This is a genomic window from Streptomyces sp. SA15 (assembly GCF_002291145.1).
Lineage (GTDB): Bacteria > Actinomycetota > Actinomycetes > Streptomycetales > Streptomycetaceae > Streptomyces.
Genome location: NZ_NTGE01000074.1, coordinates 1 through 56,505, shown reverse-complemented (window position 1 = coordinate 56,505; position 56,505 = coordinate 1). Strand labels below are relative to the sequence as shown.

The following is a 56,505-nucleotide window of genomic DNA, read 5'->3' as shown; positions in this document are numbered from 1 at the left end:
GGGAAGGTCGCCGTCGTCACCGGCGGCACCCGCGGGGTCGGAGCCGGGATCGCGCGCTCCTTCGCGCGCGCGGGCGCCCAGGTCGTGATCTGCGCGCGCCGCCCACCGGAGGCGCCGGTGGAGAAGACCGACTTCATGCCGTTGGACGTACGGGACGCAGGAGCCGTCCGCCGCTTCTTCGACGCCCTGCCCCGGGTGGACGTCCTCGTCAACAACGCGGGCGGCGCCCCCTACCGGCTGCTGGCCGACACCGACGCCGAGCGGCACACCAGGGTCGTCGAGCTGAACCTCCTCGCACCACTGACGGTCTCGCTCGCCGCCTACGAGCACCTGAAGCGGGCCCGGGGAGCCGTCGTGATGATCGGCAGTGTGAGCGGCAGCCGCCCGTCGCCCGGGACGGCGGCGTACGGAGCGGCCAAGGCGGGTCTGGAGAACCTCGCCCGCTCGATGGCCGTGGAATGGGCACCGGAGATCCGCGTCAACACCCTCGTCGTCGGCATGGTCCGCACCGAGCTGTCCCACCTCCACTACGGCGACGAGGACGGCATCGCCGCCGTCTCCCGCACCGTCCCGCTCGGCCGCCTCGCCGAACCCGCCGACGTCGGCGCGGCCGCCGTCTTCCTCGCCTCCGACGCCGCCGCCTACATCAGCGGGGCGAGCCTGCTCGTGCACGGCGGCGGGGAACGTCCGGCGTTCCTGGACGCGGCAACCGCCAACGCGGCAAAAGCCAACGCGGCAACCGCCGACAAGGAGCCATGAATATGAGCGGAATCTGCGAAGGCAGGGTCGTCGTCGTCACCGGCGCGGGCCGAGGCCTCGGCCGCGCCCACGCCCTCGCGTTCGCCGCCGAGGGCGCCCGGCTCGTCGTCAACGACCTCGGCGTCGGCCTCGACGGCACACCGGGCGCGGACAGCCCCGCCGGGCAGGTGGTGGACACCATCCGCACGGCGGGCGGCGAGGCGGTCGCGCACGGCGGCGACATCGCGACGAGCGAAGGCGCCGCATCCTTGATCCACACCGCCCTGGAGACGTACGGCCGCCTCGACACCCTCGTCAACAACGCCGGCTTCCTGCGCGACCGGATGCTCGTCAACCTCGACGAGGACGACTGGGACGCCGTCCTGCGCGTCCACCTCAAGGGACACTTCCTGCCCCTGAAACAAGCCGCCGCGCACTGGCGCGCCGAGGCCAAGGCGGGACGCACCCCCGAGGCGCGCATCGTCAACACCAGCAGCGGAGCGGGGCTGCTGGGCTCGGTGGGGCAGGGCAACTACAGCGCGGCGAAAGCCGGGATCGTCGGTCTGACGCTGGTGGCGGCCGCAGAGCTGGCCCGATACGGCGTTCAGGTCAACGCGATCGCACCCGCGGCCCGCACCCGGATGACCGAACGCACATTCGCCGACACTATGGCCGCACCCACCACCGGCTTCGACGCCATGGCCCCGGAGAACGTCTCCCCCCTGGTCGTCTGGCTCGGCTCCCCGGCGAGCGCCGGCATCACCGGCCGGGTCTTCGAAGCGGAGGGCGGCCGGATCACGGTCATGGAGGGCTGGCGCCCGGGACCGACGGTCGACAAGGGGACGCGGTGGGGGGCGAGGGAAGCGGGGGAGGCGGTGCTGAAGCTGTTGGAGGAGGCGGAGATGCCGGGGCCGGTGTACGGGGCGTAAGGCGGTACTTCTTGGCCAACCGAGTCGGGTGGTCGGTGGGCACAGGCCAGCGGTCTGGGAGCGGAGTCCCCAGTGTCGACTTACGTGTCACACTCCAACACCGTCCGACACAACGCACACCGCGCCCGCACCCGCCCCCGCACCGGCACCCTGATCCGCTGATAACAGGTCGGGCAGGGAAAAGACACGCGGAGATGGCCGCCGCCGTCAGGACTGAACATATAGGGGACCCCGGGCTGAGGCCCGGGCGCATGCCGCCGGTCCCGCGCATAGCGCCGCCGCCCCGCCCACCCGGCCGCCGTCAGCGGAGGCTGCTGCTCGTCCTGCCGCGCCCGCGCCATGCCCTTGACATACGCCGTGTAGGCCTGCGGGCTGGTGAACCACACCGAGGGATCCTCACCGAAGACCAGGGCACGCTTGGCGAGGACGTACCCGAACTCCTCCGGCGTGAGATAGCCCAGCTTCTGGGACGACGCGGCATCCTCCCGGTACGCGTCCAGCAACAGCCAGCCCGCGCCCAGGTACGTCGTCGCCGTGTCGGTGAGGATCTCGTTGTCCCGGGTGCCCGGGAAGGACAGGTCGAGACGGTGCAGATAGACGTGCATCACCTCGTGCGCGAGAGCCGCGCCGATGTCCCGCCGATGGGTGCGGAAGCGGTCGTTCAGCTCGACGAAGTACTCGGGCCCGGCGGCGAGTTCGATATTCGCCGCGTGCTTCATGTCACGGAAGCTGACGACCATCCGGGCATCCGGCAGCCGGTAGTGCCGCACCAGCTCATGGGCCACCCGCTGCGCCCCCAGATACAGATCATCGGTGTCGCAGAACGCCACGTCGGCGGGGGGCACACTGGTCGCGAACGTCTGGATGGTGTCGTACGACAACCGCTTGTACAACGCCGTGATCGCGGCCCGCACCGTCTCCAGGTGTGGGTAGCCGTGCTCGACCGGTCCGTCGTTCGCCACGCCCGTACCCCCAAGACGCCGTGAACCCGTCTCCACTCTACGGGGATGCGGCCGGATCTTCCCTGGTCGCCTCCGGTGCGGACGGCGACCGCTGCCACACTCCGGACCGTGACCGACGAACAGCACTCCGAGAACGCCGCCTCCGTGCGGGTGGGCGGCCCGGACGAGTCCCTCGAACAGCGACTCGACGACGAACTCACCGCCTTCAACGCCCGCGCGACCGGCGCCGGCACACCTGGGGACTTCACCGTCCGCGTCGAGGACACCGACGGCGAACTGCTCGGCGGACTCACCGCGTGCAGTTCCACAAGGTGATCGGCACCCAGCCAGGCCCCCCGCAGCCCGAGGCCGACCCCCGCCGGAGCACAACCAGGTCCCCGACCCCGACGACCCACCCCGGATCGAACGGCACGCGGAGAAGGCCACCCAGGGTAGGCCACGTAGGGTAGGCACCCATGACCACCAGCCACACCGGTAGCGGTGACGTCGACCCGGCCGTCCACGAGGAACTCGACCGGCTGCGAGACAGCATCGACAACATCGACGCGGCCGTCGTCCACATGCTCGCCGAGCGCTTCAAATGCACCCAGCAGGTCGGCCACCTCAAGGCCCGGCACCAGCTGCCGCCCGCCGACCCGGCCCGCGAAGCCCGGCAGATCACCCGCCTGCGCGCCCTCGCCGAGAACGCCAAACTGGACCCGGCCTTCGCTGAGAAGTTCCTGAACTTCATCATCGGCGAAGTGATCAGGCACCACGAACGCATCGCCGACGACACCGTGAACGGCTCCCCACACCTGGCGAACTGACCTCCTCCGACGGCTCCCCGCACGTGACACCGAGGCCCTCAAGCGGCATGCTGCGCTGTGCACTCCTTGTCAGCTGACGAGCACTCCACGTCAGCTTTTCGGGCATAAGCTGGATCGCCCACGAGGGAGGGACGTCGGGCCATGCCGTCGGATGCCAGGATCCTCATCGTCGACGACCACAAAGACACCCTCTACGCCCTGGAGAGCGCCCTGGCCCCGCTGGGCTACCTGCTGGGCCGCGCCACCAGCGGCGACGAGGCCCTCAAGCAGGTCCTGCGCGGCAAGGTCGGCCTGCTGCTGCTCGACGTGCGCATGCCCGGCGTCAGCGGCCTCGACGTGGTGCGCTACATGCGCCGCCTGGAACAGACCCAGCACATCCCCGTCATCCTGCTCACCGGCTTCGGCCCCGACCACGAACTGACCGCCACCGCCTTCGGCCTCGGCGTCGCCGACCTCGTCATGAAACCCATCGACCCCTGGTCCCTGCGCACCAAAGTCCGCTACCTCTTCGACGCCCACCAACGCCACCTCGCCCTCGAACAGGAAGTGCGCGAACTACGCGCCCTGGTCAAGGACCACACCGAACCAGCAGCACCCACCCCACGCCCCGCCCTGCCCCACCCGGACGCCCGCGTTCCGCCCCAGCGGGCCTAGGTGCATTGATCACGAACCTTGTTGACACTCGTGATCAATACACCTAGGGGGCGCACCCCGGAGAACGCCTAGGGGGCGCACACCGGAGAGCTGGAGCAGGACCGGACATAGGGCACGTACCGATCCGCCTCTGTGCCATGCCAAGGCCATCAGGCAGCATGTCCTGCATGTCCGTACTGACGCGCGACGAAGCGCAGACCCGAGCCAAGCTCCTCGACGTCCACCGCTACACGATCGACCTCGATCTGACCTGTGGGGACGAGACATTCGACTCCCGCACCGTCATCAGGTTCACCGTCCGCGCGGACCAGGACGCCACGGACACCTTCGTCGAGGTCAAGCCCGCCGACCTGCGCTCCGTCACCCTCGACGGACAGCCCCTCGACCCGGAAACCCTGGACGAGAACAGGCTCCCCCTGAAGAACCTCACCCCGGGCGAGCACGAACTGCGCGTGGACGCCGCAATGCGCTACTCCCGCACCGGCGAGGGCATGCACCGCTTCACCGACCCCACCGACGGCGAAACCTACGTCTACACCCAGCTGTTCCTGGACGACGTCCAGCGCGTCTTCGCCGCCTTCGACCAGCCCGACCTCAAGGCCGTCTTCGAGGTGCGCGTCACCGCGCCCGAGGGCTGGACCGTCCTCGCCAACAGTGTCACCGAACACCTCGGCGGCGGCCGCTGGCAGGCCGCTCCCACCCCGCTGATCTCCACCTACTTCGCCGCCGTCGCCGCCGGCCCCTGGCACTCCGTGCGCACCGAGCACCGCGGCCTGCCCTTCGGCATCCACTGCCGCCGCTCCCTCGCGCCGTTCCTCGACGCCGACGCCGAGGAGATCCTCGACACCACCCGGGCCTGCTTCGACCGCTTCCACGAGAAGTTCGAGGAGCCCTACCCCTTCGACTCCTACGACCAAGCATTTGTACCCGAGTTCAACGCGGGCGCCATGGAGAACCCGGGCCTGGTCACCTTCCGCGACGAGTACGTCTACCGCTCCGCCGTCACCGACACCGAACGCATGAGCCGGGCCACCACCATCGCCCACGAGATGGCCCACATGTGGTTCGGCGACCTCGTCACCCTCAAATGGTGGGACGACATCTGGCTGAACGAGTCCTTCGCCGAGTACATGGGCGTCCAGATCGCCACCGAGGCCACCCGCTTCACCGACGCCTGGACCGACTTCGCCATCACCCGCAAATGCTGGGGCTACGACGCCGACCAGCGGCCCTCCACCCACCCCGTCGCGCCCGACCCCGAGGCCGTGCCCGACACCGCGTCCGCCCTCCTCAACTTCGACGGCATCTCCTACGCCAAGGGCGCCTCCGCCCTCCGCCAACTCGTGGCCTGGCTCGGCGAGAAGGACTTCCTCGCCGGCATCAACACCCACTTCGCACGCCACAAGTTCGGCAACGCCACACTCGCCGACTTCATCGACTCCCTCGCCGGCGCCACCGAGCGCGACGTCCACGCCTGGGCCGACGCCTGGCTGCGCACCACCGGCGCCGACACCCTCACCCCCCGCATCACCCCCGACGGCGGCACCTGCACCCTCACCGTCGACCACACCGGCAGCCGCCCCCACCGCATCGCCATCGGCCTCTACGACCAGGACGTCGCCGACGAAGGCCGCCACCTCATCCTCCGCGAACGCCTCGACCTCGACATCCCGCACACCACCACCCACCCCATCGGCAAACGCCCCGCACTGCTCCTCCTCAACGACGGCGACCTCACCTACACCAAGATCCGCTTCGACCCCGAGTCCTTCACCACCCTCACCACCGCCCTCTCCCGCCTGCCCGACCCCCTCACCCGCGCGGTCGCATGGAACGCCCTCAGGGACGCCGTCCGCGACGGCCAACTCCCGCCCTCCACCTACCTGGACGCCGCCCGCACCCACCTCCCCCACGAAACCGACCTCGCCGTCGTCCAAGGCGTCCTCGCCTTCGCCTCCGCCCAGATCGCCGACCGCTACCTCACCCCCGAGGCCCGCCCCGCCGCCCTGGCCACCCTGTCCTCCCTGTGCCGCGACCTCATCCGCCGCACCGAAGACGGCGACAACCCCGGCCTGCGCCTGATCGCCGTACGCCACTTCATCGACGTCGCCGCCCACCCCGACACCATCGCCGCCTGGCTCACCGACGGCACCGTCCCCGGCGGCCCCGAACTCGACCCCGAACTGCGCTGGCGCGTCCTCGGCCGACTCGCCGTCCTCGGCGCCACCGACGAGACCACCATCGCCGCCGAACTCGACCGCGACCCCAGCGCCACCGGCCAGGAAGGCGCCGCCCGCTGCCGGGCCGCCCTGCCCGACCCGGACGCCAAAGCGAAAGCCTGGCAGGCCATGTTCGCCACCGACGACCTCTCCAACTACCTGTTCACCGCCACCGCCCAAGGCTTCTGGCAACCCGAACAGACCGACCTCGTACGGCAGTACGTCCCCCGCTACTACGAGGACGCCGTCGCCGTCGCCGCCCGCCGCGGCCCCGCCATCGCCGAGGCCGCCGGCCGCTGGGCCTTCCCCGGATACGCCGTCGACGCGAAAACACTCAGCCTGGGCGAGCAATGCCTCCGGGAAGCCGACCCGATCCCGGCCCTGCGCCGCAAACTCGCCGACCAACTCGACGACCTGACACGGGCCTTGCGGGTACAGCAGGCGTAGGCAGGCGTAGGCAGGTGCAGACAGGCGTAGGCAGGTGCAGACAGGCGTAGACAGGTGTAGGTGTAGACAGACGTAGACAGGCCTGCACAGGAGGCCTGCACAGGCAATCGGGGCGCGGCCGAGACCCACGGGTCGGCCGCGCCCCGACTCGCTTCACCCGCACCGAACTACCCACTTTCGGGTTCTCATCCCCGGGCTTTTCGGACGCGACCATGCAACCGCGTACAAGCTGGAACTCCCCGCCCGCATAGGCCCCCGGAGGAGTCCATGAGCACGCCGCCCCTGGCCTCAGGCCCCGAAGGCCCCCACGCCCTACGGCCGTTGCTCGACACCGTCCTCGACGCCCTGCGCGACGGCACCCGAACCCGCGGCGGACCACTACCCGCCGGCGGCCCCGACACCATCGCCGCACACATGCGGGACGCCGTCGGCGACGTACTCCCGGACAACGGCGACCCCGACGCCCTGCGCACCCTCGTCCACGCACTCACCGCAGGCTCCACCGACCCCGCGGACCCCCTGTGCGCCGCCCACCTGCACTGCCCACCCCTCGCCGTCGCCACCGCCGCCGACCTCGCCGCCTCCGCCCTCAACCCCTCCCTCGACTCCTGGGACCAAGCGCCGGCCGCCTCCGAACTGGAGACCCTGGTCACACGCGCACTCGCCCGCGAAGTCGGCGCACCCGAAGCCGTCGTCACCACCGGCGGCACCGAATCCAACCACCTCGCCCTCCTCCTGGCCCGCGAAACGCACGGCGCCGCACTCCGCCTCGTCTGCGGCACCAACGCCCACCACTCACTGCCCCGCGCCGCCTGGCTGCTCGGACTGCCCGACCCCGTCCTCGTCCCCGCCCCCGCCGGCACCCTCGACCCCGCCGCCCTCGACGAAGCCCTCACCACCCTGCCCCGCCCCCTCCTCGTCGCCGCCACCGCCGGTACCACCGACGCCGGACTCATCGACCCCCTCCCCGACATCGCCACCCTGTGCCAAGCCCACGGCACCCGCCTCCACATCGACGCCGCCTACGGTGCGGGCCTCCTCTTCAGCAACCGCCACCGCACACAGCTCACCGGCCTCGAAGCCGCCGACACCGTCACCCTCGACCTCCACAAACTCGGCTGGCAGCCCATCGCCGCAGGCCTCCTCACCGTCAAGAACCCCCACGACCTCACCGCACTCCACCACCACGCCGACTACCTCAACGCCGACGACGACACCCAAGCCGGCCTACCCGACCTCCTCGGCCGCTCACTGCGCACCACCCGACGCCCCGACATCCTCAAAATCGCCGTCACCCTCAAAACCCTCGGCCGCACCGGCCTCGGGGCCCTCGTCGACCAAGTCTGCGACCACGCACACACCTTCGCCGCCCTCGTCCACGACCACCCCGGCTTCGAACTCCACGACCGGCCCACCCTCAGCACGGTCCTCTTCCGACCCACACACGCCACCGACGCCACCGTCGCCGCCGTACGCCGAAAACTCCTCACCGACGGCCGCGCCGTCCTCGGCCGAGCCCACCTCGACGGCCGGCTCTGGCTCAAAGCCACCCTCCTCAACCCCCACACCCGCCCCGACGACCTGGCCGCACTCCTGAAACTGGTGGAAGGAAACACCCCCCGATGAGCACCACCCCCCAACCAACCCACCACGAACCCGACGCACCCCGCGACCTGGTCGGCATCGGCATCGGCCCCTGCAACCTCTCCCTCGCCGCCCTCGCCCACCCCCTCGCCGAACTCGACACCGCCTTCTACGAACAACACCCCACCTTCACCTGGCACCCCGGCCAGCTCATCGAAGGCACCACCATCCAAGTCCCCTTCCTCGCCGACCTCGTCACCCTCGCCGACCCCACCAGCCCCTGGACCTTCCTCAACTACCTCAAAACCCGCGACCGCCTCTTCCCCTTCTACTTCGCCGAGCGCTTCCACATCCACCGCGCCGAATACGACGCCTACGGCCGCTGGGTCGCCGAAAACCTCCCCGGACTCCACTTCCGCCACCAAGTCGACGCCGTCCGCTGGAACCCCGAACACGACCTCTTCGAAGTCGACTTCACCCAACTCGACAAAAACGGAGAAACCGAAGCCCTCGGACGCACCTACACCCAGAACGTCGTCCTCGGCATCGGCACCGAACCCCACATCCCCGACCCCCTCAAACCCCTCGTGCAAACCCCCGCCGTCCCCGTCATCCACGCCACCGACTACCTCGACCACCGCGACACCCTCCTCGCAGCCGGCCACATCACCGTCATCGGCTCAGGACAGTCCGGCGCCGAAATCTTCCTCGACCTGCTCCGCAACCGCCCCACCGGCCGCGAAAAACTCCACTGGCTCGGCCGCACCGAAGCCTTCGCCCCCATGGAGTACTCCAAGCTGGGCCTGGAACACTTCACCCCCGACTACACCCGCTACTTCCACGCCCTCACCGAAGACGTCCGCGACCGCCTCGTCACCTCCCAATGGCAGCTCCACAAAGCCATCGACACAGCCACCATCGCCGCCATCCACGACGAGCTCTACCGCCGCACCCTCCACGGCGGCTGGCCCGACGCCGTCCTCACCCCCGGCGTCCGCGTCCGCACCGCAGGCCGCATGGCGACCACCAAAATCGAACTCCACCTCGAACACACCCAGCAGAACACCCGCTCCCGCCTCACCACCGACGCCGTCGTCCTCGCCACCGGCTACCGCGAACGCCCCCTCGACCACATCCTCGCCGGACTCGACCCCTACCTCCGCCGCGACAGCCGCGAACGCCCCCGCGTCGACGACCAGTACCGCCTCGTCCTCGACCCCTCCGTGACCGGAACGGCCTACGTCCAAAACGCCGAACGCCACACCCACGGCATCGGCACCCCCGACCTCGGCCTCGCCGCCTGGCGCAGCGCCACCATCCTCAACTCCCTCACCCAGAAGGAGCCCTACCCCCTGCCCACACGAACGGCCTTCACCACCTTCGGCCTCGAACAGCCCACGACGCCGGCGCTCAAGGGAACGCCGGCGTCGTGGTGACGGTAGTGACGGTGGGGAGGTGACGGTGAGGAGGTGACGGTCAGGAGGTAACCGGGGGGAACCCTTTTAGAACACCGGCGTACCGTCCCGCGTGAGCTTCCAGTCCACCGACGCGAACTCGGCCGGATCAATCGCACCCTTCGCCTTCACCCAGGCGATCATGGTGTTACGGATCTCGTCCGAGTTCGACCACAACAACTGGGCAGCGGCCACATGCGGGAAGTTACCGCCACCATTGGCCCGATAATTGTTCACGGCGAACACGAACTTCGCGTCATCCGCCAGCGGCACCCCCTCGAACCGCACATTCGCCACCCGCGACCCGGCCGCCTTCGCGATGTCGATCTCATACGTCAGACCACTCACCACGTCGTAGTTGTAATCCGGCGTACCGTTCGCATTCGTCAGCTTCGCCGGATCCACCTCGGCGCCCACGGGCGTCTGCACGAAGTAGTTCGCCGAATACTCCAGATACGCCTTCATCTGCGCACCCGTCATCAGACGCGCCTCGAGCGTGTTCTCGAAGACGTACAGACCCGCCACATCCCGGATCGTGACTTCGCCCGCCGGGATCACCGCACTCCGCGAGAAGGCCGCGGCCTGCGACAACACCGGAAGCGCCGCGTACTCCGTGGACGCCAACGCCTGCTTCACCGTATCCGCCTGAATGTGGTTGATCAGATCGATGATCGGCACATCCTTGTACGGCGCCTCGACCGACGTCATCTCGACACTGTTCGTACCGATGACCTGGTTGACGTACGCCACGACTTTCTCGTGCTCGTCACCCAACAACTTCACGATCTCCGGATCCTCCTCCACCGCATTGGAGTTCAGGACCCGCGCACCCACCTTCTCGACCGACCAACGACCCTTGCCCCACACCAGCTCGAAGTCGAACAACGTCAACCGCTGCCCCCACTTCAACGGCTCCGACAGCACAACCTGCTTCCCGGTCTCCTTGTTCGTGACGAAGTACTCCGGGATCTCCGTGTGAGCGTGGCCGACGAGGATCGCGTCGATACCCGGCACCTGCTCGGCCACCAGGCCCGCCGCATTCTCGATATACGGCAACTGATCACCGTACGACGACGTCCCGGACGAACCACTGTGCGCCGAGACGATGACGACGTCGGCCCCCATCGACCGCAGCTTCGGCACCCACTTCGCCGCCTGCTCCTCCAGACCCGGGAACGTCATCTTCCCCTGCACATTCGCCTTGTCCCAGATCGCGATACCCGGATTGGTCAGACCGAGAACCGCCACCTTCACATCCCGCCCGAACGGGGTACGCAAACAGTGCATGCTGTACGGCGGAAAAGCCGGCCGCAACGTCTTCGCGTCCAGCGCGTTGGCACCCAGCAACGGGAAACGACACTGCTCCTGGAACTTGCGCAACACTGGAATACCGTAATTGAACTCGTGATTGCCCAACGCGGCGGCGTCATAGTCGATGGCATTCATCGCCTGCGCCATCGGATGCACCGGACCACCCTCAGCAGTGATCGGGTCCACCTTCGCGTAGTAGTACGACAACTGCGTGCCCTGAATCGTGTCGCCCGCGTCGATCAACAACGTGTTGCGACGACCCTTCTCGGCCCGGACCTGGTTCACCAGAGTCGAGATCTTCGCCAGACCCACATCGTTGTGCGCCTTGTCGTCGAACTCCTTGTCCGTGAAATAGTCCCAGTTGAAGACATTGCCATGCAGATCGGTCGTCCCCATCACGGTGAACGCATACCGCTTCGCCGACTTCGACCCCATCTTCGCCTCCGCGGCCTCGGCCGCCGGAGCCGCCGCGGCACCGGCCAGCGCCACCCCCGCCCCCGTCACGGCGGACTTCTTCAGGAACTTCCGGCGGTTCAACGGCATGTCTCGTTCTCCTTGGGGCATGGTCAACAACGCGCGTAGATTCTGACCCGTGCATGCCGAACCGCAATAGACCCCACATGTATCGATCTGATGACCGACACAGGCTCCAAGTAGGTAAGAAGTGACAGAGTGGGGCGTATGACCACCCCACCCACCACGCCCGCCTCGGAACCCGCCGTCCCCTACGGCACCCCCGACGCCCCCCGCATCGCCGTCCGCGGCGAAGCACGCCTCGAAGTCGACCCCGAAATCGCCCGCCTCGGCATCACCGTCACCGCCCGCGGCAAAGACCGCCGCGCAGCCCTCGACGACCTCACCCGCCGCAACACCCTCGCACTCGACCTCATCAAGACATACGGCGAGGCAGTGGAGAGACTGGAGACCGGCTCCTTCTCCATCACCCCACAACTCAAGGAACACGGCCGCGGCGAACGCATCCACGCCTACCACGGCCGCGTCCACATCACCGCCGAACTCACCGACTTCACCGCACTCGGCGAACTCACCACCCGCCTCGCCGACCTCGACCTCACCCAAGTCACCGGCCCCTGGTGGGCCCTACGCCCCAACTCCCCGGCCCACCGCCAAGCACGCCAACAAGCCGTCCGCGAAGCAGTCCAACGCGCCCGCGAATACGCCGAAGCCCTCGGCACCTCACTGGCAGCCCTCGTAGAACTGGCCGACATCGGCGCCGAGAACACCCAGCCCCCGCCCTACCCCGCCGCCCCCGGCAACCGCATGCGCTCCGCCGCCTACGGCGCCGCCGAAGACACCACCGCCGCCCCCCTCGACCTCGAACCCCAACGCCAACGCGTCTACGCCCAGGTCAACGCCCGCTTCACCATGGCACCGCCACAGCTTTAACACCAGGACCGCAATAGCACCCGGAAAGTCGGCCAGAATGCTCATCGGAGCACGCCGCCGCACAATTCAACACTTGTCAGTAAGGCTTCACCGAACAGTTGTTGAGTAGTCATGCCCCACCAATTCTCTACTCGCCGGTAAGACCTAGGGTCGAAACATGCGCCGAGCAAAGATCGTCTGCACCCTGGGGCCCGCCACCGACTCATACGACCAGATCAAGGCACTGGTCGACGCCGGAATGGACGTAGCCCGATTCAACCTCAGCCACGGCAGCTACGCCGACCACGAGGTGCGCTACCAGCACGTACGAAAGGCCTCCGACGAAACCGGCCGCAGCATCGGAATCCTCGCCGACCTTCAAGGCCCGAAGATCCGCCTCGGCCACTTCACCGAAGGCCCCGTACTCCTTGAACGCGGCGACACCTTCACCATCACGGTGGAGGAGGGTGTCGACGGGAACGGAAAGACCTGCGGCACGACCTACGACGGCCTCGCCACCGACGTCACCCCCGGTGAACGCATCCTCGTCGACGACGGCAAGGTCTGCCTCGAAGTCACCGCCGTCGACGGCCCCCGCGTCCACACCACCGTGGTCGAAGGCGGCATGATCTCCGACCACAAGGGGCTGAACCTACCGGGCGTCGCGGTGTCGGTCCCCGCCCTCTCGGACAAGGACGAGGCGGACCTCCGCTGGGCCCTGCGCATGGGCTTCGACGTCATCGCACTGTCCTTCGTCCGCAGCGGCAAGGACATCCAGGACGTCCACCGCATCATGGACGAAGAAGGCCGCCGCCTCCCCGTCATCGCCAAGGTCGAAAAGCCCCAGGCGGTCGACGCGATCGACGACATCGTCGCCGCCTTCGACGGCATCATGGTCGCGCGCGGAGACCTGGGCGTGGAAATGCCCCTGGAACAGGTGCCCATCGTCCAGAAGCGCGCGATCAAACTCGCCAAGCGCAACGCCAAGCCGGTCATCGTCGCTACGCAGATGCTCGACTCCATGATCGAAAACTCCCGCCCGACCAGGGCGGAGGCCTCCGACGTGGCGAACGCGGTCATCGACGGCACGGACGCGGTCATGCTGTCCGGCGAGACGAGCGTCGGCAAGTACCCCATCGAGACGGTCACCACGATGGCGAAGATCGTCGAGGCCGCCGAGGAGGACATCCTCGCGAAGGGCCTCCCGCCCCTGACCGAACGCAACAAGCCCCGCACACAGGGCGGTGCGGTCGCCCGAGCGGCGGCGGAAATGGGCGACTTCCTGGGCGCGAAGTTCCTGGTCGCCTTCACCCAGTCCGGCGACACGGCCCGCCGACTGTCCCGGTACCGCTCGCCGATCCCGCTGCTGGCGTTCACCCCTGAACCGGCGACGCGGTCGCAACTCAACCTCACGTGGGGTGTGGAGACGTTCCTGGGGCCGAGTGTGGAGTCGACGGATGCGATGGTCGCCCAGGTGGACGAGTTGCTTCTGAAGTACGGCCGCTGCCAGAAGGGCGACACGGTGGTCATCACGGCCGGCTCCCCTCCTGGTATGGCCGGTACGACGAATCTGGTCCACGTGCACCACATTGCGGAGGACGACAGTCCCAAGTAGTGGGGGAGGGGCCCCTTTTGAGGAGGGGCCCCTTTTCAGGGTCAGTGTTTGGGGCCTACGTGGGTGTCCATTAGGGCTACGGAGGCTTTGCGGGCGACTGAGATGGTGACGGCGGCGCGGCTCTGGTGCAGCGGTTTCCACTCGACGCCGACGCGGTCGAGGGCATCGGTGAAGAGGCGGATGATGTCGGTCGAGGTGTTGGTGAAGAAGTACCGGGGATACTCGTAGCGCTTGCGCTCACCGCCGACGAGGCGAGTCGTCCAGTTGGTGATGCGGCAGCCGCCCTGCCTCTGGAGGGTGGCGACGCCGATGCCGGGGCGCACTTGTGTGATGGCCTCACGGCACTGCTGCATGAGACCGGGCCACGCGTCGGCGCACGCGATCCGGAGGTAGTAGCCGGTGCCGCGCGGGTGGGCGCTGATGCAGCCGTCGCCGAGATAGAGACCCAGCAGATAGGCGTATGCGCGTTCATCTGCGGGTGGTCCGGGATCCGGGGGCGCCATGCGAGGCAAGGGCTCAAGGCGTTGTTGCCAGGAACGGATCGCGGCTCGTGAGATGCCTGTCTCTCGGCTGACCGAATTCAGGCTGCGGCCCTGGCCAACCAGCGCGAGAGCTCGCTTGCGTGTGCTGACGTCGTACATGTGGACACTCTGTGAGAGTGATCGCGGCGACACGCAGCAAAAAGCGGATGTTCACGAGAACGGGAACATCCGCTTTTGATTGGGCACCTTCGAATCGGAGGTAAGTGCCCCGGGTGGGATTCGAACCCACACTTAATACCTTTTGAGGGTATCGTCTCTACCGATTGGACTACCGGAGCTTCTTCGAACCGAAGGTCAGTCTAACCCCTCGGTGCCTCAAACATACAGGAGCTAGGTAGGCTCAGGGCAAGCAGTAACCTGCCCCGTACCAAGGAGCCCCCGTGACCGCCCCCGAGTCGCCCCAGCCCGTAGACGCGCCCGACGACGACAAGTCGCACGTGCCTCCGCTGACGACCCGTGTCGTCATCGCCGAGGACGAGGCCCTGATCCGGCTCGACCTCAAAGAGATGCTGGAGGAAGAGGGCTACACCGTCGTAGGCGAGGCCGGTGACGGCGAGCAGGCCGTCGAGCTCGCCCGCGAGCACAAGCCGGACCTGGTCATCCTCGACGTGAAGATGCCCAAGCTGGACGGCATCTCGGCGGCCGAGAAGATCGCGGAAGACCGCATCGCCCCTGTCCTCATGCTCACCGCCTTTTCGCAGCGCGACCTCGTCGAGCGGGCGAGGGACGCGGGTGCGATGGCGTATCTCGTGAAGCCGTTCAGCAAGAGTGACGTCGTCCCGGCCATCGAGATGGCCGTCTCACGCTTCACGGAGCTGAAGGAACTGGAGAACGAGGTCGCCGACCTCTCCCAGCGTCTGGAGACCCGCAAGCTGGTCGACCGGGCGAAGTCCATCCTCCAGACGGAGTACGGGCTCACGGAGCCCGCCGCGTTCCGTTGGATCCAGAAGACGTCGATGGACCGTCGGATGTCGATGCAGCAGGTCGCCGAGGCGGTCATCCAGGACGCCGAGGAGAAGAAGTCCAACAAGGGCTGACACGCCGGACCCGAGTACGACGAGGCCCGCGCCCCCGGATCAGGGGGCGCGGGCCTCGTCGTATAAGGCGAAGGGGAAGACCTAGTCCTCGCCGAGGTATGCCTTCCGCACCGACTCGTCGTGCAGCAGGTCCTGCCCCGTGCCGGAGACGACGATGCTGCCGACCTCCATGACGTGTCCCTGGTCGGCCAGGGAGAGGGCGGCCTGGGCGTTCTGCTCGACGAGGAGGATGGTGGTGCCCTGGGACTTGAGCTCGGAGATGGTCGCCATGATCTTCTGCATCATGATGGGGGAGAGGCCCATGGAGGGCTCGTCCAGCATCAGGAGCTTCGGCTGGGACATCAGGGCCCTGCCCATGGCCAGCATCTGCTGCTCGCCGCCCGAGAGGGTTCCCGCGGCCTGCTTGCGGCGCTCTCCGAGGATCGGGAACAGGTCGTAGGCGCGCTGGATGTCCTTCTCGATGCCTTCCTTGTCCTTCCTGAGGAAGGCGCCGAGCTGGAGGTTCTCGGCGATGGTGAGGCGGGGGAAGATGTGGCGCCCCTCGGGGGAGTGGGCCAGCCCCAGCGCCACGATCTTGTGCGCGGCGACGCCGTTCAGTGGCTTGCCGTCGAAGAGGATCTTGCCGGACGTCGGCTTCAGGAGGCCGGACAGCGTGCGCAGTGTGGTCGTCTTGCCGGCGCCGTTGGTGCCGATGAGGGTGACGACCTGGCCGGCTTCGACGCTGAAGGAGATGCCCTTGACGGCTTCGATTTTGCCGTAGGAGACGCGGAGGTCCTCGACCTCCAGCAGTGCGGTCACTGGGCTTCTCCCTTGGTGCTGGTGGTGCTCTGCGCTGCTTCGGCGGCTTCGACCTCGGCGGCTTCCGCTTCGCCGGGGTCGCCTTCGAAGGGTTCGCCGAGGTAGGCGGCGATGACGCGTTCGTCGGCCTGGACGACTTCGGAGGTGCCTTCGACGAGTTTTTCGCCCTGGACGAGGACGGCGACGCGGTCGCACAGGTTGAAGATGAAGCGCATGTCGTGCTCGATGACGAGGACGGCGATGCCCTTGTCGCGGATGGCGAAGACCAGTTCCTCCGTGGCCCGCGTCTCCTGGGGGTTCATGCCGGCCGTCGGTTCGTCCAGCAGGAGCAGGCCCGGCTCGGACGCCATTGCCCGCGCGATCTCCAGCTTGCGCTGCTCGCCGTAGGGGAGGTTGCGGGCCAGGTGGTCGCGCTTGTGGGCGAGGCCGATGAACTCGAGGAGTTCCATGGCCCTTTCCTCGCTGGCCTTTTCGGCCTTCTTGAAGCCGGGGCCGCGGAGGAGGGCCGACCACAGGCCTTCCTTGGTCCGTGTGTGGCGGCCGACGAGGACGTTTTCGAGGACCGTCATGTTGGCGAACAGGCGGATGTTCTGGAAGGTGCGGGCGATGCCGGCCTGGGTGACGAGGTGGGGCTTGGGCGGGAGGACCGTGCCCTTGTAGGAGACGGTGCCTTCCGTCGGGATGTAGAGGCCCGTGAGGCAGTTGAAGAAGGTCGTCTTGCCGGCGCCGTTGGGGCCGATCAGGCCGACGATTTCTCCTGAGTTGACGGTGAAGTCGACCGAGCGTACGGCGGTGAGGCCGCCGAAGCGCATGGTGACGCCGCGTGCTTCGAGTACTGGTGTGGTCATGTTGTTCACGCCCCCGCCTTGGTGACGGTTGCCGGTTCGTCGGTCAGCGTCGTTTGTTGTGGTACGTCGAGTTGGCCGGTCTCGTGGAATTCGAGTTGGTTGCGGCGGTTGGCGATGATGCCTTCGGGGCGGAAGCGCATCAGCAGGATGAGCGCGACGCCGAAGGCGAGCAGCGACTTGTCCTGGAGGAACACCAGTTTTTCGGGCAGCAGGTAGAGCAGTGCGGCGCCGAGGATGGGGCCTGCCACGGTGCCCATGCCGCCGAGGACGACTGCGGCGAGGAGGAAGGCCGAGTTGGGGGGTGTGGAGCCCGCGAACTGGTAGGGGGTGGGGACGACGCTGTAGGTGACGTGGGCGCTGACGGTGCCGGCGAGGCCGGCGAGGGAGGCGCCGAGGGCGAAGGCGACGAGTTTGACGCGGAAGCCGTTGATGCCCATGGCGGTGGCCGCGGTTTCGTCTTCGCGGATGGCGATCCAGGAGCGGCCGATGCGGGAGTCGGCGGCGCGGGTGTAGACGAGGACGACGATGGCCATGACGAGGACCATCAGGAGGTAGTAGTTGGCGAAGCGGCCGAGGGTGAAGCCGCCGATGTCGTGTGCTTCGCCGAAGTTGAATCCGAAGAAGTTGAGGTCGGGGATGGAGGGGATTCCGTTGGGGCCGTTGGTGATGTCGGGCCCGGATTCGCCGTCCATGTTGTTGACGGCGATGCGGAAGATTTCTCCGAAGCCGAGGGTGACGATGGCGAGGTAGTCGCCGCGCAGGCGCAGGGTGGGGGCGCCGATGAGGACGCCGAAGACGAGGCTGGCGGCGGCGCCGGTGAGGGCGGAGGCCCAGAAGGGGAACTGGACGCCGGAGAAGGTGGAGAACTCGGAGCCGGAGACGAGGGCGGCGGTGTAGGCGCCGACGCCGAGGAAGGCGACGTATCCGAGGTCGAGGAGTCCGGCGAGGCCGACGACGATGTTGAGGCCGAGGGCGACGGTTCCGAAGATGAGGATGTTGACGCCGATGTTGGCGTAGTGGTCGTCGGTCTGGGTGAAGGGGAACGCGATCGCTGCGGCGAAGCCCATGGCGAGCGTGAAGCTGCGGTTGTGGGCGACGAGGCGCGAGAACCGGTCCATGAGGCCGGCGGTGTGCAGGGCCCAGGCGAAGAAGACGACCACGATGAGGTAGCCGACGAAGAGTTCGCCGTATTCGGTGTCGATGCCGTAGGTGAAGACGCCGAGGCCGAGGATCGTCACGAGGGTGATGGTGGCGCGTTCCAGCCAGGGAGCGAGGGGCTGGGGTGTGGGGATGGTGTCGGGTTTGGTGATGTACGCCTTCAGGCTCTCCTTGGTGCTGTCTTCGCCGACGCCTTCCTGGGGGAGGGCGAAGGCGCCGAGGACGGGCAGCAGGGAGGCGATGGCGGCTATCCAGGCGCCTGGTTCGAGGTTGACGACGCCGCCGAGGTTGGTGCTGATGGCGATGACGGTGAACCAGGTGGTACCGAAGCCGCCCAGGGCCGCGAGGGCGAGGGGGGCGTTGTTGCGGGCGGGCAGGAGCCAGCCGAGGCCTCGGACGCCGTAGAGGGAGAGGGTGAAGAGGGTGGTGAGGAGGCCGGCAGTGAAGGTGAGCCACTGCAGGCCGCCGGGGTAGCCGTAGACGGTGAGGTCGCCGGGGAACTCGGAGGTCCAGGTCCAGGCGAGGAACGCGGAGGCGGCGGTGGCGATGCCGCCGGCGAGGAGGAGTGCGCGGGCGGCGGCGACCGGTAGCGGGATGAGGCCGCGGGTGGTGGGGGTGGTCTTGGTGGTGATGTCGGTCATTGTGATCACGCCCTGTCCGCGACGCGTTCGCCGAGCAGGCCTTGTGGTCTGAGGAGGAGGACGAGGATGAGGAGGGCGAAGGCCCAGACGTCGGCCCAGGCCTGGCCGCCGAGCTGCTGCATGCCGGGGACGCCGTCGATGTAGGCGGAGGCGAGGGTTTCGGCGACGCCGAGGACGAGGCCGCCGAGCATGGCGCCGTAGATGTTGCCGATGCCGCCGAGGACGGCGGCGGTGAAGGCCTTGAGGCCCATGAGGAAGCCCATGCGGTAGTCGACGTTGCCGTACTTCAGGCCGTATGCCACTGCTGCTACGGCGGCGAAGAAGCCGCCGATGGCGAAGGCGATGACGATGATGCGGTTGGTGTCGATGCCCATGAGCTGGGCGGTGTCCGGGTCTTGCGCGGTGGCCTGCATGGCGCGGCCGGTGCGGCTCTTGCGGACGAAGAAGGCGAGGGCGGACATGCACACGATGGCGGCGACGACCAGGAAGATGTCGGCGTCCTTGATGGTGATGGAGCCGATGTCGTGGGTGTTGTCGAGGCCGGGGAAGGCGCGGGCGCGGTCGGCGCCGGGGTAGAAGTTGCGGACGACTTCCTGGAGGGCCAGGGAGAGGCCGATCGCGGTGATGAGCGGTGCTAGCCGTGGTGCTCCGCGCAGTGGTCGGTAGGCGAACCGTTCCGCTCCGACGGCGATGAGGATGGCGACGATGCCGCCGCCTATCAGCATCAGGGGGACGGCGATCGCCATCGCGGTGCCGTCGGGGAGGATGTAGAAGTAGACCGTGAGGGCGCCGAAGGCCCCGGTCATGAAGATCTCGCCGTGCGCGAAGTTGATGAGCTGGACGATGCCGTACACCATCGTGTAGCCGATGGCGATCAGCCCGTACATCGAGCCGAGGAGCAGCCCGTTGGCCAGCTGCTGCGGCAGGGTGTTCACCGCGTGGCCTCCATGTCGCTGGTGGTCGTGTGCACTGGTGGCGTGCAGGGTCTGGGGTGCACTGATCGCGTGCAGGGTCTGGATGTGGAAACGGGCCGCGCGGTCGGGGTCCCCTTCCGCGCGGCCCGTGGTGAGGCTTTTTGGGGCCTGGGTCAGCCGAGATCGGCGGTGCCGGTCTCGACAGCCTTCCAGGCGCCCTTTTCGACCTGGTAAACCGTCAGCTGCTTGTTGGTCGTGTCGCCGTACTGGTCGAAGGAGACCTTGCCGGTGAGGCCTTCGAAGTCGGACTTCTGGACCTCGTCGACGACGGTGGAGCGCAGGGCGTTCATGTCGGTGGGCACCTTGCCGCCGTTGGCGTCCGCGGCGGCCTTCACGGCCTTGATGATGGCGGTGGTGGCGTCGTAGGCGTAGGCGCCGTAGGCGCCGTAGTCGCCCTTGTAGCCCTTGGCCTTGTAGGTCTCGATGAACGTCTTGGCGGCGGGCAGGGTGTCCGCGGGGACGCCGATCGCGGTGACGAGGTCGCCTTCGGAGGAGGCGCCGGCGGCTTCGATGTAGGTGGAGGCGAACATGCCGTCGCCGCCGAACAGCGGGATCTTGACGCCGGCGTCCTTGAGCTGCTTGGTGATCAGCGAAGACTCGTCGTACTGGCCGCCGTAGTAGAGCAGGTCGGCGCCGGAGTTCTTGATCTTGGTGACGAGGGAGCCGAAGTCCTTGGTGCCGGTGTTGACGTGGTCGGTCTGGACGACCTGGCCGCCGAGCTTCTTGAACTGCTCGTTGAAGATCTTCGCGAGGCCGGCACCGTAGGTCTGCTTGTCGTCGACGACGAAGGCCTTCTTCTTCTTGAGCTTGTTGAAGGCGTACTGGGCGGCGAAGCTGCCCTGCAGTTCGTCGGTGGTGGCGGTGCGGAAGTAGGTCTTGAACGGCCGCTTCTTGTCGGTCTGCCAGTTCTTGCCCTGGGTCAGCTCGGGGGCGGTGTTCGCCGGGGAGATCTGGACCATGTTGGCCGAGGCGAAGACCTGCTGCATGGTCTGGGCGACACCGGAGTTCAGCGGGCCGACGGCGCCGACGGCGGTCTTGTCGCCGGTGATGGACGTGGCGTTCGACTGGCCGGTGGCGGGCTGCGCCTTGTCGTCCAGGGCCTTGAGCTTGAACGTCACGCCGGGGACGAGCTTGTTCTTGTTGGCGTCGTCGACGGCGATCTGGGCGCCGTACTGGATGCCGAGGCCGGTGGTGGAGTTCTCGCCGGAGAGCGGGGCGTCCACGCCGATGGTCAGGGTTTTGCCGTCTCCGTTGTCGCCACTGTCGCCGCTGTCGTCACGGGAGCCGCAAGCGGTGAGCGTCAGAGCTCCGGTCGCGAGGACGGAGGTAAGTATCACCAAGGAACGTCGCACAATCAGTCCTTTCCGCAGTCACTGCCATCCCTGTGGGGGCGGCGGGTGCCGCGCTGGTACCGAACTCCCGATGGAGCGGTGACTGGCCGTGACTCTAAGCCCGGTTTGTGCGCAGGGGCATCGTCGGGCGCTTCCTTGTGACTTTCTTGTTATGACGTGATGGAGGGCAGGCATCGGCGGAGGGGACTCTCGGCCGGTTTGGCCGATTTTCCCCTCGGTCCGCATTCTGAGAACTTGCACTTCCGGTTGGCCGTGGGGCAGGTCATGCGGTGGTGGGGTGGCAGGCGTCGTGGAGGAGCGCGGAAAGGTCCTGGGAGAAGGTGCCGCCGAAGATGAAACTGTGGTGTTGTATTGCGCGCGTGTTACGGAGCGTTACGTCGAGGAAGGGGAGGTCGGCATTGAGGGGCAGCTCCGAACAGTCGGAAACGGATATCTCGACTGTGATGTGGCGCGTTGCCCCGGCGTCCACCGTGAAGTCGGGGTCGGGTGTGGCCTGGGCGTTGAGCCCGGGGAAGGCCGTCCCGGTGACTCTGAGGGTAACGGGCGGGCCGTCGGCGATGGTGACGGCGAATCGGTAACGGCCGCTTTTTGTGCCTGTCGTGGGGGCGTTGGGGGGTTCGGTGGGTCCCAGGTAGCGCCAGGCGGTGACGTTGGCGGGCCAGGGGATGGGTGGCGGGGGCGGTGCGGTGCGGTCGGCTGTCGCGGCGGGTGTGAGCAGCAGGAACCCGGCCGCTGTGGCGACGACGCCGGCCGCGCGGGCGGCTTTGCGGGCGCGGAGTGGCAGGGCGGGCCGGAGGGCCGCCGGGCGGCCGGTCAGGCGTCCGGTGGGACGGCTGGTCGGGTGGCCGTGCGGGTGGCCTTTGGGTCGGCGGGTGAGGCGGTCGGTGAGCCGCGGGGGATCGACGCCGATGATGTCGTAACCGCCGTCCGTCTCCGATGAGTTGACGGGTTCGACGGGGCCGGTGCCGGTCATGGGGGCGGCCTCATGGGAAGAGTATGCCGTCAACCCGCGGGGAATCGTGCCGCTGAGGCGGTACGGCCGGTTGCGTGGCCGAGTGCCTCGGCGGCCGGGGGCGGTGGGCAGCGTGTCCGCGTGTCCGTCGAGGCCGTGGGCGCCGATCTCGCCCGCCCGTCAGGCTGGGCAGTCGTGCCGCCTGGGGCGGCGCCCGTCCCGAGGAAGGGCGGCACCCCGTCGGCGCCGGGCTGCGCGACCCACCCCCCCGGCCTCAGTCAACCCGCACGATCAGCCGGCGACCACCACATGTTGCCCATCCCCCGGTCGGACATCCCGCAGCATGCAGGTGAGCCGCGCGGTGCACACCCGCCGCCCCGCCTCATCACTGATCACGATCTCGTACGTAGCCGTGGACCGCCCTCGATGCAAGGGCGTGGCCACTCCAGTCACCAGGCCCGACCGCACCCCCCGATGATGGGTGCAGTTCAGATCGACGCCCACCGCGATCTTGGAGCTGCCGGCGTGCAGCATCGACCCCACCGATCCCAGCGTCTCGGCCAGTACGGCGGACGCGCCTCCGTGCAGCAGTCCGTACGGCTGTGTGTTCCCCTCGACCGGCATCGTGCCGACGACCCGCTCCGCCGACGCCTCCACTATCTGTACGCCCATCCGCGTCCCGAGGTGCCCCGCGGAGAACAGCGCCGGCAGGTCCACGCCGAGTGCGGCGTACTCGTCGATGACCTCTTGCGGGAACGTCACGTACTGCTGCTCGCCCATGGGGCCCGACTCCGTTCGTCGTGATCGCTGGCTCGACTGAGCAAACGCTCAGTCGGTCGCCGATTGTTCCAGACGTACGACGACGGACTTGCTGGCCGGGGTATTGCTGGTGTCAGCGGTGGCGTCGAGAGGGACGAGGACGTTGGTCTCCGGGTAGTAGGCGGCCGCGCAGCTCCGTGCGGTCGGGTAGTGCACGACCCGGAAGCCGGGCGCCCGGCGCTCGACCCCGTCCTTCCACTCGCTGACCAGGTCGACGTAGGAGCCGTCCGCGACGCCCAGCGCGCGGGCGTCCTCGGGGTTGACCAGGACGACCCTGCGGCCGTTCTTGATGCCGCGGTAGCGGTCGTCCAGGCCGTAGATCGTGGTGTTGTACTGGTCGTGCGAGCGCAGCGTCTGCAGCAGCAGCCGGCCCTCGGGCAGCTCGGGGTACTCGACGGGCGCGGCGGTGAAGTTTGCCTTGCCGGTGGCGGTCGGGAAGCGGCGCTCGTCGCGCGGGCCGTGCGGCAGGACGAAGCCGCCGGGGTGCGCCACGCGCGCGTTGAAGTCCTCGAAGCCGGGGATCACGCGTGCGATGCGGTCGCGGATGGTGGCGTAGTCCTTCTCGAACTCCTCCCACGGCACTTTGCTGTCTACGCCGAGGACCCGGCGGGCCAGGCGGCAAACGATCGCCGGTTCGGACAGCAGGTGCGTGCTCGCGGGTTCCAGGCGGCCGCGGGAGGCGTGCACCATGCCCATGGAGTCCTCGACGGTGACGAACTGTTCGCCGCCGCCCTGGAGGTCGCGCTCGGTGCGGCCCAGCGTGGGCAGGATCAGGGCACGCGCGCCGGTGACGGCGTGCGAGCGGTTGAGCTTGGTCGATACGTGCACGGTCAGCCGGGCGCGGCGCATGGCCGCCTCGGTGACGTCGGTGTCGGGGGTGGCGGAGACGAAGTTGCCGCCCATGGCGAAGAAGACCTTGGCCTCGCCGTCACGCAGGGCGCGGATGGCCCGTACGACGTCGTAGCCGTGTTCGCGTGGCGGTGCGAAGCCGAACTCCTTCTCCAGGGCGTCCAGGAAGGCGGGTGCGGGGCGTTCGAAGATGCCCATCGTGCGGTCGCCCTGCACGTTCGAGTGGCCGCGCACCGGGCACACGCCGGCGCCGGGGCGGCCGATGTTGCCGCGCAGGAGGAGGAAGTTGACGATCTCGCGGATGGTCGGCACGGCATGCTTGTGCTGGGTGAGGCCCATCGCCCAGCAGACGATGGTCCGCTTGGAGGCGAGGACCATGCGCAGGGCTTCCTCGATCTCCTTCTGGGTCAGGCCGGTGGCGGTGAGCGTCTCGTCCCAGTCGGCGGCGCGGGCGGTCTCCGTGAACTCCTCGTAGCCGTGGGTGTGTTCGCGGACGAACTCCTCGTCGACGGCGCCCTCGGTCTCGAGGATCAGTTTGTTGAGGAGGCGGAAGAGGGCCTGGTCGCCGCCGATGCGGATCTGCAGGAACAGGTCGGTCAGGGCGGCTCCGGCGGTGAGGCCCTTGGGGGTCTGCGGGTTCTTGAAGCGCTCCAGGCCGGCCTCGGGCAGCGGGTTGACGCTGATGATCTTCGCGCCGTTGGCCTTGGCCTTCTCCAGGGCGGAGAGCATGCGCGGGTGGTTGGTGCCGGGGTTCTGGCCGGCGACGATGATCAGGTCGGCCTTGTAGAGGTCTTCGAGCAGGACGCTGCCCTTGCCGATGCCGATCGTCTCGGACAGGGCCGACCCGGAGGACTCGTGGCACATGTTGGAGCAGTCGGGCAGGTTGTTCGTGCCGAGCTCGCGTGCGAAGAGCTGGTAGAGGAAGGCGGCCTCGTTGCTGGTGCGCCCGGAGGTGTAGAAGACGGCCTCGTCGGGGGAGGACAGGGCGCTGATCTCCTCGGCGACGATGTCGAAGGCGCGCTCCCAGGTCACCGGCTCGTAGCGCGCTCCGCCTTCGGGGAGGTACATGGGGTGGGTGAGCCGGCCCTGCTGGCCGAGCCAGTAGCCGCTGCGTCCGGCGAGGTCGGCGACGGAGTGCGCGGCGAAGAACTCCGGGGTGACCCGGCGCAGGGTGGCTTCCTCGGCGACCGCCTTCGCGCCGTTCTCACAGAACTCCGCCGCGTGCCGGTGGTCCGGCTCCGGCCAGGCGCAGCCCGGGCAGTCGAAGCCGTCCTTCTGATTGACGCGCAGGAGGGTCAGCGCGGTGCGCTTGACGCCCATCTGCTGCTGGGCCATGCGCAGGCTGTGGCCGATGGCCGGGATGCCGGCCGCTGCGTGCTTCGGCTCGGCGACCTGCGGCGCGTCCTGGACTGGATCTGCCTTGGGCGGCTTGGTGGCCATCGCACACTCCTCTTCCACTGCGCACGTGAGTACGTCTCCGATCCTCGCACGCGCCACCGACAGGCGGAGCGTGCGGGCGTGCGGGCGTGCGGGCGTGCGGAGGTCGGGGCACCGCATACCGGGCTGAGGAGGAGCTGCGGCTGAGAGTGGAAGATCCGCCACCGCGGCGACCAGCCACGACGGCGGGGTCCGGCGCGGAGGCCGGCGGAGGCCGACGGAGGCCGGCTGTGCCCGGCGGCCCGCACCCCCTGAAGCCGTGGCCGGTCCGCCTGAAGCCGTGGCCGGTCCGCCGGAGGCACGCGCGGGTCCGACTGTCAGTGGCTCGTGGCAGGATCGGGGACGTGGCAGAGACAGCATCGAAGCAGACCGACACCAACCCCGGCGCCGACCGCCCCCGCCTGATGCTCATGGACGGGCACTCGCTGGCCTACCGCGCGTTCTTCGCGCTGCCCGCGGAGAACTTCACCACCGCGACGGGCCAGCCGACGAACGCGATCTACGGCTTCGCGTCGATGCTGGCCAACACCCTGCGCGACGAGGCGCCCACGCACTTCGCGGTGGCCTTCGACGTCTCCCGCAAGACCTGGCGCTCCGAGGAGTTCACGGAGTACAAGGCGAACCGTTCCAAGACCCCGGACGAGTTCAAGGGCCAGGTCGAGCTGATCGGGGAGTTGCTCGACGCGATGCAGGCCCACCGCTTCGCCATCGACGGGTTCGAGGCGGACGACGTCATCGCCACGCTCGCCACGCAGGCCGAGGCCGAGGGGTTCGAGGTGCTGATCGTCACCGGCGACCGCGACTCCTTCCAGTTGGTCAGCGAGCACACGACGGTGCTGTATCCGACCAAGGGCGTCTCCGAGCTGACCCGGTTCACCCCGGAGAAGGTCTTCGAGAAGTACGGGCTGACGCCGTCGCAGTACCCGGATTTCGCGGCCCTGCGCGGCGACCCGTCCGACAACCTGCCGGGCATCCCGGGCGTCGGGGAGAAGACGGCCGCGAAGTGGATCAACCAGTTCGGGTCCTTCGCGGAGCTGGTCGAGCGCGTCGACGAGGTCAAGGGCAAGGCCGGGCAGAACCTCCGCGACCATCTGGAGGCGGTCAAGCTCAACCGTCGGCTCACGGAGCTGGAGCGGCGGGTGGAGCTGCCCAAGACGGTCGCCGATCTGGAGCGGGCCGCGTACGACCGCAAGGCCGTCGCGATGATCTTGGACACCCTGGAGATCCGCAACCCGTCCCTGCGTGAGCGCCTCTTCGCCGTCGACCCGGGTGCCGAGGAGGCCGAGGCGACGCCGATCACGACGGACGGCGTCCAGATGGACGGCCAGGTGCTCGGCACCGGCGAGCTGGCCGGCTGGCTCACCGAGCACGGCACGCAGGTCCTCGGCGTGGCCACGGTCGACACCTGGGCGCTCGGCACGGGCTCGGTCGCCGAGGTCGCTCTGGCCGCACCCGATGGCGCGGCCGCCTGGTTCGACCCGTCACAGCTGGACGAGGCGGACGAGAAGGCCTTCGCGGCCTGGCTGGCGGACGCGGGCCGCCCCAAGGTCTTCCACAACGCCAAGGGCGCGATGCGCGTCTTCGCCGAGCACGGCTGGAGCGTGGCCGGCGTCTCCATGGACACGGCACTGGCCGCCTACCTGGTCAAGCCGGGCCGCCGCTCCTTCGACCTGGACGCCCTGTCCCTGGAATACCTGCACCGCGAGCTGGCCCCCGCCGCGGCGGCCGACGGCCAGCTGGCCTTCGGTACGGACGAGGGCGCCGAGGCCGAGGCCCTGATGATCCAGGCCCGCGCGGTCCTCGACCTGGGGGAGGCCTTCGAGGGCCGCCTCCAGGAGGTCGGCGCGGCGGACCTGCTGCGGGACGTGGAGCTGCCCACCTCAGCCCTGCTGGCCCGGATGGAGCGGCACGGCATCGCGGCCGACCGGGCCCATCTGGAGGCCATGGAGCAGATGTTCGCGGGCGCCGTTCAGCAGGCGGTGAAGGAGGCGCACGCGGCGGCCGGGCACGAGTTCAACCTGGGCTCGCCCAAGCAGCTCCAGGAGGTCCTCTTCGGTGAGCTGGCCCTGCCCAAGACGAAGCGCACCAAGACCGGTTACACGACCGACGCGGACGCCCTCGCGTGGCTGGCGACCCAGACGGACAACGAACTGCCGGTGATCATGCTCCGGCACCGGGAGCAGGCGAAGCTGCGGGTCACCGTCGAGGGCCTGATCAAGACGGTCGCGGCGGACGGCCGTATCCACACCACGTTCAACCAGACGGTCGCCGCGACCGGCCGCCTGTCGTCCACCGACCCGAACCTCCAGAACATCCCGGTCCGCACCGACGAGGGCCGCGCGATCCGCCGCGGCTTCGTGGTCGGCGACGGCTTCGAGTCCCTGATGACGGCGGACTACAGCCAGATCGAGCTGCGCGTGATGGCCCACCTGTCCGAGGACACGGGCCTCATCGAGGCGTTCACCTCGGGCGAGGACCTGCACACGACCGCGGCCGCGCAGGTGTTCTCCGTCGAGCCCGCCGGGGTGGACGCGGAGATGCGGCGCAAGATCAAGGCGATGTCGTACGGCCTGGCCTACGGTCTGTCGGCCTTCGGCCTCTCCCAGCAGCTGAACATCGAGGCGGCGGAGGCCCGCGCCCTGATGGACGCGTACTTCGAGCGCTTCGGCGGCGTACGGGACTATCTGCGCCGGGCCGTCGACGAGGCGCGGTCCACGGGCTACACGGCGACGCTCTTCGGACGCCGCCGCTACCTGCCCGACCTCAACAGCGACAACCGTCAGCGCCGTGAGGCGGCCGAGCGCATGGCCCTCAACGCACCCATCCAGGGCACGGCCGCGGACATCGTCAAGATCGCGATGCTGAACGTGGACCGGGCGCTGCGGGAGGCAGACCTGAAGTCCCGCATGCTCCTCCAGGTCCACGACGAAATCGTCCTGGAGATCGCCCCCGGCGAGCGCGCGACCGCGGAGGAACTGGTCCGCCGCGAAATGGAGAACGCGGTCCACCTCCGCGTCCCCCTCGGCGTCTCGGTGGGCGCGGGCTCGGACTGGGAGTCGGCAGCGCATTAGCCTGCGGCGGTTCGGCGGGAGGGTTCGTTGGCAGCGTGCGGCTGAGTAGCGGACCCTCCATCGCCACGACGACAGTCCCTGTCGGCTCAGAACTCGCTCGGCGCAGAATCTCCGCCGCAACGGCGAGCACCCCCACGGCGCACTCCGGCGGTGCCGAACCGACCGCAACCCCACCGGACACCCACCCCACCGGACACCCACCCCACCGGACACCCACCCCACCGCACACCCACCCACCCCGCACAACCCCGCCCCACCCCCGGAGGGACCCGTCACCCACGTGGCCCCCGCGAAAACGCCCCCGCCGCCCCCGCCCGTCAAGATGCGGGCATGGGTATACGCATGCTCCGCCGCCGGACGGCCCGCGCACGGACGCAGGCGCAGGCGCACACCGCATCGGCCCCGTCCACCCGGCCCCGCCCGGTACCGGCCTTCACAGTCGTCGCAAGCACCGCCCGCATCCCCACCGACCTGGCGACAGCCCTGCGCCGAGCCACCGCGGTCGGCACCACCCACATTCCGGCCCACTGGGCGACAACCCTGCGTCGAGCAGTCGTCGCAAGCACCGCCCGCATCCCCACCGGCCTGGCGACAGCCCTGCGCCGAGCGAGCGCGGCGCTCAGCGGGCAGCGGGACGGCTCCGCCGCTCCTCGTCCGCGTCCGAACCGTCGGGGACCGGGGCCGGACGCCAGACCCTGACCCGCGCGGCGTACAGCACCACGCCCAGGACGAGTCCCGCGCCGGCACCGAAGCACAGCGTCGGGATCAGTTCCCAGGGCTTCGCGGTGGACCCCAGTACTCCCACCACCGTGTCGCGCGTTGCGCCGCCGCGACCACCGCACAGCCGCCGATCACGGCCCCGGCCCACCACCGGTCCCGTACGGACAACACCGGAACCCCCACCGGTTCGGCCGCGGGCGCCCGCCGTAGCGCGTGTGCCACGAACACGGCGATCACCACCGCGGCCACCGCCGAACCGCCGTACTGCAGGTACCAGTACAAGGGAGAGCCGGCCACCTCCCGCCCCAGGACGGGAAACAGCCGCATCCCCCACCGGTCGAGGTGCGTGAACGCGTCCCACACGACGTGGGTCAGCGCGCCGAGTGCGGCGGAGACGTACCACCACACCACCGAAACGGGCCGTACGCGCGCGCGTGGCGCCCCGCAGCGCAGCAGCGTTGCCACCCGGCCCTGCCACGCTCGCGGCAGCAGCGCCACCAGCGGCTCACGGACCAGCAGCCACAACCCCACCAACGCCCAGGCGACCAGCACGTCGACGGTGAGCACGCCCGGGAAGGAATGGGTGAACTCACCGAACTCCATCGCCCCGGAGACGACACTCGCCGCGTAGTAGGTCATGTCGGGAGCAAAGGAACCCGCCACGAGTGCGGCCGGCACCAGCGATCCCCGGGCGGTTCCGTCGGTGCGTACGGCGGGCAGGACGGCCGCCGCATGGCTCAGGGTGAACGGCAACGAAGCTCCTCGCGGCGGATGTTGGGCCGGCGGTCGACCGGGTTCTTCAATGCCGTTCAGTATGAGCGATGCGATCGGGCCCCGATCCGACATGGCCAATCGGTGAAAATCGGGCACGAACGGGTGCCCGAGCAAAGGAAGTTGTCGTAGGGTCGCCTGGGTCACACCGAAGCGCGGCACGGGGGGCAACCCCCAGTGCGGTTCGATCGTCACAACAGGTCGAGCACAGACGTCGAACACAGACAGACACGGGCGGTCGGGCGTCCACGGGAGGGGTTCCATTTATGGCGGCGCAATTCGGTAGGCGGCTGCGCAAGGGAGCGGCGACCACCGCCGTGGCCGCGGCCGCGGTCGCGGCCCTGTCCGCCTCCCAGGCTCCGGGGGTGACGGCCGACGACCAGAACAGACCGGCCACCACCGGCGCCGAGACCGCACCCGACGCGACCGCCGACGACGGTGGCGGCGCCACCGGCAACTCGCCGTACTACACGGACCTGCCGCCGCTGAACACCCCGAGCCCCTCGCCGACCGCCGACGGTAACCCCGTATCCCCGGGCGAGGCCGAGGCGGGCATCCCCGCCACCGTCCTCGACGCCTACAAGAAGGCCGCGGCCGAACTGCAGGCGTCCAAGCCCGGCTGCAACCTGCCCTGGCAACTCCTGGCCGCCATCGGCAAGGTCGAGTCGGGCCAGGCCCGCGGCGGCCGCGTCGACGCGGCCGGCACCACCACCTCCCCGATCCTCGGTCCGCAGCTCGACGGCAACGGTTTCGCGCTCATCAGGGACACCGACGACGGCGCGTACGACGGCAACAGCACGTACGACCAGGCCGTCGGCCCCATGCAGTTCATCCCGTCCACCTGGGCGTGGGCGGGCCGCGACGGCAACGGCGACGGCACCGAGGACCCCAACAACATCTACGACGCCGCGTTTTCGGCCGGCCATTACCTTTGCCGCTACGGCTGGGACCTGTCCACGCAGGCCGACCTCAACAGGGCGATCCTCAGCTACAACAACTCGCAGGACTACCTGAACACGGTCCTGTCGTGGCTGGAGTACTACCGCAAGGGCATCCGCGAGATCCCGGACGGCACCGGCACCCTGCCCGATGACGGCAACCGCAGCGACGGCGGCAACAGGGCGAACACCAAGCCCTCGCCCCCGGCCTCCGACACGCCGGACAACAAGCCCAGCACGCCCGGCAAGCCCGGTGGCGGCTCCCAGAGCCCGAAGCCGCCCACGTCGTCTCCGCCCGGCACGCCGAAGCCGCCGCCCACGTCCCCCGGCGCCCCCCAGACCCCCACCGACACAGTGGACCACCTGGAGGACGCCGGCACCGCGAAGCTCACCGCGATCGCGGGCGACACGTTCACCAAGAAGATCAGCACCCGTGCCGAGACCAAGGCCGGCGCGGCCGTCGCCAAGGTCCGCATCCGCTTCACGATCATCGGCGACACCGACGCCACCTTCGCCGGCGGCGAGAATGTCGCCACGGTCGTCACCAACAGCACCGGCGTGGCCGTCGCGCCCGCGCTGAAGGCGGGCGAGAAGACTGGCGACTTCACCGTCCGCGCCACCGTCGTCGGCCGCATGGTCAGCGGCCTCGACTACGAGGCCACCGTCACCGAACGCGTGGCCGGCGCCCTCACCCGCACCAGCGCCACCGCGCTGACCTGCAAGGCCGGCGGCGAGTTCGCCGAGCAGGTCGAGGTGAAGGCGACGTACCAGGGCGAGGCCGCGGACAAGGTCGCGGTCACCGCCACGCTCATCAAGTCCGTGCTCGACCCGTCCGAGAACGACAAGGGCCCCTACTTCAAGGACGCGGACGGCAAGCCGATCCGTACCCTGAAGGGCCTGGAGACGGACGCGAACGGCCTGTTGAAGCTGCCGAAGCTGTACGCGGACGACACCACCGGCACGTTCCTGCTCCGCATCGAGGCGGCGGGCGGGGCGACGCTCACGGTCCCGCTGACCGTGGAAGCGGCCGAGACGTCGTCGCCGAGCCCGTCGGCCAGCCCCAGCGCATAGGCCCTTCCGCAGTCCCTTAGCGGTCCCTTCGCAGTCCTTCGTGCTCCTTCTACGACGGCGGCGGCGCCCCTTCACCGAGGGGGCGCCGCCGTTGTGTGTGCTACGTGTTCTCATCTCACCCGCCCGTTGCTACGGTGCCGGACCTGACGAGGTATCAGTTCCTGTCCGTCGGGAGGCCCGCATGCGCGCCCTGATCGCCGCCGCGACCGGTCTCGCCGTCGCGCTCGCCCTGGTCCTCACGCTCACCGCCCTCGGCACCCCCTCGGGCGAGACGTCCCCGAAGCCACTGCTGACGACGGTGCCCGCACACCCGTAACCACCCGGCAGGGAGGCCGAGATGCGCCGCAAGACCAGTCTGATCCTGCTCGCCCTCGCCGTGTTCTTCGCGGCGCTGTCCCCGCTGCTGCGCTGGTACGCCTTCCCGCGCCTCGCCAAGATCCCGGCCCACCAGTACCAGGACATGGTCCTGGAGGCGAAGGACGCCACCCTCCTCGACTACGGCACGATGCGCGCCAAAAGGGTCCCCAAGGTCAGCATCGTGCAGACCCTCCGCGGCAACGTGGAGGCCTCCGAGAAGATCGAGAAGACGGCGGGCCGGGACGTCGTGGTCTGGGACGGCCTGTCCTATGTCCAGGGACCCGACGGCAAGATGGTCTCCAAGATCCCCGAGCGCTACATCTTCGACGCCCACACCCAGGAACCCGTCCACGCCACGGGCGAGATGGTCGACGGCGACCCGGTCAAGCGGCAGGGCATCGAGTTCAAGTGGCCGTTCCTGACGGAGAAGCGCGACTACGAGTACTTCGACGCGCAGGCCCGGATCACCGCCCCCATCCACTACCAGGGCACCCAGAACTTCCGCGGGGTCGAGGTCTACTACTTCGAGCAGACCATCCCCTGGACCAAGGTGCCCTTCCCCAAGACCATGCCCGTGGCGGGCATTACCCCCGAGTCGGTCGCGAAGACCGGTACGACGCGGTGGTACTCCACCGTCCGCAAGTTCTGGATCGAACCGCTGACCGGCGCCCCGGTCTACGGCGAGGAGATCCACAAGGAGGAACTGCGCGGCGGCACCCTGCTCGGCGGTCGCGAGAAGGTGACGGCGTTCGCCGGCCACGTGAAGATGCGCGAGGACTACATCGCGCACACCGTGGACCTGGTCAAGTCCAACCGCACCCTCGTCCTGCTGCTGACGTCCTACCTGCCGTGGGGCTTCCTCGCCCTCGGCGTCCTGCTGCTGTCCCTCTCCCTCTACCTGGAAGCCCGCAGCCGCCACCCCGGCGACCCGGCACCCGCCGAGGCCACCCAGCCGGAGCCGGTCAGCGCCTGAGCCGGGCGTTGGTGTGCCGCGTCGGTTCGGCACCGGCCGGATCCTCGGGCCACGGATGCTTCGGGTACCGGCCGCGCAGTTCCGCGCGTACGCCCTTGTAGCCGTCCTTCCAGAAGGAGGCGAGGTCGGCGGTGACGGCGGCCGGGCGGCCGGCGGGGGAGAGCAGATGCACGAGCAATGGCACCCCCGCGACCCGGGGCGACTCCTGCAGTCCGAACATCTCCTGCACCTTCACGGCGAGCACGGGCTGCTCCGGATTCCCGTAGTCGATCCGGATTCTGGACCCACTCGGTACGGTGATCCGCTCCGGGGCGAGCTCGTCGAGCCGCGCGGCGTCTCCGGAAGCCCAGGGCAGCAGCCGGTTCAGACACTGCCCCGCGTCGATCCGCCCGAGATCGGCCCGCCGCCGTGCCCGGCCCAGCTCGGGCTCCAACCACTCCTCCACGCGCGCGTGGAGCGCTTCGTCGGAGACATCGGGCCACGGATCCCCCATATGCAGGTGCAAAAAGGCGAGCCGCTGCCTCAGTACGACGGCCTCGGCGGACCACCTCAACAGCCCGAGCCCCTCCCGCCGCAGCCCCTCGACAAGCGCCTCCCGTACGAGACCGGCGTCCGCGTCGGCGAGTGGCCGCACCGCCAGCTCCACGGCCCCCAGCCGCTCGACGCGCCGCGCGACGACATCCCCGTCGGCCCAATGGACCTCGTCCCGCTCCTCGACGAACGCCCCCGCGGCGAGCCGAGCGACCCCCTCGTCGACAACCGCCCCGAGCCGCACGCGCGCGTGCCCCTTGCCGAGGGGACGGTCGGCCACGGCGACCGCGATCCAGGGAGCCCCGCGCAGGCCGGTACCGTCACCGGCCTCGGCGCGGGTCCCGGACACCATGAGGTACGAACCGCCGTCGGCCCTGGCGACCCGCTCCGGGAACGCGAGAGCGGCGACGACCCCGACGACAGCGTCCTCCCCGGCGCCAACCGCGCTGTCGCCATCTCCTTTGGGGGCGTGAGAAAGGTCTGTTGATAGGGCCCGCAGCCGCCGAACCTCCGCACGCCACCGCGCCCCATAGGCGTCACCCCCGCGCCGAGCAGCCCGCAAGGCAGCGGCCAGGTCGTCCCCGTACTCCCGAGGCGGCTCCTCACTCAGCAACGCGACCACCTCGGCGGCCCGCTCCACGCCGACCAAGGGCGACGCGTCGAGCAGAGCCCGCCCCAGCCGGGGGTGCAACCCCAACCGGGCAAGCCGCAAACCCCGCTCAGTGGCGCGACCGACGGAGTCCACCGCCCCGATCGCCGACAGAACACTGCGCGCCGCCCCCATCGCCCCACCCGGCGGCGCATCCAGCAACGCCAGCCCGGAGGCCTCCGGATCGCCCCAGCACGCCGTCTGCAGCGCGAACGCTGTCAGGTCGGCCACTTTGATCTCCGGCGCCGGGAAACGCGGCAGACGCGCGTCCTCCGCCTCCGCCCAGCACCGGTACACCGCACCCGGCGCCTCACGCCCGGCACGGCCCGCCCGCTGCCGCCCCGCCGCCTGCGAGGCCCGTACCGTCGTCAGCGCGCTCAGCCCGCGCGCGTGATCCACCCGCGGCTCCCGCGCCAGCCCCGAGTCGACGACCACCCGCACCCCGGGAACCGTCAGCGACGACTCGGCCACGGACGTCGCCAGCACCACCCGGCGCCGCTTCCCGTTCCCAGGAGCCAGCACCGCGTCCTGCACGGCCGTCGGCGCCCGCCCGTGCACCTGAAGCACCTCGACGTCCCCGAAGTCCGCCAGAGCCCCGAGCTGCCCGGCGACCCGCGCGATCTCGCCCACGCCCGGCAGGAAGCACAGCACGTCGCCCTCCCGCTCGGCCAGCGCCCGCCGCACCACCGACGCCACATGCGTCAGCAGCGCGGGATCGACGCGCATCCCGTGCGGCGGCCGTACCGGACGCGTCGGCGGCGCCCACACCACCTCCACCGGATACGAGACACCCGCCGCCTCGACCACCGGCGCCCCGCCCAGCAGCCGCGCCCACCCCTCGGCGTCGGTCGTCGCCGACGCGGCCACCAGCCGCAGCTCCGGCCGCAGCGTCTGCCGTACGTCCCACAGGAAGGCCGCCACGGTGTCCGCGTCCAGATGCCGCTCGTGGCACTCGTCGAGCACCACCACGTCCACGTCCGCCAGCTCCTGGTCGCGCTGCACCCGCTGCAACAGCACACCGGTCGTGACGACCTCCACGCGCGCGTGCCGCCCGACGACCCGCTCCCCGCGCACGGTGTAACCGACGCTGTCGCCGACCTTCTCGCCGAGCAGCCACGCCATCCGCCGGGCCGCCGCCCGCGCCGCGATCCGCCGCGGCTCGGCGACGACCACACGCCGCACGGGGCCTTTGTCCAGCAGGCCCGCCAACGCCAGCGGCACCAGGGTCGTCTTGCCGGTGCCAGGCGGCGCCACGAGCACCGCGGTGCCGTGCCCCTCCAGGGCGTCGTCCAGACCGGGCAGAGCACCGTGTACGGGCAGGGCGTCGAGGGCGTCGTAACGGATCACTCACTCAGTCCCGTACGCACACGAAGATCGCCGTCCCCGGGATCAGATTCCCGCGCAGCGGCGACCAGCCGCCCCACTCGGCGGTGTTCCAGGCCGGCCACTCCGGCTCGACCAGGTCCACCAGGCGCAAGCCCGCCGTGACGATGTCCCGCACCCGGTCGCCGAGGGTCCGGTGGTGCTCGACGTAGACCGCGCGACCCTCCCCGTTCTCGATGTACTGCTCGACGTACGGTGTGCGGTCGAAGTACGAGGCGGACACCGACAGCCCCTGAGGCCCGGGCTCGTCCGGGAAGGCCCAGCGGATGGGATGGGTGACCGAGAAGACGAAACGCCCGCCCGGCCGCAGCACCCGCCGCACCTCCCGCAGCACCAGCACCGGATCCGCCACGAAGGGCAGCGCCCCGTACGCCGAGCAGGCCAGGTCGAAGGTTTCGTCCGCGAACGGCAGGGCGCCCGCGTCGGCGCACACCAAGGGGAACGATCCGCCGATGCGCAGCGCGTGCTGGAGCTGGCGGTGGGAGAGGTCCAGGGCGACCGGGCGGGCGCCCTGCGCGGCCAGCCAGCGCGCGCACTGGGCCGCGCCGGCGCCGATCTCCAGGACGGCTTTGCCCTTCAGCTCCTCCGGCGGGCCGAGCAGCTCGGCCTCTACCTCGTCGAGCCCCTCGGGGCCCCACACGAAACGGTCGTCCCCGAGGAACGTGCCGTGCTCGACCTGGTACTCGTCCGCGTTGCGGTCCCACCAGCCCCGGTTGGCCCGGGCGCTCTCCGTGACGCCGGCGTCACGTCGGGTGGCTTCCGGCTCCGGCGCCGGTTCGGACGATACGGGCTCTTGGATGATCGGCTCCCTCGTCGTACTCTTCCGTCACCTTTGTGGCGCCACCTCTCACGGTGGTGCCACGCGGGAGGTGTCCTGTGGCCGTTTGGCCTCCAGGGACAGTTCTTGTGCCGGGTATGGGGCGATCCGCCCCGGGTGTGCGGCTTCGCGCATTGACCCTGTCCGGCTGCCCCCGTATGCTACAAGTTGCGCTGCGGGCCTGCGCACCTCAGACGTAGCAGGCTGCGCTCGCATCTGTTGTATGTCCCCTCGGTTGTCGAGGCGCCACCAGTGGTTTTCTGGGGCGCTTCCTTGGCTGTCCGGCTTCTTCAGAGCGAAACGGGCTCCCGGCGTAAAGCAGTACCTACGACTTCAATGTCCGTACCGGAGCCCTTTCCCACATGACGAGCAGCACCGAGACCACCGCCACCACCCCGCAGGTAGCGGTCAACGACATCGGTAACGAGGAAGCCTTCCTCGCCGCGATCGACGAGACGATCAAGTACTTCAACGACGGCGACATCGTCGACGGCGTCATCGTGAAGGTCGACCGGGACGAGGTCCTGCTCGACATCGGTTACAAGACCGAAGGCGTTATCCCGAGCCGCGAGCTCTCGATCAAGCACGACGTCGACCCGAACGAGGTCGTCGCCGTCGGTGACGAGATCGAAGCCCTTGTTCTTCAGAAGGAGGACAAGGAAGGCCGCCTGATCCTCTCGAAGAAGCGTGCCCAGTACGAGCGCGCCTGGGGCACCATCGAGAAGATCAAGGAAGAGGACGGGATCGTCACCGGTACCGTCATCGAGGTCGTCAAGGGTGGTCTCATCCTCGACATCGGCCTCCGTGGCTTCCTCCCGGCCTCCCTGGTCGAGATGCGCCGCGTCCGCGACCTCCAGCCCTACGTGGGCAAGGAGCTCGAGGCCAAGATCATCGAGCTGGACAAGAACCGCAACAACGTGGTCCTGTCCCGCCGTGCCTGGCTGGAGCAGACCCAGTCCGAGGTCCGCCAGACGTTCCTCACGACCCTGCAGAAGGGTCAGGTCCGTTCCGGTGTGGTCTCCTCGATCGTCAACTTCGGTGCCTTCGTGGACCTGGGTGGCGTCGACGGTCTGGTCCACGTCTCCGAGCTGTCCTGGAAGCACATCGACCACCCCTCCGAGGTCGTCGAGGTCGGCCAGGAGGTCACCGTCGAGGTCCTCGACGTCGACATGGACCGCGAGCGCGTCTCCCTGTCGCTGAAGGCGACCCAGGAAGACCCGTGGCAGCAGTTCGCCCGCACCCACCAGATCGGCCAGGTCGTGCCCGGCAAGGTCACGAAGCTGGTTCCGTTCGGTGCGTTCGTCCGCGTGGACGAGGGCATCGAGGGTCTGGTCCACATCTCCGAGCTGGCCGAGCGCCACGTGGAGATCCCGGAGCAGGTCGTCCAGGTCAACGACGAGATCTTCGTCAAGGTCATCGACATCGACCTCGAGCGCCGCCGCATCAGCCTCTCGCTGAAGCAGGCCAACGAGTCCTTCGGTGCCGACCCGGCCTCGGTCGAGTTCGACCCGACCCTGTACGGCATGGCCGCGTCGTACGACGACCAGGGCAACTACATCTACCCCGAGGGCTTCGACCCCGAGACCAACGACTGGCTCGAGGGCTACGAGAAGCAGCGCGAGGAGTGGGAGCGCCAGTACGCCGAGGCGCAGCAGCGCTTCGAGCAGCACCAGCAGCAGGTCATCAAGTCCCGCGAGGCGGACGAGAAGGCCGCTGCCGAGGGCGGTGGCGAGGCCGCCGCTCCGGCTGCGGCCGGTGGTGGTGGCGGTTCGTACTCCTCCGAGGGCCCGGACAACTCCGGCGCGCTGGCCTCGGACGAGGCGCTTGCCGCGCTGCGGGAGAAGCTGGCGGGTGGGCAGAGCTGAACGCCCACTGAGCAGTAGCTCTTGACTGAGGGCCCGCATCCCTTTGGGATGCGGGCCCTCAGTTCGTTTGCGCTGGACGGGAGTTGACCGCCGCGGGTACCAGACCGTTCCGCGGGCGAGGCGGTGACGTCGGTGATCCGGTGATTCGGTGACTCAGGGGAGCGACGTATGAAAAGGCAGTGAGGGGTGCCTGTTCAGGGGCGTCGGGCGGGAATGCCCACGCCCTGCACCGCGTTGTGCAGTACGAACACGAGGAGGAGCGGTCACAGTGCTTGATCCGCAGGGTTTGTACGCATGGGAGCCGAAGGGCCTCGCCGTCGTCGACATGGCGCTCGCCCAGGAGTCGGCCGGCCTTGTCATGCTCTACCACTTCGACGGATACATCGACGCGGGCGAGACCGGCGACCAGATCGTCGACCGGCTCCTCGACTCGCTGCCCCACCAGGTCGTCGCGCGCTTCGACCACGACCGGCTCGTGGACTACCGGGCCCGCCGCCCGCTGCTGACGTTCAAGCGCGACCGCTGGGCCGCCTACGAGGAGCCCACCCTCGACGTGCGGCTGGTCCAGGACGCCACCGGTGCGCCCTTCCTGCTGCTGTCCGGCCCGGAGCCGGATGTGGAGTGGGAGCGCTTCGCCGCGGCCGTCCAGCAGATCGTGGAGCGACTCGGCGTCCGCCTGTCGGTGAACTTCCACGGCATCCCCATGGGCGTCCCGCACACCCGCCCGGTGGGCCTCACCCCGCACGGCAACCGCAACGATCTCGTGCCCGGCCACAGCAGCCCCTTCGAGGAGGCCCAGGTGCCCGGCAGCGCGGAGGCGCTGGTCGAGTACCGCCTCATGGAGGCCGGACACGACGTCCTGGGCGTCGCCGCGCACGTGCCGCACTACATCGCCCGCTCGCCGTACCCGGACGCGGCGCTGACCGTCCTGGAAGCCATCACGGCGGCGACCGGCCTGGTCCTGCCCGGCATCGCCCACGCCCTGCGCACGGACGCGTACCGCACGCAGACCGAGATCGACCGGCAGATCCAGGAGGGCGACGAGGAACTCGTCGCGCTCGTCCAGGGCCTGGAGCACCAGTACGACGCCGCCGCGGGCGCCGAGACCCGGGGCAACATGCTCGCCGAGCCGGTCGAGATCCCGTCCGCGGACGAGATCGGACGCGAGTTCGAGCGGTTCCTGGCGGAACGGGAGGGGGACGGCTGAGCCCTGCCGGAGCCCGCGGGGTGCGTTGTCGGCGGCAGGGCCTAAGCTGCCGGTCATGCTGAAAGTTGGCCTGACCGGGGGTATCGGCGCCGGCAAGAGCGAGGTGTCGCGGCTGCTCGTCGAGTGCGGAGCCGTGCTGATCGACGCTGACCGCATCGCGCGCGAGGTCGTCGCACCGGGGACGCCCGGCCTCGCCGCGGTCGTCGAGGCCTTCGGCGAGGAGATTCTGGCCGCCGACGGCAGCCTGGACCGGCCCAAGCTGGGCTCGATCGTCTTCGCCGACCCGGAGCAGCTGGCCCGCCTGAACGCGATCGTGCATCCTTTGGTCGGCGCCCGCTCCCGCGAGCTGGAAGCAGCCGCCGCCGAGGACGCCGTCGTCGTCCACGACGTGCCGCTCCTCGCGGAGAACGGCCTCGCGCCGCTGTACGACGTGGTGGTCGTCGTCGACGTGAGCCCCGAGACCCAGCTCAATCGGCTCGTCCGGCTGCGCGGCATGGCCGAGGCGGACGCCCGCGCGCGCATGGCCGCCCAGGCGACGCGCGAGAAACGCCTGGAGATCGCGGACGTCGTCATCGACAACGACGTACCCCTGGAGGAACTCCAGCGGCGCGTACGGGACGTCTGGGCCGGTCTCGTCCGCAGAGCCCGCGCGACCCAGGCACCGTCACAGGAGCCCCAGGAATAGCAGCCCCCGGTCCGGGCGTTGAACCCGTCCAGTAAGGGAAGGACTTTGCCGTGCCCGAGATCAGCGGTTCCACCGGACGTACTCCCGAGACGCATGTCATCGACTTCCGTGCCGCCGAGCAGTTGCTCGCCGCACGGGACCCGCGGGGCGCGGTGAAGCTGCTCGACCCAGTCGTCGCCGCGCACCCGGAGAACACCGCCGCACGGCTGCTGCGCGCGCGTGCCTTCTTCGCGGCCGCGCAACTGCGGCCCGCCGAACTCGAGTTCACCATCGTCCTGGAGCGCGAGCCGGACAACGCGTTCGCGCACTTCGCGCTCGCTCGGACCTACGAGCGCCAGGGGCGGCACGACCAGGCCAGGCGCCACTTCCGCCTGGCGGCCGCGCTGGATCCGAAACCGGAGTTCCTGCAGGCGGCGCGCTTCGACGCGTGACCGCCCCGGTCACGGGCGACGGTTGTCCGGCGTGCGGTGCGGCGTGCGGTACGGCGGGACGTCTCGGCCCGGCTGGTAGTGCGGGCCCTGGCGGATGTGCCGCAGGATCAGCGTCATGTCGACGGTGATCACCAGCCACAGCACCCCGCAGGCGATCGCCCAGCCGGGGCGCCCGGCGAGCGCGAAGGCGATCGTGCCGAAGACGGCCCAGACCATCCCCCACGCGGTCAGCCAGAAGCGCAGCCGCAGCGCACTGCGCGCGGTCGTCGGCTCACTGCCCGTACGCATCGGGATCACCACTCCTCTTTTGCAACGTACTCTTCGGAACGGACGTTCGGCAAAGTCCTGGTCGCCGCGTTGCCGGCCGTGCGCGCCCACCACCGCGAGCGGGGCATTGCGCCGGAGATCGCGCGGCGCACTCTGACCGACGTCGGCCGTAACATCGCGGCGCACCGCAGGTGGTACGGCACGGGCGGCATGCTGCGTCCGCGGTGGCTGTCCCTGCACTTCCACGGCGAGCTGTACCAACTGGGGCGACTGCAGTTCCAGCGGGGCCGGATCGGTACGTGGACCAGTGGTTCCATCGCGGCGGAGGGACTTCCCCTGGGCCCTGGCGACCTCGGACTGGGGCTGCACATTCCCGACTTCCTCGGGCCGCTGACCCCGAAGGCCTGCGACCGTTCGCTCGCCATGGCGCGGGACTTCTTCGCCCGGCACTGTTCCGAGGAACCCTATGCGGTGGTGACCTGCGGCTCGTGGCTGCTCGACCCCCAGCTGAAGCAGTACCTGCCGCGGGACTCCAACATCGTCCGTTTCCAGGAGCGCTTCCGGATCAGCCACCTGCCGACGGAGCCCGAGGACCGGACACCGGTCCGCTTCGTCTTCGGCACCGACGACCTGCTCGGAACGGACGTTCGGCAAAGTCCTGGTCGCCGCGTTGCCGGCCGTGCGCGCCCACCACCGCGAGCGGGGCATTGCGCCGGAGATCGCGCGGCGCACTCTGACCGACGTCGGCCGTAACATCGCGGCGCACCGCAGGTGGTACGGCACGGGCGGCATGCTGCGTCCGCGGTGGCTGTCCCTGCACTTCCACGGCGAGCTGTACCAACTGGGGCGACTGCAGTTCCAGCGGGGCCGGATCGGTACGTGGACCAGTGGTTCCATCGCGGCGGAGGGACTTCCCCTGGGCCCTGGCGACCTCGGACTGGGGCTGCACATTCCCGACTTCCTCGGGCCGCTGACCCCGAAGGCCTGCGACCGTTCGCTCGCCATGGCGCGGGACTTCTTCGCCCGGCACTGTTCCGAGGAACCCTATGCGGTGGTGACCTGCGGTTCGTGGCTGCTCGACCCCCAGCTGAAGCAGTACCTGCCGCGGGACTCCAACATCGTCCGTTTCCAGGAGCGCTTCCGGATCAGCCACCTGCCGACGGAGCCCGAGGACCGGACACCGGTCCGCTTCGTCTTCGGCACCGACGACCTGCCGTTCGACCGACTGCCGCGCCGCACTGTCCTGGAGCGGGCCGTCGTGGATCACCTGCGGGACGGCGGCCACTGGTACGTCGGACACGGCTGGCTTCCGCTGTAACTCGTACGGGTGAACGCATGCCGGGTGGGAACGGGCGTGCGGGTGCGGTCCGTTGGACGGGCATGGAGCTGAAAATGCGAGCGGGACATCAGGGGACGGGACCGGGGGCGATCACCCCGGACGGCTGTGCGGTCGAGCTCTATTCGCGGCTGTCCGCAGGGGACGAACCGGACATCATCGCCGCGGCTGTTCCGGCGGGCGCGCGCATCCTGGAGCTGGGCAGCGGCGTGGGGCGCATGACCCATCCGCTGCTGGAGCGGGGGTTCACGGTCACGGCGGTGGACGAGTCCGCCGAGATGCTGGAGCGCGTCCGCGGAGCGCGCACGATACGCAGCACGATCGAGGACCTCGATCTGGGTGAGAGATTCGACGTGGTGATGCTCGCGTCGTTCCTCGTGCACACCGGCGACCTCCAGGAGCGGCAGGCACGGCTGAGCACGTGTGCACGGCACGTCGCGGAGGACGGCTGCGTGCTCATCCAGCGCGAGGGCGAGGACTACCACATGAACATACCGCGCGAGCGGGTCGACCCCAGCGGCTTCACCGTGCGGATCGTGTCGTCGGAGCCGGTGGGGGACGGCGTGAACTCGGTGCACGCGGAGTACGAGTTCCCGGACGCGACCTGGACCCAGACCTTTCAGACCCGTCCGCTGACGAAGGAGCAGTTCGAGGAGGCGCTGGCGGAGGCGGGTCTGAGGGTGGACAAGTACCTGACGGAGGACCGGATCTGGGTGCGGGCCGTGCCCGCCTCCTAGGCAGCCGAGGTGAGTTGGAGAACAGCGATGAGTTTCGGAGCCGGCGTCCGTCTACCCCTGTGACAGCACCACGGACCGCTTCACACAGGAGACCCTCATGTCCGAGACCACCGCTTCCGTCACCGCCGGCTCTGCCCCCACCGCCCGTACCGTCGTCGCCGAGTCCGCGACCGCCCGCGGACGCCGTGCCCGTATCGCCCTGCGCGCCCTGCAGGTGTTCCTCGCCCTCTTCTATGTGATCGCGAGCGCGCTGCCCAAGCTGATTGCGCACCCCACGGCCGTCGAGGGCTTCGACAAGATGGGCTGGGGCAGCGCGGGGATGTACACCATCGGTGTCCTCGAACTGGCCGGCGGGACAGCGCTGTTGATCCCGGCGCTGCAGTCGGTGGCGGCGATGGCGCTGAGCGGACTGATGGTGGGTGCGTTCGTCGTCTCGCTCACCGCCCTCGACGGGGAGAACGCGGCGACACCGCTGATCCTGATCGTGCCGCTCGCCCTCATCGCCTGGGCGCGGCGCGGGCACAATGCGGATCTGCTGCGGCTGGTGCGACGACAGGCGTGAGGAGCGCGATCCACGCCGTGCGAAGACCGTACGGCAACGGCAACGGCAACGGCCACGGCTACGACCGCGGCTACGGATACGGCGACGGCGGTGGCGTCCGGCAGGTCGAAAGGCCTGGTCCGGACATCACCGCCGCCGCCGTCGCCGTGGCTGTCAGTGCCCCTCGGGGCTGCCTCCGCCCAGCAGTCCCCGCAGGCGCTCCAGCTCGCGGCGGTCGCGCTTGGTCGGGCGGCCCGTGCCGCGGTCGCGGATGCCGGCCGGGGCGACGGCCTCGCGGGGCGGGGGCGGAGGGCTGTTGTCGACGTAGCACTGGACGGCCACAGGGGCGCCGACCCGCTTGCGGATCAGGCGCTTGACGATGACGACGCGCTCCCGGCCCTCGTGCCGTACGCGCACCTCGTCGCCGACCCGCACGGAGTGCGCGGGCTTCACGCGCTCGCCGTTCACCCGAACGTGCCCGCCCTTGCAGGCGGCGGCTCCCATGGAACGGGTCTTGACCAGCCGGACCGACCAGATCCAGCTGTCGATGCGCACGCTCTCACCGCTCTGCGGACCGGCTGCCTCGGCGGCGGCCACCGCGGCGGCGACCTTGGGATCCACGTCCTCGCCAGTACCGCCGGTCCCGCCGGTCCCGCCCGTCTTGTCGTCGTCCGTACGTTCCGCAACCATGTCTTCGACCTTAATGCCCGGTGCCGAGTCGCTCAGAGGGTTTTGGGCACGGTCGTACGGTGGACGCATGGACACCAACGGCCCCGTCGGTCCCGCCAGGCCGGCCGGTTCCGCCGGGCTCGCCGGGCTCGCCGGGCTCGCCGGGCTCGACGAGCGGATCGCCGGCTGCCGGGCCTGTCCTCGGCTGGTGGCGTGGCGCGAGGAGGTGGCCCGCGGCAAGCGCGCAGCCTTCGCCGACTGGACGTACTGGGGCCGACCGGTACCGGGCTTCGGCCCGCCCGAGGCCCGCCTGCTCGTCGTCGGTCTCGCCCCGGCCGCGCACGGCGGCAACCGCACCGGACGGATGTTCACTGGCGACCGCTCCGGAGACGTGCTGTACCAGGCGCTGTACGACGTGGGGCTCGCCTCGCAGCCCACCTCGGTCACCGCCGACGACGGCCTGGAGTTGTACGGCGTGCGTGTGACCTCGCCCGTGCACTGCGCCCCGCCCGCCAACAAGCCCACACCTGAGGAGCGGGACACCTGTCGGCCCTGGCTGGTCCAGGAGCTGAACCTGCTCCGGCCGACGCTGCGGGCCGTGGTCGTGCTCGGCGCCTTCGGCTGGCAGGCCGCGCTGCCCGCGTTCGCGCAGGCGGGCTGGACGGTCCCCCGACCGCGACCGGCCTTCGCGCACGGCGCGCACGTGTCGCTGGACGGGCTTGAGCTCTTCGGCTGCTTCCACGTCAGCCAGCGCAACACCTTCACCGGACGGCTCACACCGGCGATGCTGCGAGAGGTGCTGCGCACGGCCGCGCGGGCGGCGGGGCTGCACGGCCTGAAATGAGGCGACGAGGCCGTCGTACGACGGTTAAGGTCCCCGAATGGCCCTTTACCCGGAGATCGAACCGTACGACCACGGCCTGCTGGACGTCGGAGACGGCAACCTCGTCCACTGGGAGACCTGCGGGAATCCGCACGGCAAGCCGGCACTGGTGCTGCACGGTGGGCCGGGGTCCGGCTGCACGCCGTACTTCCGGAGGCTTTTCGACCCCGCCGTGTACCGGATCGTGCTGCTCGACCAGCGTGGCTGCGGGCGTTCGACACCGCACGCGAGCGTGTACGACACCGATATGAGCGTGAACACGACGGCTCATCTCATCGCCGACCTGGAGCTGCTGCGGCGGCATCTGGGGATCGGGCGATGGCTGGTGTGGGGCGTGTCGTGGGGGTCGGTACTGGGGCTGCGGTACGCGCAGACGCATCCGGCCGCCGTGTCCGAGCTGGTCCTGACCGGCGTCGCGACCGGCTCCAACCCCGAAGTGGCCTTGCTGACCAGGGGACTTGGGCAGATCTTCCCTCAGGCCTTCGAGCGGTTCGTCGGAGAATTGCCTGAGGACGAGCGAGACGGGAACCTCGCCGCCGCCTACAACCGGCTGATCGAGTCACCCGACCCCGAGGTGCGGGGGCGGGCCGCGCGCGCCTGGACGGACTGGGAGACGGCGGCGATTCCCGCGGCGCCCCGATCGGTCCCGCGCTTCGAGGATCCGCGGTTCCGCATGGCCTTCGCCCGCACCGTCACGCACTACTTCGGCAACGACCACTTCATGGGCGAGGGCAACGACGAGGGCGTCGTCCTGCGGGACGCGCACCTGCTGAAGGACATACCCGGCACCCTCGTCCAGGGCAGCCTCGACCTGGGCAACCTCCTCGGCACCGTCTGGCGGCTCCACCATGCCTGGCCCGGCAGTGAGCTGGTCATCGTCGACGACGTGGGACACAACGCGGGCGCGCCGGACATGGCGGAGGCGCTGGTGGCGGCGACGGACACATACGCCCGCCGCTGACGCTCACACGGGCCTCAAGCATCGGATGGGGTTTCGAACAGATGCCGCATGGTGGACCGATAGTTCGTCCGCACATGGGTCAGCGCGTGCGCCCGTGCCCGGGCCGGGTCGCCCGAGGCGATCGCCTCGTACAACTCGCGGTGTTCGACGAGGAGTTGGGGCCACTCCTCGTTCCGGCGGGTCATCCAGCGCAGGCGGCCGGCGACCGGTTCCAGGGCGGCTGTCAGCAGGCTGTTGCCCGCCATCGCCACGATCCGGTCGTGCAGGCGGCTGTTGATGTCGGTGATGGCCTCGGCGTCCCCCGCCTCGGTTGCGGCGGCCGCGAGGTCGAGGAGCTCCTCGACCTCGGCCAGATCATCGGGTGTCGCGCGGGCGGCGGCGAGCCCGGCGGCGTAGACCTCCAGCGCCTCGCGCAGTTCGAAGAGCTCCTTGACGTCGTCCGGGGTGAGACGGCGTACGACCGTACGGCGTGGTGTCTCGAAGTGGACGAACCCCTCGGCGACCAGGGCGCGGATCGCCTCGCGGACCGGCACCCGGGAGACCCCGAAGCGCTCGGCCAGCTCGCGTTCGACCAGCCGGTCGCCAGGGCGCAGGCCGCCCGCGATGATCTCCTGTCGCAGGGCGGCGAGAACGCGCTCGCGCACCGCGCCGAGAGGTTCGATCTTCGTCATGGAGCTCATGGGCCCATCTTCGCCGACTCGGGGGGTGTTTTACGGAGCGTTAACAAGAGCGACATCGGTCGGAACGGTTGACGGGAGGAGCATGACCGCAGTTTGGTATACCAAACGCCTTCCCCCGCAAGCAGTCCTCCGCCGTCCCCTCGCCCCTGGAGGCCCCGTGTCCCTCGCCGACCGCGCCGAAGCCACCGGCGCACCAGCGTTCGTCCCCGATCCCCGGCTCACCAACGAAGACCTCGCGCCCGCGGGCAAGCGCAACTGGAAGGTCTTCGACCTCTTCGCCATGTGGATGTCCGACGTCCACAACCTCGGCAACTACACGTTCGCCGCCGGTCTGCTCTTCCTCGGCATGAACGTCTGGCAGATCTTCACGTCCCTGCTCGTCGGCTTCGTGATCATCTACATCGGGATGAACCTGATGGGCCGCATCGGACAGCGCACCGGTGTCCCCTTCCCGGTGGTCAGCCGCATCTCCTTCGGTGTGTGGGGCGCCAACATCCCCGCCCTGATCAGGGCGGTCATCGCCATCATGTGGTACGGCATCCAGACCTACCTGGCATCCGTCGCCGTCAACGTGATGCTGCTGGCGGCCTGGCCGAGCCTGGAGTCGTGGACGCACAACTCCTTCCTGGGGCTCGACGCGCTCGGCTGGCTGTCGTTCGTCGCGTTGTGGCTGGTCCAGGCGGCGATCATCAGCCGGGGCATGGAGTCGGTGCGGAAGTTCCAGGACTTCTGCGGGCCGGCCATCTGGGTCGTGATGATCGCCCTCGCCGTCTGGATCCTCGCCAAGGCCGGCTGGACCATCTCGCTCACCAGCACCCCGCACCCGGTCTCCGTGGGCGAGCAGTGGCGCCAGTGGTTCGGCGCGGTCGGCCTGATCCTCGCCACCTACGGCACGCTGATGCTCAACTTCTGCGACTTCTCCCGCTTCGCGCCCGACTACAAGACGGTCCGGCGCGGCAACTTCTGGGGCCTGCCCGTCAACTCCACGGCCTTCGTGATCGTGTCGGTCATCGTCACGGCGGGCGCCTACGAGGTGTTCGGCAAGGAGATCACCGACCCCGCCTACCTCGTCGCCGAGATCGGCAACACCTGGGTGCTGGTGCTGGGCGCGCTGACGTTCGCCATCGCCACCATGGGCGTCAACATCGTCGCCAACTTCGTCTCACCGGCGTACGACCTGGCCAACGTCTGGCCGCGGAAGATCACCTTCAAGGTCGGCGGCATGATCAGTACGGTGGTGGCGCTGCTGGTGACCCCGTGGAACCTGTTCTCCAACCCCACGGTCGTCAACTACTTCCTCGGCGGCCTCGGCGCCTTCCTGGGCCCGCTGTTCGGCGTGATCATGGTCGACTACTACTGGGTCAAGCGCGGCCGGATCGACGTGAACGACCTGTTCGACGGCCGGCCCGGCTCGCGCTACTACTACCGCAAGGGCGTCAACCCCAAGGCGCTGTGGGCGTTCCTGCCCTCGGCGGCGGTCGCGGCGGTGCTCGCGCTGGTGAAGACCTTCAGCGACGTCGCACCGTACTCCTGGTTCATCGGCACGGCCCTGGCCGCCGGGCTGTACGTGATGCTGTGCCGCGCCGAACGCGAGGCCGGTTCCGCGGCCGTCCCCGAGAAGACCGTGGAGGTCTGAGAAGCGTGCGAATCGTCGTCACCAACTGCAACACCACGCAGGAGATGACCGAAGAGATCGTACGAGGTGCCCGGGCCGCCGCCGGCCCGGGCACCACCGTGATCGGACTGACCCCGTCCTGGGGACCCGAGTCCGCGGAGGGCTGGCTCGACAGCTATCTGTCGGCCGCGGCGGTCATCGACCTGCTGCGTACGTACGAGGGCCCGCCGTACGACGCCGTGGTCATGGCCGGCTTCGGGGAGCACGGGCGCGAGGGCGTGCGGGAGCTGGTGGACGTACCCGTCGTCGACATCACCGAGGCCGCCGCTCATCTGGCCTGCCTGCTGGGGCGACGGTACGGCGTCGTCACCACGCTGGAGCGGTCGCGCGGACAGATCGAGGACAGCCTGGAGCTGGCCGGGGTCGGCCGCAACTGCGCCGCCGTGATCGGCACCGGCCTCGGCGTCCTCGACCTCGGAGACGACGAGCGCACGGAGACGGCGTTCCTGGCGGCCGCCGAGCGGGCGCGGGAGGCGGGCGCCGAGGTCCTGGTGCTGGGGTGTGCGGGGATGACGGGTTTGCAGCGGGTGGTGGGGGAGAAGCTGGGCCTTCCGGTGGTCGACGGGGTCGGGGCGGCGGTGAAACTGGCGGAATCGCTGGTGACGCTGGGGCTGACGACGAGCCGGACGGGAAGTTATGCGAAGCCGGTGCCGAAGAGGAGGCTGTGGGGGCCGGGAGCCGGCTGACCGGTGGTCACGGTTCCGCTCAGGGCCGCCACTCGTACCGCACATCCGGCTCGCGCTCCTCGTTCCCACTGCCGTCCGTGTACTCGACAGCGACGAAGCCGTGCCGCTCGTAGAACCGGTGGGCGGGCTTGTTGACCTGGAAGGTCCACAAGGTCAGCCCCTCGGGGCTGCGTTCCCTGGCGAGGGCGACGAAGCGGTCACCGAGGCCGCGTCCGCGCCAGTCGGGGGCGAGATAGAGCTGTGAAAGTTCGTCGCCGTCGAGCACCATCACCCCGACGACCGCGTCTCTCTCCGCGTCCTCGGCAACCCAGGTCTCCCGCAGTGGCACCACGACTTCCCGGAAGTAGTCGCGCACCGCGTCGTCGGAGTGGGGCCTGACGACCTCCGGCAAGGCGGCGGCGAAGGAACGCAACCAGACGTTGGCCGCCGCGGCGGCGTCGGAAGCCTTGGCGCGGCGCAGGACGACAGGGCTCACGGACGTGCCTCCTCCGGCACGACGGCCGTCGCCGTGATCTCCACCAATTGCCCGGCGTACCCGAGGCAGGCCACCCCGATGAGGGTCGAGGCGTGCGGGCCGACACTCAGCCCGGATGCCTCGACGACCTCCCAGACGGCGGAGAGCACCGCGGTCTCGCCGCTCACGACGTACACGTCGGTCGACAGGACATGAGCCAAGTCACTCCCAGCCGCACGCAGTTGCTCCTCCAGATTCGCGATCACCTGCTCGGCCTGCCGCACGGGGTCGCCCTCGCCGACGAGTCTTCCCTCGGCGTCGAGCGGCACGGAACCCGCGAGGAAGGCCAGCTTCGTGCCGGCCTCGACGACACAGGCGTGGGAGTACGTGGGCGGTGGGAAGAGGGCGGAGGCGGTGATGCGTCGGATCACGAGGGCTCCTGAGAGATACGGCGGACAACCCGCCGATCATCCGAGCTCCGACCCGCGCCCGCACCCGAATTTCCCGCGCCCGCCTCACGCGACGGGGAGGCCGGCGTACGGACTCTCCACCCGCCAGCCACCGTCCCGCGCGACCCGCTCGAAGATGCCGATCTTGTACGCGAGCCCCTCCGGATCCCCGATGTCACACGACCAGTGCGCTTTGGCCCACTCCTCCTCTCCTCGCACCAACGGCCGTCCCCGGACGGCCAGATGCAACGCCAGCGTCGATCGCGCGTACAGCCTCACGGAATCGCGCCGGTCCGCCCCGCAGCGGTACTCCTCCGTCTCCCGCAGCCGCAGCCGCCCGTCGTCGCTTCCGGCGACGAGGAACGGAACGAACCGCCCCTCAGCGTCGGCCACCAGAAACGTCAACTCGCCCTCCTCACCCTCCCGGACCTCATACCGAGGCAGATACGACAACCGGCCCAGCCCCAGTGCGTGCTTCCACGACGTGACCCACAGCCCGCGCCGAAGGTAGTAGCGGACCGTCCGCTGCCAGGTCCAGTACGTCTCCAGACGGAACCCGTACAGCCCTTCGGCGCGGCAGGCCTCGTACACCATGTCGAGCGCGGCGGAGGCGATCCCCTGCCGCCGGGCGACGGGGTGGACGTAGAGGGAGGAGACGCCCAGCGCGCCCGCTCCCATGGGCCAGGTGCCGACGGCGATGGTCCCCACGGGCCCGAGCCCGCGCCGGTCCTCCGGTGCACAGATCCAGTACCTCCTGCGGAACTCGTCCTCGTACGTGTGCTCCCGCCCGGCCGCACCCAGCCTGAGACGCCACCGCTTCTCGCTCGTCACCGTGAGTGAGTCCGGGTCGAGGCACTCGCCGAGGGCGCCCTCGGCGAGCGAGGCGAGATCCCAGAGTCCGAAGCGGCGGCCCTCGCCGAAGGCGACGGGACGCAACTCGGGGTGGGCCGCGAGGCGTTCGTGCACGCGGAGAGCTTGATCATCCTTCATGAGCTCGGAGCGTAGGGACGCCTCCGCCCGCAGGTCCGGCATCGACGGAGCTTCACCCGGGCATGTCATCCCGACGGTGGACCGCACTCCCGTTCACGTAGCTGGCGTTCGCACTCCTGTGCAAGCTCCGGGTACGCCTCGGAGATGGCGGCGTAGACCCTGCGCCGCAGCAACTCCTCGGCCGCCGCGCGCCCGGTGCTGCCGTATGGCCCGTCCAGCAGCTCGTCGTAGCGGGTCAGTCGATGGCGCAGGTAGTTCACCTTCCAGCGGTCGAGCGCGCCGGTCTCGGCGCTCTCGACCGTGGCGGGATCCGGTGCACGGCCCCACCGCTCGTACGCCCGTTCCTCGTCCCGGCGGTTGCGGTGCTCGACGGCGGCCGCCGCAAGCCGGTCCGGAGCCAGTCGCGGCACGTCGAGAGGCTCCGCCGCGATCCGCGCCAGCACTTCCCGCCGCCGGCGCAGAGCGGCGGCCCGCGCCGCGGCGGACCGCCGTGCGGCAGTGGCCGCGACGGTCCGGAACGCATCGCTCCGCTCGGCCGCCTCCACTCGCTCGACGCGATAGAGACGGGTCTGCGGCGCAGAATGGAAGAGCGGGTTGCTACGCAACAGGTCGGGTTCACCGAGCAGTTGGCGCACCATTCCGGGCGTCCAGCCCCGGGCGCGCAGTCCAGCGGCCGAGAGGTGGGTACGCGGTGGTGGCGCCGCCTGCGCACCGTGCCCGTCTCCCTGTCGACGCCTGCGATCCCCTTCGTACGTCGTCATCATGATCTCCCCCGTCATTACGCTGAGTGACGAGTTCATTGATAACGCGCACCACTGACAACGGCACCGACAACGGCCCCGCCGAGCGTTCCTCAGGCACCTCAGGCCGCAGGAACGAGCCGCCGGTGAGGTCGCCCAACCTTACGCGCCGGAACCGTCAGAACCCCTCTGACCTGCGCGGGGGGCCCGATCCGGGGGACCGCGGCGACCGGGGGCGCCGGAAGGCCGATCAGGTTGCTCACTCACGTGGCCGGGGGCCAGAGGCGGGGCGACGTCGGGGCCATAGCGGCGGAGGATCTCGCGGGTGGTGGTGAAGAAGGTGTAGAGGGAGGACAGCGCCTCGCGCAGGAAGCCCTCGCACGCCACCATCCGGCGCGAACTCGCCCGCTCCAAGGCACTCCTGGCTTACTACTCCACCGGCTACCCCGAGCGCGAGGCCTGCCAGTGGGAGCTGACGACCGCCTATCTCGCGGGACTTGGGGAGGGCGACCCACGGCGCCGCGTCATGGTGTGTACGACGGCCTCGGCACCCCCGTCGACCCGGGACCGCTCGACGCACCCCACGCGCGCGTGCTGGCCGGCGGCGACGACGCGCTGGCGAGGCGGTCGAGGGCCATCCGCTCGCCCTGGCCCTTCTGCGGCATGCCGTCCGCGCGGGACACGGGCCGCGCACCCTCTACGACCGCCTGCACGCCCAGGGCGCCTCCTTTGCTCGACTCGCTCGCCGACGAGGACGTGACCGGCTCCCTGGTGCGCGACGTGGACACGGCGAACTCCGCCGACGTCCTGCGCTGCGTGGCCGCCCTGCACCCGCTGCCGCTGACCGTCGAGGACGCGGAGCGTGTACTCGCCGCCGCCGACGGCGTGCCGAGAGCGGTCGCGCACCGGCGCGCCGAGAACGGCGTCGCCGAACTCCGCGTACGCAGTCTGCTCACTCCCGCCTCCGACGCGCGCGACGCTGCACACGTACAGCATCCATCTGGAGCCCGGTTCGCAGCCCGGCGCGCCGACGGTCCAGAGCCTGGCGTACACCTTGGTCAACGACGTCATCCGCCCCTTCACCACCCCCTGGCACCCCCGCCTCGCCGCGTACGAGGCCTGCTGCCCGGCGAACGTCGCCCCGCCCGAACACGAGGCGGCCTGGCCGGAGGCGGAGACGATGCGCGCCGAACTGACCGCGCTGCGGGAGCCGTTGCGGCGGATCGCCGAAGGGCTGGGCGGCATCTCCGGGGCGGACTTCGGGGTGGCGGCGACGGGTTGAGGCGCCGCCCGGGGCGTAATTGCCTGGAGGCTCGGCATCCGGGCTACGTACGCTGCGCCCATGCCCAGCCTCACCGACGCCGACTTCCTGAACACGACCGCCGACCGCCTGGCCTCCCTCCCCACCGTCCAGGCTGTCGCCCTCGGCGGCTCCCGCGCCCAGGGCACGCACACACCCGACAGCGACTGGGACCTGGCGATCTACTACCGAGGCCCCTTCGACCCCGCCGACCTCCGCGCCCTCGGCTGGGAGGGCGAGGTCTCCGAGATCGGCGGCTGGGGCGGCGGGGTGTTCAACGGGGGCGCGTGGCTGACGATCGACGGGCGGCGCGTGGACGTGCACTACCGGGATCTCGACGTGGTGGAGCGGGAGTTGGCGGAGGCGGCGGAGGGGCGGTTCCGGGTGGAGCCGTTGCTGTTCCACCTGGCCGGGATTCCGAGCTACTTGGTGGTCGCCGAACTGGCCGTCAACCAGGTGCTGCGGGGCGACCTCCCGCACCCGACGGCCTACCCGGACAAGCTGCGCACCTCTGCCGCCGCCCGCTGGCACGGCACGGCCGGCGCCACACTGACGTACGCGAAGGCCAACCACGCCCCGGTGGGACGACTGACAGAGGTCGCGGGCGCCATCGCCACGGCCGCCGTACAGGCCGGGCACGGGGTGCTGGCGGGGAGGGGGGAGTGGGTGACGAATGAGAAGCGGTTGCTGGAACGGGCCGGGCTGCGAACCGTGGACGGCGTCATCGCGTCATTGTCCGCGGGAACGGACCCGGACACCCTTGCCCAGGCGATCGCCCATGCCCAGGAGATCTTCGACACCGCAAGCCGGGAACGAGCCACGGACCTCTAGACGAGAAGACGAGAAGGAAACACATGGTGCGGGTGCTCATCTCCCCGTCGTACGGCAGCCCCGGAACGCGCCGCCACTGGGCGGACACGGTCGACCGGCAAGTGGACTTCACACAGCCGGACCACGACCGTGTGCTCACGGCCGACCAACGGGCACAGCTCCAGGCACTTCACCCGGAAGGGCGAGCAAGGTTCTGGGGCGCGGTACCGGCACATGACAAGAAGTTCGCCGATGTGGCCACAGGTGACGTCGTCCTGTTCACGGGCCAGAACCAGGTCCGTGCGATAGGAGAGGTCGGAGCGATCTTCCGCAACCGCGAACTCGCCGATCTCCTCTGGCCGCCCAAGGGCGACGGCCCGAGTTGGCACACCGTCTACAGCCTCCGGGACCTGGTCTCGGCGGACATTCCATACGAGGAACTGAACGCGGCCATCGGGTACAAGCCCGCACACAACTTCCCCGGCCAGATGGTTCTTCGGGGCGACAAGGCGCGGGCGGTTCTCGAAGACTTCATGATCACGCCGAGCGTGGAAGAGCTGCCGACACCCTCCCGGGACGCGGATCCGGTACGCATCGCCGCCCTCGAGGAACTCCACACTCACCAAACCGGTTATCGGCGCAGTCGGCGCCTGATAGTCGTCGACCGTCGCGAGGCCCAACTGGTCCGCGCATACCGTCGGTTCCTCGCCGCTCGCGGTCTGACGGCCAGACGGTTCTACTGCCCCTCCGGCATCAGCGACATGTACGTGGAAGCAGCCGGCGCAGCGGAAGTGATCGAGGCGAAGAGCGCCGCCGGCCACGGCCATGTACGGCAGGCTCTGGCCCAGCTCCTCGACTACGCTCCCCACAGCCCGTCGCCCGCGCACCTCCTCACCGCTCTGTTCCCCGAGTCACCGGAACGTGAGGACGTTGAGCTCCTGCACCGCTACGGCATCGACTGTGTGCACCGCGAGCCCTCCCTCGGCTTCCTGCGTTTGCCCGCGTCGAGCGAGCGCCGGGAACTCATGCGCGAGATATGGTCCGGGAAGCTTCCGGTGCCCGCTGCCGGTTGATCCTCGTATCCGCCGCGCCCTGCGGCTGAGGCTCGCCACCGGTGGCGAGCCTCAGCCGCAGGGCGCGATGCGTTCCACCGCCGACAGGATGCGGGGCGGTTCCTCGTCGAGTTCCAGGGCATGCTGGATGATCGCTGTGCTGGTGCCCCGGATGGTGTGCCGCAACTCGCCGAGCTCGGTGTCGCCGAAACCTTCGAGGAAGGCGACTTCGGCCGCCGCAAGGTCTTCCTGCACCCCACCCAGAAAAAGCTTGGCCAGCCAGGTGCGTGAGCCGGAAGCGTGACCGGGCCGGGTTGCGTTCATAAAGAACGTGGCCCTTCCACCGATCGTCACATCCCCGAAATACGGCCGTTCCATCCCCTCCAAGACCGCGACCTACGGTGGAGACCACAGGCCGCACCCTTACGGCCCACCCACAGCCCGGCCACCGTCGCCCGAAGGCTCACCCCTGCCCTCGACGAGACGACAGGAGCCTCGTGTCGCGTTCCGTTTCCCTGACTCTTCCGCCCTGGCTTGCTCACACCCTCCGTACCCAACGGGGGCCGGTGCCCTGGAACGCGGTCGTGCGAGGGGCTCTGTCCGCCGGGCCGTTGCTGCTCGTCGCCGTGATCGTCGGCCGTACGTCCCTCGGTGTCGTCGCCGCCATCGCCGCCATGCTCGCCGGGATCAACGACCGGCCGGGCAGCCGGCGCGCCTCCGTCAAGCGGCTCGGGATGCCCGCGTTCGCGGGGGCCGGTGGGCTGCTCCTCGGGACGTATGCCGGGGACCATGTCGGGGCCGTGACGCTGACCGTGCTGCTCACCCTCGTCGGGCTGGTCGCCGGGAGTGTCAGTGCCGTGGGACCTGTTGCCTCCGGGGCCGGGACCCAGCTGCTCGTCGCCTCCGCCATCGGGGCCGGTATGCCGTTGCCCGACTCGGGGTGGCAGCGGGCGCTCGCCTTCCTCGTGGGGGCAGGGTGGCTCATAGCCCTGCGGCTCGTCCTGCCGACGCCCGGTGCCCTCGCCGGTGACTTCCGGTTCGACGGGGAGCGGGAGGCCGTCGCCGCCGTCTACGACGCCGTGGCGGACCTTCTCGACGCCGCGGGGGCCGATGACGCCATGGCCCGGCGCGCCGCTCTCACCGCCGCCCTCGATCACGCGCAGGACGCCCTCGCCGGGCCCCGGCTGCGGCGCTACGCCAGTTCCTCGGCCGAGCGGCGGCTGCACGCGCAGTACGCCGCCGCCCTGCCGCTCGCGGAGGCCGCGACCGCGCTGGCCTGGGCCGGGGAAGCGGT

Annotated in this window: 52 protein-coding genes, 1 tRNA gene and 3 pseudogenes (1 of these 56 only partly in view); 32 read left to right on the top strand and 24 right to left on the bottom strand. The window is 69.7% G+C overall.

All coding sequences use genetic code 11. From position 1 onward, the window contains the following. On the top strand, positions 1–759 hold the 3' portion of the coding sequence (locus CLM62_RS13620) for an SDR family oxidoreductase (protein WP_095750120.1). The gene continues 12 nt to the left of window position 1, outside the view; the window shows 759 of its 771 coding nt (coding positions 13–771); its start codon lies off the left edge, out of view; its stop codon occupies positions 757–759. Positions 760–761: 2 nt separating this feature from the next. Then, the gene (locus tag CLM62_RS13615) at positions 762–1,667 is read left to right on the top strand and encodes an SDR family oxidoreductase (RefSeq protein WP_095750119.1); all 906 of its coding nucleotides are present in this window, start codon (positions 762–764) and stop codon (positions 1,665–1,667) included. A gap of 80 nt (positions 1,668–1,747) precedes the next feature. On the opposite strand, the gene CLM62_RS13610 is transcribed toward CLM62_RS13615, so the two are convergent. Beyond that, positions 1,748–2,629: a hypothetical protein gene (locus tag CLM62_RS13610; RefSeq protein ID WP_095750118.1), complete on the bottom strand. Its 882-nt coding sequence runs from the start codon at positions 2,627–2,629 to the stop codon at positions 1,748–1,750. A gap of 108 nt (positions 2,630–2,737) precedes the next feature. Between CLM62_RS13610 and CLM62_RS13605 the strand changes: the two genes are divergently transcribed. The 6 genes from CLM62_RS13605 (at position 2,738) to CLM62_RS13580 (ending at position 9,775) form a co-directional block, all read left to right on the top strand. Further along, positions 2,738–2,944 (top strand): hypothetical protein, encoded by a 207-nt coding sequence (locus CLM62_RS13605; protein WP_143659058.1) that lies wholly within the window; start codon positions 2,738–2,740, stop codon positions 2,942–2,944. Between the two features lie 140 nt (positions 2,945–3,084). Beyond that, entirely contained in the window at positions 3,085–3,435 is a 351-nt protein-coding gene (locus CLM62_RS13600; protein WP_095750116.1) for a chorismate mutase, read from the top strand. Between the two features lie 141 nt (positions 3,436–3,576). Continuing rightward, a complete protein-coding gene (locus tag CLM62_RS13595; RefSeq protein WP_095750115.1) occupies positions 3,577–4,089 on the top strand; it encodes a two-component system response regulator in 513 nt (170 codons plus the stop codon). 167 nt (positions 4,090–4,256) lie between these two features. Continuing rightward, positions 4,257–6,755: an aminopeptidase N gene (gene pepN / locus CLM62_RS13590; protein ID WP_179382084.1), complete on the top strand. Its 2,499-nt coding sequence runs from the start codon at positions 4,257–4,259 to the stop codon at positions 6,753–6,755. A gap of 267 nt (positions 6,756–7,022) precedes the next feature. After that, positions 7,023–8,381, top strand: a complete 1,359-nt coding sequence (locus tag CLM62_RS13585; protein WP_095750113.1) for an aminotransferase class V-fold PLP-dependent enzyme — start codon at positions 7,023–7,025, stop codon at positions 8,379–8,381. Continuing rightward, positions 8,378–9,775, top strand: a complete 1,398-nt coding sequence (locus CLM62_RS13580; RefSeq protein ID WP_095750112.1) for a lysine N(6)-hydroxylase/L-ornithine N(5)-oxygenase family protein — start codon at positions 8,378–8,380, stop codon at positions 9,773–9,775. Before CLM62_RS13585 ends, CLM62_RS13580 begins: the two co-directional genes overlap by 4 nt. A 66-nt stretch (positions 9,776–9,841) precedes the next feature. Here CLM62_RS13580 and CLM62_RS13575 read toward each other — a convergent pair whose 3' ends face one another. Beyond that, positions 9,842–11,647, bottom strand: coding sequence for a bifunctional UDP-sugar hydrolase/5'-nucleotidase (locus tag CLM62_RS13575; RefSeq protein ID WP_095750111.1), 1,806 nt, complete (start codon positions 11,645–11,647; stop codon positions 9,842–9,844). 138 nt (positions 11,648–11,785) lie between these two features. Here CLM62_RS13575 and CLM62_RS13570 point away from each other — a divergent pair, with 138 nt between their 5' ends. Beyond that, complete coding sequence (locus tag CLM62_RS13570; RefSeq protein ID WP_095750110.1) at positions 11,786–12,511, top strand: SIMPL domain-containing protein; 726 nt, start codon at positions 11,786–11,788, stop codon at positions 12,509–12,511. Between the two features lie 157 nt (positions 12,512–12,668). Next, positions 12,669–14,105, top strand: coding sequence for a pyruvate kinase (gene pyk / locus CLM62_RS13565; RefSeq protein WP_095750109.1), 1,437 nt, complete (start codon positions 12,669–12,671; stop codon positions 14,103–14,105). Positions 14,106–14,146: 41 nt separating this feature from the next. On the opposite strand, the gene CLM62_RS13560 is transcribed toward pyk, so the two are convergent. Together CLM62_RS13560 and CLM62_RS13555 are read right to left on the bottom strand one after the other, a co-directional pair. Next, positions 14,147–14,746: a hypothetical protein gene (locus CLM62_RS13560; RefSeq protein ID WP_095750108.1), complete on the bottom strand. Its 600-nt coding sequence runs from the start codon at positions 14,744–14,746 to the stop codon at positions 14,147–14,149. Positions 14,747–14,851: 105 nt separating this feature from the next. Further along, positions 14,852–14,925: transfer RNA gene (locus CLM62_RS13555), tRNA-Leu, on the bottom strand. 102 nt (positions 14,926–15,027) lie between these two features. Here CLM62_RS13555 and CLM62_RS13550 point away from each other — a divergent pair. After that, entirely contained in the window at positions 15,028–15,684 is a 657-nt protein-coding gene (locus tag CLM62_RS13550; RefSeq protein WP_095750107.1) for an ANTAR domain-containing response regulator, read from the top strand. Between the two features lie 81 nt (positions 15,685–15,765). On the opposite strand, the gene CLM62_RS13545 is transcribed toward CLM62_RS13550, so the two are convergent. From CLM62_RS13545 to CLM62_RS13510, 8 genes are all read right to left on the bottom strand, one after another. Next, the gene (locus CLM62_RS13545) at positions 15,766–16,482 is read right to left on the bottom strand and encodes an ABC transporter ATP-binding protein (RefSeq protein WP_095750106.1); all 717 of its coding nucleotides are present in this window, start codon (positions 16,480–16,482) and stop codon (positions 15,766–15,768) included. After that, positions 16,479–17,330 (bottom strand): ABC transporter ATP-binding protein, encoded by an 852-nt coding sequence (locus CLM62_RS13540; protein ID WP_095750170.1) that lies wholly within the window; start codon positions 17,328–17,330, stop codon positions 16,479–16,481. Before CLM62_RS13540 ends, CLM62_RS13545 begins: the two co-directional genes overlap by 4 nt. 5 nt (positions 17,331–17,335) lie before the next feature. Beyond that, positions 17,336–19,129: a branched-chain amino acid ABC transporter permease gene (locus CLM62_RS13535; RefSeq protein WP_095750105.1), complete on the bottom strand. Its 1,794-nt coding sequence runs from the start codon at positions 19,127–19,129 to the stop codon at positions 17,336–17,338. Between the two features lie 5 nt (positions 19,130–19,134). Further along, positions 19,135–20,064, bottom strand: coding sequence for a branched-chain amino acid ABC transporter permease (locus tag CLM62_RS13530; RefSeq protein WP_095750104.1), 930 nt, complete (start codon positions 20,062–20,064; stop codon positions 19,135–19,137). Positions 20,065–20,216: 152 nt separating this feature from the next. Next, on the bottom strand, positions 20,217–21,443 hold the full coding sequence (locus tag CLM62_RS13525) for a branched-chain amino acid ABC transporter substrate-binding protein (RefSeq protein WP_095750103.1): 1,227 nt from the start codon (positions 21,441–21,443) through the stop codon (positions 20,217–20,219). A 274-nt stretch (positions 21,444–21,717) separates the two neighbouring features. Beyond that, the gene (locus tag CLM62_RS13520; protein WP_095750102.1) at positions 21,718–22,428 is read right to left on the bottom strand and encodes a hypothetical protein; all 711 of its coding nucleotides are present in this window, start codon (positions 22,426–22,428) and stop codon (positions 21,718–21,720) included. A 270-nt stretch (positions 22,429–22,698) separates the two neighbouring features. Further along, positions 22,699–23,187 (bottom strand): hotdog fold thioesterase, encoded by a 489-nt coding sequence (locus CLM62_RS13515; protein ID WP_095750101.1) that lies wholly within the window; start codon positions 23,185–23,187, stop codon positions 22,699–22,701. Positions 23,188–23,235: 48 nt separating this feature from the next. Beyond that, positions 23,236–25,515 (bottom strand): FdhF/YdeP family oxidoreductase, encoded by a 2,280-nt coding sequence (locus CLM62_RS13510; protein ID WP_095750100.1) that lies wholly within the window; start codon positions 25,513–25,515, stop codon positions 23,236–23,238. 341 nt (positions 25,516–25,856) lie between these two features. Between CLM62_RS13510 and polA the strand changes: the two genes are divergently transcribed. Both polA and CLM62_RS50020 read left to right on the top strand, forming a co-directional pair. Continuing rightward, positions 25,857–28,583, top strand: coding sequence for a DNA polymerase I (gene polA / locus CLM62_RS13505; protein WP_095750099.1), 2,727 nt, complete (start codon positions 25,857–25,859; stop codon positions 28,581–28,583). A gap of 330 nt (positions 28,584–28,913) precedes the next feature. Then, positions 28,914–29,282 (top strand): hypothetical protein, encoded by a 369-nt coding sequence (locus tag CLM62_RS50020; RefSeq protein WP_179382081.1) that lies wholly within the window; start codon positions 28,914–28,916, stop codon positions 29,280–29,282. Here the strand turns inward: CLM62_RS50020 and CLM62_RS13500 are convergent. Further along, a pseudogene (locus CLM62_RS13500) lies at positions 29,203–30,056 on the bottom strand (DUF4184 family protein). The gene CLM62_RS50020 and the pseudogene CLM62_RS13500 overlap by 80 nt on opposite strands. Before the next feature lie 284 nt (positions 30,057–30,340). Between CLM62_RS13500 and CLM62_RS13495 the strand changes: the two are divergent. The 3 genes from CLM62_RS13495 to CLM62_RS13490 all read left to right on the top strand — a co-directional run bounded on the left by CLM62_RS13495 (position 30,341) and on the right by CLM62_RS13490 (position 33,413). Next, positions 30,341–32,083 (top strand): lytic transglycosylase domain-containing protein, encoded by a 1,743-nt coding sequence (locus CLM62_RS13495; RefSeq protein ID WP_095750098.1) that lies wholly within the window; start codon positions 30,341–30,343, stop codon positions 32,081–32,083. A gap of 181 nt (positions 32,084–32,264) precedes the next feature. Next, positions 32,265–32,399, top strand: coding sequence for an SPW_0924 family protein (locus tag CLM62_RS48695; protein ID WP_107483783.1), 135 nt, complete (start codon positions 32,265–32,267; stop codon positions 32,397–32,399). A gap of 21 nt (positions 32,400–32,420) precedes the next feature. Continuing rightward, a complete protein-coding gene (locus tag CLM62_RS13490; protein WP_095750097.1) occupies positions 32,421–33,413 on the top strand; it encodes a DUF3068 domain-containing protein in 993 nt (330 codons plus the stop codon). Here the strand turns inward: CLM62_RS13490 and hrpB are convergent. Together hrpB and CLM62_RS13480 are read right to left on the bottom strand one after the other, a co-directional pair. Continuing rightward, positions 33,403–35,940, bottom strand: coding sequence for an ATP-dependent helicase HrpB (gene hrpB / locus CLM62_RS13485; RefSeq protein ID WP_095750096.1), 2,538 nt, complete (start codon positions 35,938–35,940; stop codon positions 33,403–33,405). The two genes, CLM62_RS13490 and hrpB, sit on opposite strands and share 11 nt — an antisense overlap. A gap of 4 nt (positions 35,941–35,944) precedes the next feature. Further along, on the bottom strand, positions 35,945–36,778 hold the full coding sequence (locus CLM62_RS13480; RefSeq protein ID WP_257003836.1) for a class I SAM-dependent methyltransferase: 834 nt from the start codon (positions 36,776–36,778) through the stop codon (positions 35,945–35,947). 377 nt (positions 36,779–37,155) lie between these two features. Here CLM62_RS13480 and rpsA point away from each other — a divergent pair, with 377 nt between their 5' ends. From rpsA to CLM62_RS13460, 4 genes are all read left to right on the top strand, one after another. Continuing rightward, on the top strand, positions 37,156–38,658 hold the full coding sequence (gene rpsA / locus CLM62_RS13475; protein WP_095750094.1) for a 30S ribosomal protein S1: 1,503 nt from the start codon (positions 37,156–37,158) through the stop codon (positions 38,656–38,658). Positions 38,659–38,926: 268 nt separating this feature from the next. After that, positions 38,927–39,865, top strand: a complete 939-nt coding sequence (locus CLM62_RS13470) for a PAC2 family protein (protein ID WP_095750093.1) — start codon at positions 38,927–38,929, stop codon at positions 39,863–39,865. Between the two features lie 55 nt (positions 39,866–39,920). Next, positions 39,921–40,550: a dephospho-CoA kinase gene (coaE, locus tag CLM62_RS13465; RefSeq protein ID WP_095750092.1), complete on the top strand. Its 630-nt coding sequence runs from the start codon at positions 39,921–39,923 to the stop codon at positions 40,548–40,550. Positions 40,551–40,600: 50 nt separating this feature from the next. Continuing rightward, positions 40,601–40,981, top strand: coding sequence for a tetratricopeptide repeat protein (locus CLM62_RS13460; protein WP_095750091.1), 381 nt, complete (start codon positions 40,601–40,603; stop codon positions 40,979–40,981). Between the two features lie 9 nt (positions 40,982–40,990). Here CLM62_RS13460 and CLM62_RS13455 read toward each other — a convergent pair whose 3' ends face one another. Further along, positions 40,991–41,269: a DUF6343 family protein gene (locus CLM62_RS13455; protein ID WP_179382083.1), complete on the bottom strand. Its 279-nt coding sequence runs from the start codon at positions 41,267–41,269 to the stop codon at positions 40,991–40,993. Positions 41,270–41,326: 57 nt separating this feature from the next. Here CLM62_RS13455 and CLM62_RS13450 point away from each other — a divergent pair, with 57 nt between their 5' ends. The 4 genes and pseudogenes from CLM62_RS13450 (at position 41,327) to CLM62_RS13435 (ending at position 43,883) form a co-directional block, all read left to right on the top strand. Then, entirely contained in the window at positions 41,327–42,001 is a 675-nt protein-coding gene (locus CLM62_RS13450) for an acyltransferase domain-containing protein (protein ID WP_179382090.1), read from the top strand. Next, a pseudogene (locus tag CLM62_RS13445) lies at positions 41,904–42,566 on the top strand (acyltransferase domain-containing protein); the annotation flags it as partial. The gene CLM62_RS13450 and the pseudogene CLM62_RS13445, both read left to right, overlap by 98 nt. 74 nt (positions 42,567–42,640) lie before the next feature. Then, positions 42,641–43,321, top strand: a complete 681-nt coding sequence (locus CLM62_RS13440; protein WP_095750087.1) for a bifunctional 2-polyprenyl-6-hydroxyphenol methylase/3-demethylubiquinol 3-O-methyltransferase UbiG — start codon at positions 42,641–42,643, stop codon at positions 43,319–43,321. 97 nt (positions 43,322–43,418) lie between these two features. After that, on the top strand, positions 43,419–43,883 hold the full coding sequence (locus CLM62_RS13435) for a DoxX family protein (protein ID WP_095750086.1): 465 nt from the start codon (positions 43,419–43,421) through the stop codon (positions 43,881–43,883). 153 nt (positions 43,884–44,036) lie between these two features. Here the strand turns inward: CLM62_RS13435 and CLM62_RS13430 are convergent, their stop codons facing one another. Beyond that, positions 44,037–44,552, bottom strand: a complete 516-nt coding sequence (locus tag CLM62_RS13430) for an RNA-binding S4 domain-containing protein (RefSeq protein ID WP_095750085.1) — start codon at positions 44,550–44,552, stop codon at positions 44,037–44,039. 67 nt (positions 44,553–44,619) lie between these two features. Here CLM62_RS13430 and CLM62_RS13425 point away from each other — a divergent pair, with 67 nt between their 5' ends. Together CLM62_RS13425 and pip are read left to right on the top strand one after the other, a co-directional pair. After that, positions 44,620–45,375, top strand: a complete 756-nt coding sequence (locus tag CLM62_RS13425; protein ID WP_257003830.1) for a uracil-DNA glycosylase — start codon at positions 44,620–44,622, stop codon at positions 45,373–45,375. 37 nt (positions 45,376–45,412) lie between these two features. Beyond that, the gene (gene pip, locus CLM62_RS13420) at positions 45,413–46,375 is read left to right on the top strand and encodes a prolyl aminopeptidase (protein ID WP_095750084.1); all 963 of its coding nucleotides are present in this window, start codon (positions 45,413–45,415) and stop codon (positions 46,373–46,375) included. 14 nt (positions 46,376–46,389) lie between these two features. Here the strand turns inward: pip and CLM62_RS13415 are convergent, their stop codons facing one another. Further along, the gene (locus tag CLM62_RS13415; RefSeq protein ID WP_095750083.1) at positions 46,390–47,055 is read right to left on the bottom strand and encodes a GntR family transcriptional regulator; all 666 of its coding nucleotides are present in this window, start codon (positions 47,053–47,055) and stop codon (positions 46,390–46,392) included. A gap of 157 nt (positions 47,056–47,212) precedes the next feature. Between CLM62_RS13415 and CLM62_RS13410 the strand changes: the two genes are divergently transcribed. Further along, positions 47,213–48,691 (top strand): NCS1 family nucleobase:cation symporter-1, encoded by a 1,479-nt coding sequence (locus tag CLM62_RS13410; RefSeq protein WP_095750082.1) that lies wholly within the window; start codon positions 47,213–47,215, stop codon positions 48,689–48,691. Positions 48,692–48,696: 5 nt separating this feature from the next. Next, positions 48,697–49,416 carry an aspartate/glutamate racemase family protein gene (locus CLM62_RS13405; protein ID WP_095750081.1) on the top strand — a complete coding sequence of 240 codons (720 nt, stop codon included), beginning with the start codon at positions 48,697–48,699 and terminating at the stop codon, positions 49,414–49,416. 19 nt (positions 49,417–49,435) lie between these two features. Here the strand turns inward: CLM62_RS13405 and CLM62_RS13400 are convergent, their stop codons facing one another. The 5 genes from CLM62_RS13400 to CLM62_RS51460 all read right to left on the bottom strand — a co-directional run bounded on the left by CLM62_RS13400 (position 49,436) and on the right by CLM62_RS51460 (position 53,005). Next, the gene (locus CLM62_RS13400; protein WP_095750080.1) at positions 49,436–49,891 is read right to left on the bottom strand and encodes a GNAT family N-acetyltransferase; all 456 of its coding nucleotides are present in this window, start codon (positions 49,889–49,891) and stop codon (positions 49,436–49,438) included. Then, entirely contained in the window at positions 49,888–50,301 is a 414-nt protein-coding gene (locus CLM62_RS13395; protein ID WP_095750079.1) for a RidA family protein, read from the bottom strand. Before CLM62_RS13395 ends, CLM62_RS13400 begins: the two co-directional genes overlap by 4 nt. Before the next feature lie 84 nt (positions 50,302–50,385). After that, complete coding sequence (locus tag CLM62_RS13390) at positions 50,386–51,309, bottom strand: GNAT family N-acetyltransferase (protein WP_179382082.1); 924 nt, start codon at positions 51,307–51,309, stop codon at positions 50,386–50,388. A gap of 65 nt (positions 51,310–51,374) precedes the next feature. Continuing rightward, on the bottom strand, positions 51,375–52,070 hold the full coding sequence (locus tag CLM62_RS13385) for a hypothetical protein (protein WP_257003829.1): 696 nt from the start codon (positions 52,068–52,070) through the stop codon (positions 51,375–51,377). A gap of 503 nt (positions 52,071–52,573) precedes the next feature. Next, complete coding sequence (locus tag CLM62_RS51460; RefSeq protein WP_257003828.1) at positions 52,574–53,005, bottom strand: hypothetical protein; 432 nt, start codon at positions 53,003–53,005, stop codon at positions 52,574–52,576. A gap of 98 nt (positions 53,006–53,103) precedes the next feature. Here CLM62_RS51460 and CLM62_RS51455 point away from each other — a divergent pair, with 98 nt between their 5' ends. The 3 genes from CLM62_RS51455 to CLM62_RS13365 are packed head-to-tail and all read left to right on the top strand — an operon-like array spanning position 53,104 to position 55,232. Then, positions 53,104–53,331 carry a hypothetical protein gene (locus CLM62_RS51455; protein WP_257003827.1) on the top strand — a complete coding sequence of 76 codons (228 nt, stop codon included), beginning with the start codon at positions 53,104–53,106 and terminating at the stop codon, positions 53,329–53,331. A gap of 60 nt (positions 53,332–53,391) precedes the next feature. Beyond that, complete coding sequence (locus CLM62_RS13370; RefSeq protein WP_095750075.1) at positions 53,392–54,180, top strand: nucleotidyltransferase domain-containing protein; 789 nt, start codon at positions 53,392–53,394, stop codon at positions 54,178–54,180. A 23-nt stretch (positions 54,181–54,203) separates the two neighbouring features. Continuing rightward, the gene (locus CLM62_RS13365) at positions 54,204–55,232 is read left to right on the top strand and encodes a hypothetical protein (protein ID WP_095750074.1); all 1,029 of its coding nucleotides are present in this window, start codon (positions 54,204–54,206) and stop codon (positions 55,230–55,232) included. A gap of 51 nt (positions 55,233–55,283) precedes the next feature. On the opposite strand, the gene CLM62_RS13360 is transcribed toward CLM62_RS13365, so the two are convergent. After that, complete coding sequence (locus tag CLM62_RS13360) at positions 55,284–55,589, bottom strand: hypothetical protein (RefSeq protein WP_143659051.1); 306 nt, start codon at positions 55,587–55,589, stop codon at positions 55,284–55,286. Between the two features lie 119 nt (positions 55,590–55,708). Between CLM62_RS13360 and CLM62_RS13355 the strand changes: the two are divergent. Next, positions 55,709–56,505, top strand: a pseudogene (locus CLM62_RS13355) (FUSC family protein); the annotation flags it as partial.

Bases quoted from the DNA above. Each gene is read 5' to 3' on its own strand.
- CLM62_RS13615 (WP_095750119.1), top strand. From the start codon at position 762: ATGAGCGGAATCTGCGAAGGCAGGGTCGTCGTCGTCACCGGCGCGGGC.
- CLM62_RS13600 (WP_095750116.1), top strand. From the start codon at position 3,085: ATGACCACCAGCCACACCGGTAGCGGTGACGTCGACCCGGCCGTCCAC.
- CLM62_RS13595 (WP_095750115.1), top strand. From the start codon at position 3,577: ATGCCGTCGGATGCCAGGATCCTCATCGTCGACGACCACAAAGACACC.
- pepN (WP_179382084.1), top strand. From the start codon at position 4,257: ATGTCCGTACTGACGCGCGACGAAGCGCAGACCCGAGCCAAGCTCCTC.
- CLM62_RS13585 (WP_095750113.1), top strand. From the start codon at position 7,023: ATGAGCACGCCGCCCCTGGCCTCAGGCCCCGAAGGCCCCCACGCCCTA.
- CLM62_RS13580 (WP_095750112.1), top strand. From the start codon at position 8,378: ATGAGCACCACCCCCCAACCAACCCACCACGAACCCGACGCACCCCGC.
- CLM62_RS13575 (WP_095750111.1), bottom strand. From the start codon at position 11,647: ATGCCGTTGAACCGCCGGAAGTTCCTGAAGAAGTCCGCCGTGACGGGG.
- CLM62_RS13570 (WP_095750110.1), top strand. From the start codon at position 11,786: ATGACCACCCCACCCACCACGCCCGCCTCGGAACCCGCCGTCCCCTAC.
- pyk (WP_095750109.1), top strand. From the start codon at position 12,669: ATGCGCCGAGCAAAGATCGTCTGCACCCTGGGGCCCGCCACCGACTCA.
- CLM62_RS13560 (WP_095750108.1), bottom strand. From the start codon at position 14,746: ATGTACGACGTCAGCACACGCAAGCGAGCTCTCGCGCTGGTTGGCCAG.
- CLM62_RS13540 (WP_095750170.1), bottom strand. From the start codon at position 17,330: ATGACCACACCAGTACTCGAAGCACGCGGCGTCACCATGCGCTTCGGC.
- CLM62_RS13535 (WP_095750105.1), bottom strand. From the start codon at position 19,129: ATGACCGACATCACCACCAAGACCACCCCCACCACCCGCGGCCTCATC.
- CLM62_RS13520 (WP_095750102.1), bottom strand. From the start codon at position 22,428: ATGACCGGCACCGGCCCCGTCGAACCCGTCAACTCATCGGAGACGGAC.
- CLM62_RS13515 (WP_095750101.1), bottom strand. From the start codon at position 23,187: ATGGGCGAGCAGCAGTACGTGACGTTCCCGCAAGAGGTCATCGACGAG.
- CLM62_RS13510 (WP_095750100.1), bottom strand. From the start codon at position 25,515: ATGGCCACCAAGCCGCCCAAGGCAGATCCAGTCCAGGACGCGCCGCAG.
- CLM62_RS50020 (WP_179382081.1), top strand. From the start codon at position 28,914: ATGGGTATACGCATGCTCCGCCGCCGGACGGCCCGCGCACGGACGCAG.
- CLM62_RS13495 (WP_095750098.1), top strand. From the start codon at position 30,341: ATGGCGGCGCAATTCGGTAGGCGGCTGCGCAAGGGAGCGGCGACCACC.
- CLM62_RS48695 (WP_107483783.1), top strand. From the start codon at position 32,265: ATGCGCGCCCTGATCGCCGCCGCGACCGGTCTCGCCGTCGCGCTCGCC.
- CLM62_RS13490 (WP_095750097.1), top strand. From the start codon at position 32,421: ATGCGCCGCAAGACCAGTCTGATCCTGCTCGCCCTCGCCGTGTTCTTC.
- rpsA (WP_095750094.1), top strand. From the start codon at position 37,156: ATGACGAGCAGCACCGAGACCACCGCCACCACCCCGCAGGTAGCGGTC.
- coaE (WP_095750092.1), top strand. From the start codon at position 39,921: ATGCTGAAAGTTGGCCTGACCGGGGGTATCGGCGCCGGCAAGAGCGAG.
- CLM62_RS13455 (WP_179382083.1), bottom strand. From the start codon at position 41,269: ATGCGTACGGGCAGTGAGCCGACGACCGCGCGCAGTGCGCTGCGGCTG.
- CLM62_RS13440 (WP_095750087.1), top strand. From the start codon at position 42,641: ATGCGAGCGGGACATCAGGGGACGGGACCGGGGGCGATCACCCCGGAC.
- CLM62_RS13435 (WP_095750086.1), top strand. From the start codon at position 43,419: ATGTCCGAGACCACCGCTTCCGTCACCGCCGGCTCTGCCCCCACCGCC.
- CLM62_RS13430 (WP_095750085.1), bottom strand. From the start codon at position 44,552: ATGGTTGCGGAACGTACGGACGACGACAAGACGGGCGGGACCGGCGGG.
- CLM62_RS13425 (WP_257003830.1), top strand. From the start codon at position 44,620: ATGGACACCAACGGCCCCGTCGGTCCCGCCAGGCCGGCCGGTTCCGCC.
- pip (WP_095750084.1), top strand. From the start codon at position 45,413: ATGGCCCTTTACCCGGAGATCGAACCGTACGACCACGGCCTGCTGGAC.
- CLM62_RS13415 (WP_095750083.1), bottom strand. From the start codon at position 47,055: ATGAGCTCCATGACGAAGATCGAACCTCTCGGCGCGGTGCGCGAGCGC.
- CLM62_RS13390 (WP_179382082.1), bottom strand. From the start codon at position 51,309: ATGAAGGATGATCAAGCTCTCCGCGTGCACGAACGCCTCGCGGCCCAC.
- CLM62_RS13385 (WP_257003829.1), bottom strand. From the start codon at position 52,070: ATGACGACGTACGAAGGGGATCGCAGGCGTCGACAGGGAGACGGGCAC.
- CLM62_RS13370 (WP_095750075.1), top strand. From the start codon at position 53,392: ATGCCCAGCCTCACCGACGCCGACTTCCTGAACACGACCGCCGACCGC.
- CLM62_RS13365 (WP_095750074.1), top strand. From the start codon at position 54,204: ATGGTGCGGGTGCTCATCTCCCCGTCGTACGGCAGCCCCGGAACGCGC.
- CLM62_RS13360 (WP_143659051.1), bottom strand. From the start codon at position 55,589: ATGGAACGGCCGTATTTCGGGGATGTGACGATCGGTGGAAGGGCCACG.